Here is a 55,067-nt window from a genome sequence, read left to right on the forward strand (position 1 = left end):
TCCCTGGACGAAAGCCACGCGACAAACCCATCCGATACGACAAGCGCCGCTACAAACGACGTAACCGGATCGAGATCACGATCGGACGCCTGAAGGACTGGCGTCGCGTCGCCACCCGCTATGACAGAAGCCCGACGGTCTTCCTCTCCGCCATCGCGCTCGCTGCAACCGTCTTGGGCTGGCTATAGAACAATGAGGCTGGAGCCTAGGGGCGTTGTTGCGCAACTCCCGCCTGAGGCATGATGGCCCCTTTGCCCGTCGGCGTCATGCCACTCGGACGATCTCAGCGGTGCCGAACGCATTGGAGCGGTTGATAAGGGCGATGCGGATTTGAACTCGGAGGTTTGTCGGTCCAGGTCTCGTGCGGCGATGCGCTCGCCGAAGACTTTGAGGCCGCGCATTTTCGCCTCGATCCGGCACCGCCCAGTCTAGGCCCGCCAGCTTCAGCAAGACCTTCAGCCATCCCTTTCGTTTGCCGGAGCGACAGCTTGAACAGGACCTTGATGGTCAGACAGAACTGGATCGCCGCATCTGAGAGCAACGCGGGCAATAACAACGCGGGACGACCGGCTCTGCCGTCATGCGGCGCGAGCCAGGTCATGTCCTTGTTCAACCAGATCAGTAGCGATCCGCGCTTGCGAAACGACGCCGAGTAGCTGGACCAGTTCGTCGTGCGGTAGCGGGCGGGTGCAGGCTTGCTCATGCAACCCGCCTAACTACATGGATTCACAGTGTGAATACTTCGCAGACAGAGGTCTGCAACAATGCCTAGTGGATGCCAATGGGATCGAGCATCGTCTGACCAAACCGAACCATCCTTGGACTAACGGCCAAGTCGATCCCATGAACCGCACCATCAAGGATGCGACTGTGAAACGCTACCACTACGACAGCCACGAGCAGTTGCGCAGCCAGCTTATCGACTTCCTGGATGCCTACGACTTTGCCAGCAGATTGAAGACGCTCAGCGGGCCCGCGCCTTACGAATACATCTGCAAAATCTGGACATCAGAACCAGATCGATTCATCCCAAATCCGATCCACCAGATGCCGGGACTTAACACCTAAAAGACGCTGACCCCGCTCCGAGGGAAGAGTGTTCTCGGATCCATAGTCGGATCGCCGAGACTGATCTCGCCGGCGACATTGGAGGCATGCCCGATCAGAACACCTTGCACAGGCGCAGCGCGTCATAGATCGCGGCATGGGTGTTGCGGGCCGCGACCGCGTCGCCGATCCGGAACAGCTGGTAGTCGCCGCCGGGGTTGCGAACCACGCTCTGTTGCCGTCCCTCGACAAGGGCTTCGTAGTCGACTTCACCGAGGTTTGTTGACCGATCACGGAGCTCGAAGTAAATGTCGTCGAGCGGTCGGGTCGCGTGGTTGACGACCACTTGGTCGACCCGGCGCTCTTGCGTTACACCGCCGTAATCGCTGCCGAGTGTGGCTAGCAATGCGTTGCCTTCTCGGCGTACGGAATCAAGCTTCCAGGTCACGGTAAATCTCACGTCGTGCTTTTGAAGTGCGCGCATTGATGGGGTCAGTGACATCGCCATGACTTCCGGGGCCACGGCCCGATCACGGGTCACGATCTCGACCTGGCCTCCGGCGCCGGCGATCTTCTCAGCTGCTTGGAGCCCTGCGTAGTCACCTGCGTCGTCGTAGATGAGGACATTCGCGGCCGGCGCGACATCGCCCGAGAGAATATCCCAAGCGGAGACGACAAGCGGATTGCCGTCGTCCAGCACCTCGGTGTGCGGCAGCCCACCGGTGGCGATAACGACGATGTCCGGGGTCTCGGCGCGTACGGTCTCCTCGTCGGCAAAACTGTTGAACCGGAAGGTGACGCCCATGCGCGTGCATTCCTCAAACCGCCACTGAATGAGCTGGATCATCTCGGAGCGCCGCGGCGTCAGCGCCGTCAGTCGCACCTGACCGCCGGGATCGTTCGCCGCCTCGTGGACGATGACCTCGTGACCGCGCTCTGCGCAGACGCGCGCGGCCTCAAGCCCGGCAGGTCCGGCGCCGACGATCACCACCCGTCGGGGCGCGTCGGTCTGCGGCACCACATGCGGCTGTTCAAGCTCTCGCCCGGTTGCGGGGTTGTGCAGGCAGAGCGCCATGCCCCCTTGGTAGATGCGATCGAGGCAGTAGTTCGCGCCGACACAAGGGCGAATACGGTCCTCCTCGCCGCGCAGGATCTTTGCCACGATATGCGGATCGGCCATATGCGCGCGGGTCATACCTACCATATCGAGCTTACCGCTGGAGATTGCATATCGCGCCGTGGCCACATCCTGAATCTTGGCAGCGTGAAAGGTTGGGAACCGGGTGGCTTCCCGGATCTCACCTGCGAAGTCGAGGTGCGGGTTGGACCTCATCCCCTGCACCGGGATCACGTCGGTCAGGCCTGCATCCGTGTCGATGTGGCCGCGGATCACGTTCAGAAAATCGACGAGCCCGCTCGCCTTCAGGCGCTGCGAGATGTCGATGCCTTCGTCCTTCGTGATGCCGCCGGGTATGTCCTCGTCGGCGACGTAGCGGATGCCGACAATGAAATCCTTGCCCACCCGATCCCGGATCGCGCGCAGCACCTTCATTGAGACCCGCATCCGGTTCTCGAGGTTGCCGCCGTAGTCTCCTTCCATCTCGTTGGTAGCGGGTGACCAGAACTGATCGAGCAGATGACCGTAGGCCTGAAGCTCGATCCCGTCGAGGCCGGCTGCCTGCATTCGCTCTGCGGCATCAGCGTAGTTCTCAACGATGCGGGCGATGTCCCATTCTTCGGCCTTTTTTGGAAAGGCGCGATGCGCTGCCTCGCGCTCATGGCCAGCGGAAACCGCGGGCAGCCAGTCCGCCTTGTCCCATCGGGTCCGCCGCCCAAGATGCGTTAGCTGGATCATCACCGCACAGTCGTGGTCGTGGCCGTCGTCGGCGATCTTTTTCATCCAGCCCACGACCTCGTCCTTCCAGGCGAGGATGTTGTTGAAGACCGGAGGGCTGTCGCGCGCGACCGAGGCAGATCCAGCGGTCATGTTCAATGCTACGCCCGCGCGGGCACGCTCCAGGTGGTAGGCGCGGTAGCGCTCCTTCGGCATCCCTTCCTCGGGATAGGCAGGTTCGTGGCTGGTGATCATCATCCGGTTCTTCAACCGCAGGTGTTTCAACTCATAGGGTTGCAGCAGGGGATCGTCCGGCATTGGTCTCGGCCTCCATGGCATCTGTCGCCACGCTCGGCAAAATGTTCACTTATGTCAATAAAAAGATCACTCATGTATAATCTCATTGTGACACGTCGCCCGCGGCACTATGGTTGGTTTTATGGGCAAGACACAGAACATCGAACTGGAGAGGTCTTCGGGCTGGCGCGGCTCGCGCGAGCTTTGGCTCCTCGCCGCGAAACAGGCATTCCTTGAGACCGGGCTCGAGGCCGTGAAGATCCAGCCACTCGCCTCACGCCTGAACATCTCGCGCACCAGCTTTTACTGGTTTTTCAAGGACCGGAATGCGCTGCTCGATGCCTTGCTCGAAGAGTGGGACGAGAAGAATACCGGGGCCTTCCTTTTGGCGTGCGAGGCCTATGCTGACACGATCGCTGAAGCCGTCCTGAATCTCATCGCGGTGTTTCACGACGAGGATATTTTTGAGCCGCAGCTAGATTTCGCAGTTCGGGGATGGGCGCACCAGTCGGACAAGGTCATGGCGCGGGTGAACGCGGCGGATGAGCGACGGTTGTCGGCGATCCAAGCGCTGTTCCAACGATTTGGATTTCCGTCTGAGGAGGCGGATGTCCGGGCGCGTACCGTCTATCTCGTGCAGATCGGCTATATTTCCATGCAGGTGCGTGAGGACAAGCCGACGCGAATGGCGCGGGTGCCCGCCTATGTGAAAACATATTGCGGTGCTGTACCGAGCGCGAATGAACTCGCCCGTTTCAATGCGCGCGTGGGGTTCAATCCCCATAGTCCCCCGGCAACAGATCCTACCTAATAAGCCTTGCGCGATGCATGGTTGACGAGTTCATCTCGATGATCGTCGCACGAACACGGCACTGATGGATGGAGCCGCGTCCGGCGTGACGCTGCTCAAGCATTTCTGCGGGGCGCCCTATCGAACGATCTTGCACAAGCCGTGCGACTCTGCGGCACTGGATGCGCTCTCAAGCAGCGTCGTAGCTCGCGAAAATCTCTGTGCTGCCGTCTTTCCGTATCAGGAAAACGTCGTAGGCATCGCGCTCATCTTCGGGGCCCATGCCGGGCGACCCGTAAGGCATGCCCGGCACGGCGAGGCCGACGGCGTCGGGGCGGTCGGAGACAAGCCTTCGGATATCGGCCGGGGGCACGTGCCCTTCGATCATGTAGCCCTCGATCTCGCCGGTATGGCAGGAGGTCATATTCTGAGGGATGCCGTTCTCGAGCTTGTGCCGCATCAGGAGGGCGCCGAAGCTGGGCTCGGTGGTGACTGCGAAGCCGTCCTCACGCAGGATTTCGATCCAGGCCGTGCAGCACCCGCAATTCGGATCCTTTAAGACGTGGATCGCGGGCCTGCCTTGGGCCGTTCCCATGGCGGGAACGGAGGCGGCGAAGCTTGCGGTGACGGCCATCATGGCGCGGCGGGTGAGGGTCATGGATGTTTCCTTTCAGATCGTCGCGGATATGTCTTGGGGGCGCGCATTCTCGGTGCCGCGGCGAACTTGCCCCGTTGTCGTGGATGCCCCGGAGGGCCGGAAGAGTAGCAAGCGCAGGGCGTTTATGGTCACCAACACCGTCGCGCCGGTATCGGCAAGGATCGCGATCCAGAGGCCGGTAATCCCGAGCACAGTGGTCACGAGGAAGGCGGCCTTCAGCCCGAGCGCGATCGCGATGTTCTGACGGATGTTTCCCATTGTTGCACGGGCCAAGCGGATTGTGCCCGGGACATCCGTTACGCGGTTGCGCAGAATAGCTGCATCGGCGGTCTCCAGCGCAACATCGGTGCCCGAGCCCATGGCGACGCCGACATGCGCAGCGGCCAGCGCGGGCGCATCGTTGATCCCGTCACCGATCATCATAACCCTTGCCCCTGAGGTTAGCTCACGAATGGCCGTGACCTTGTCCTCGGGCATGAGCTCGGACCGATACTCGATCCCGAGGTCGTCCGCGATGGCTTTTGCGGTCCGGCGATTGTCTCCGGTCAGCATGACCGAGGAGATGCCAAGATTGCGCAGTTGCGCGACCGCGTCCGCCGCGTCGGCCCGAGGCTCATCCCTAAGCGCGATGAGGCCTTGGGGCACGTCATTGCGCAGCACGATAACCACCGTCTTGCCATCGGCTTCCAGCGCCTCAACTCGGTCTCGTAAGTCGTCTGTGAACGCACCACGCTCCTCCGCCAGCCGCGGTGACCCCACGCTGACAGTTGCGCCGTCAATGGAGGCTTCCGCGCCCTTGCCGGGCAGCGCGCGGCCGCCAGTGGTCGCGGCCGCATTGGCGCCCCGCCGTTCTGCTTCCGCGCAGATCGCCTGACCTAGCGGATGGTTCGCGCCGCTCTCTACGCCTGCTGCGAGGGCGAGCAAATCGTCTTCGCCTCCGGTCAGCACAGAGATTTCGGTCACTCGGGGGCTGCCGTGGGTGAGCGTGCCGGTCTTGTCGAAGGCGACATGGGTCGTGCGGGCCGCCGCCTCGATCACCGCGCCGCCCTTCATGAGGAGGCCATTGCGCGCCCCGGTAGAGAGCGCCGAGGTGATTGACGCCGGGACTGAGATCACCAGCGCGCATGGGCAGCCGATCAGCAGCAACGCCAATGCGCGGTAGACCCACTCCCCCCAAGCCAGGCCGAAGGCCAGTGGGGGGACGACCGCAACCAAGACTGCGGTGCCGACAACGGCCGGCATGTAGATCCGGCTGAACCGGTCGATGAAGCGTTCGGTCGGCGCACGCGCGCTTTCGGCCTCTTCCACGAGGCGAACGATCCGCGCGATGGTGTTATCCTCGGCCGCTTTTGTAACCCGCACGCGCAGCAGCGCCTCCGCGTTGATGGACCCGGCGAAGACCTCCGCGCCTGGCTCCTTTAAACTGGGGATGCTCTCACCCGTCACCGGGCTCTCGTCGACGCCTGACGTTCCGTCGATCACCTTACCGTCGCAGGGCACACGGTCACCGGGGCGGACCTGCACGACCTGACCCACATGGAGATCCTCCGCCGAGACCTCCCGCGTCGTTCCGCCGGCTTCAAGCCGCGCGGTCTTCGGCACGAGCTTCGAGAGGGCGCGGATACTGTCGCGTGCCTTGCCAGCTGAGACGCCCTCGAGCAACTCGCCCACGGCGAAGAGAAAAACGACGAGCGCAGCCTCTTCCGGCTCACCGATCAACAACGCACCGCCAGCGGCGATCGTCATCAGCATCTCGATGGTAAAGGGCATGCCGGCCCGCGTCATCGCGAAGGCACGTTGCGCCACCGGCACGATCCCGATCAAGGTTGCGAGGACAAAGGCCCAATGGGCGATCTCGGGCGGGAGGACTAGGCGCGACGCCCAAGCCGCCGCAAGCAATGCGCCGGTGCCAAACACAAGGCGGCCCTTGGGGGTTTTCATCCAAGAGGTTGGTGTATCCTCCGCAAGGCCGTCGCCTTGAGGTTCTATTTTGGCCTCCCAAGGCTCCGCCACATCTGGAAATGCCCCGCTTGGCAGGACGAATCCGCCTTGCGGTTTCTCCGGGCGCGCGCCCTTAGGGGCGATGCCAAAGCCGACTCCGCGCACGGCTTTCTCGATCTTCTCTGGAGTGGTCTCTGTCTCATCGAGTGTCACCCGCAGTCGCTCCGCCATGAGCGCGACATCGACATTCCGGACGCCGGGCAAGCGTTCGATCGCGCCCCGTACTTTCGCGGCGCAGGAGCCGCAATCCATGCCCGTCACCCGCCACTCGCGTTGTCCTGCGCTCCCGTCGGCCATGTCGGCCCTCCGTTGTGATTCTCAATCGACTCTCGATATACGATCTACAGCCGCTGTAGGTTCAAGGCCCGCAGACAGGTTTTCCGTAATACCGTCCCAAGGCAGGGGCCATGCGATCACACAATCGAAGACCTCGGAGGAGACGACAATGCTTTCCATCGGCACATTGGCCAAGCGGACCGGCACCAAGGTGCAGACCGTCCGCTACTACGAACAGATCGGCTTGATGCCCGAACCGGGCCGGACCGAAGGTGGGCAACGCCGCTATGGAGATGTGGAACTCGACCGCCTCGCGTTTATACGCCACTCGCGGCAGCTCGGCTTCTCGCTGGAGGCGATCCGGGAGTTGTTGGACCTCTCCGACAGCCCGGAACGGTCCTGCGCACAAGTCGACGCGATCGCCCGAAGACAGCTCCGCGAGGTTGAGGCGCGCCTCGCCCGGCTCGAAGCACTCCGGACTGAACTGCAACGGATGATTGGCGAGTGCAAAGCCGACCGGGTCGCAGATTGTCGTATCCTTGAAGTGCTGCGCGACCACGAGGAGTGCCTCGCCGATCACGATCGGCCCGTCGCGTGATACCGGCGGTGCTCGTCTAATCGATTGCGGCGCTTCTTGAGGCCCCCGGCCGCTGCTTCGCCAAGGGCAATGTGCGCACCGGGACATGCCGCGTTTCAGTTGCTCTCGACCTACACCTTCAGGCCATCTCTTCGCGTTGTTGCGGCGGAAACAGGGTATCGTAGCCCCAAGTGAAAACGAAGGCGTAGATCATATAAAAGATCGCGAAGGAGAGCTCCATCATCAGCACGGTGAGCAGCGATGCATCGAGCCACCACGCGAAGATCGGGAGGAGGAAGACAATCAGTGTCACCTCGAACAGCACCGCATGGACGATCCGGAGCGGCAGCGTCTTTCTGGTATTGCCCCGGCGCCAGTTCAGGATGTGGTCGAACACCAGATTGAAGACGTAGTTCCAAGTGGTCGCCGCCGTGGCGCCAAGCACGATCAGCACACTCATGTCTTCCATGGGGTGTTTGAACACCCAGGCAAAGAGCGGTGTGACGATGAGAATGCCGATGAGCTCAAAGCTCACGGCTTGACGAATACGGTCGACGGTGCTGCGCATAAAATGGCTCCGAATGGTTTTCGGGCCGTCCCGCGTGCTGACCGTGAGGTCGGGCGAGGCCGCCCCCGCTTGTCCCTATGGTGTGTTCCGCGCGCGGGTTTTTCAAGATGTGGCTTTCTCCGCAGTTCGTTCCTCCGCCCCTTGGAGCAGCAATCGGATGATGGCGGAGCGCGTGAGGATGCCGACGAGGCGGCCCGGCTGGGTCACTGGAACGACCTCGCTTCCTTGTGCGGCAAGCCGATTGAGAAGCGCGCCGACGGGCAGATCGTGAGGCACGTCATCAACCTGCCGGGCGCATGACCTCTGAAACAGAGCGAGGTGGTGAACGCTGTCGCCATGCGAATGGGCGATCCCGCGCCGACCCAGAGTCGAGCAGATCCGCCTGGAGGACCAGACCGCTCAACCCCATGTCAGCGTCCACGACTAGGAGGCACTTGATGGCATGGCCGCGAAAGAGGCGCGGGGCCACTGGGAGCGGCGTGTCGGGTCGTGCCGTCGAACCGATGTTGCGCCGCTTCGGCTTCGGTTGCTGTCAGCAATCGACCCAAGTCCGCCAAACTCATGTTGGTTGACTGGTTGAACCGGTCGAGCCGCTCGCGGAGTTGGTCGATCGACACCCCAAGCCGTGGCTCAGGTTGGGCGAGGGGCGGGTTGGGAACGCATAAAACCAGCACCGCTGTCGCCCCGAGGGGTGAACGGTCATACTTACAAATAGGGACGCCGGTCTCGATTTTGGCGAAAGACCGCAGCCAAGTTTTTGCGGAGTGCGCCGAAATGGAAACATCTGGTTGGGCGGCCTCGACGATGAAGGGAGTGAACCACAGCACAAACGCACCCATCAGCGTGACGGTTACGCCGAGGCTGGGATTTCCGGTTAGAGAGGGCGACACTACACCTTCAATCTTCTGCGGGATCGCGCTTCAGGTCTTCGCGCTCATGGTCGTATGGTCGATGGGACCCGCAACCGGCGCATGCGCGGGGAAAGTGGCGCGCGACTGAATGGCGCCACTCTCGTCGACAACGAGGCGCAGCGCGCGTCCGTTGAAATAGAGGGTCAGGCGCCACCGGCCGGCATCTTCGTCCACACCGGTCTCGCAACGGCTGGTGATCTCACCGGTCCGAAGCTTTGCCGGGACATCGGCGGGCGGGAGTTCGAATGCGGTGCCCACGATCTCTGCGTCAATAACGAAGCCGTCGGCGGTGAAAGTGACATTCTTCATCGCGGTTTCCTTTCAGGCTGCAACTGGCGCGGGCAGGGCAATGTCCGCGAGCGTCGAGCGATCAAGCTCGGTCAGGAAGGCCGACTCCGCTGCGTTGAGTTTGTGTTTCAAGCGACATACCGGAGTAACGCAGCAGGCACCATCCGGCGAGAAGCACTCAACCAATGCCCGGTCCTCCTCGAGGAGCCGCACGAGGTCACCGAGCCTTATGTCGCTGGCTGGCCGTGCGAGCATGGCGCCGCCGCCCGCGCCCCGGCGCGTGGCCACGATGCCGTGCCGAGCAAGGCGCTGAATTACCTTGTTGAGGTGGTTGCGGGACACGCCGAACTCATCGGCGATCTCTGCCGTGGAAAAGGCGCGCGTGGGCGCGCTGGCCATCCGCATGAGCGCCCGGAGACCGAAATCGGTGAAGCTGGTCAGGCGCATGTTGCGGCCTCGCTATTAATAGGTATTTAAAATACCTGTTATCAGATCTGTCCCGCACTCGCAATAATCTTAGGCCAGTTCAGCCATGCCTCAGTCGAACGCCAACCTTTTGCCGATCCGCTCCGCGCGTCCTGCCGTGACGCAGGAGGTGGTTGCACGAACAGGCCTCGACGAGGCCGTGCTCACCGCCTTGGTGCATGGGTTCTACGGCAAGGTTCGCGTCGATCCGGTGCTCGGTCCGATCTTTGCCGCGCGGATCGTTGATTGGGGGCCGCATCTTGAGAAAATGGTCGACTTCTGGTCTTCGGTTGCGCTCATGACCGGGCGTTACCACGGTACGCCAGTTCCGAAGCATGCGGAGCTGCCCGTGACTTGGGAGCACTTTGAGCGTTGGCTCGAGCTTTTTCGACAGGCTGCTAGTGAGGTCTGCTCTCCGGAAGGCGCGGCGCATGTTATTGAGCGAGCCGAACGAATTGCCCGCTCACTGCATACGGCCAGCCAGACGGTGCGGCAACTGGATGGGGATGTGCCGAACCTCAAGTGAGCGAAGGCAGGTAGACAACTGCTGTGAGCAGACAGAAGTCTCTCATGGCTGTGGAGATGCACGTCGTGACGCCATGCGGCAGATAGGCTGCGAGAGCAATCCACCGCTTACCCTCTACCGAACTACGGATTGGCCCAGCTTCACCGCGTCACTGAAGAAGCGCGGGTCGGTCCTGATGTGGCTGGATACGGGGATGCCTTGGGTCCCAGCGAATGGTCGGCGCTGGCATGGCGTTCAGGGCCGTCGCAATTGGCGCGAGGTGCATCAGGTCATTGATCAGCCGCTTCGGACATCGAGGCGGTGGATTTCAGCCCCAGCGGCGATGGCGCTAGCCCGGTTTTTGCTGCGGTTGCTCGACCTGATTTGCGAAGGCGAAGTTAGCGGCGATGTCCCTGATGGTGCCTATGACCAGAGACGCCCCTCACCTTACCGCTGCTGCACAGGCATCATCGACCATGAGGGCTCGCCGCCCATCCCCAACCGCATCGATAAACTGCTTCACCGCACTTTGCACCGCCAAGATCGACCGCACACCTTGTGGCCGACTGCAAAAGGGGAAGCCACGCCACAAGTTGCAGCAGCGCAACAACGCCCCGTTGATCCCAAAACCCGGATGGCGGACCGAGGAAGAAACTTATCCAGGACTTCGCTGCGCCACCTGCGCCCGTCAGCCTGCGATCGCAATCCCGATCTTGCCCATGTGCGACTTGCTGAGGAACGCCTCTTGTGCCGCGCGCAGTTCGTGCAACGGATAGGTCTCGGCGACCATGGGGCGGATCTCTCCTGCCTCGATATAGTTGACCACATCGGAGAAAACGCGCGCGTCCTGCCGGGTGCTGCCGATCAGTGTCAGATCTTTGAGGTAGAGCGTTCTCAGGTCGAGTTCGACAATCGGGCCGGCGATTGCGCCCGATGTCACGTAGCGCCCTCGGGGGGCCAATGCATCGAGCAAGTCTGGCCAGCGGGGCCCACCCACAAGATCGAGAACGACGTCGAAGGCTTCGTTCGGGAAAGCATCGTTTCGGTCCACCACTGCATCCGCGCCGAGCGCAGTCAACGCGTCCATCTTGGCCGGACTGGTGGAGGCGGTGACATGCGCGCCGCGCCGCTTGGCAAGTTGCACGGCCGCGGAGCCAACTCCGCCAGATGCCCCGGTAATCAGCAAGCGCTCCGCGCCCAATCCAGCGCGCTGAATCATGCCTTCTGCGGTAGAGAATGCGCAGGGGAAGCAGGCGAGTTCCAAGTCCGACAGAGGGCTGTCGATCCGCACTGCGTGCTCGTCGTCAACGGTCGTGTATTCGGCAAAGCTTCCGTTGCGCTCCGAGCCAAAGGTCACGAGCGTTTCTGGCCCAGCCCCCGCTGGGCGATGCATGGGTCGCACCAGCACGCGCTCGCCTATTCGCGCAGTGTCCACGCCTTTGCCGACCGTAACGATTTCACCACAACAATCCGCGCCCTGGATGCGCGGGAAGCTGAGCGCACCCGACCAAGCTCCGTCGGCATCGGAAGCGCCCGCATAGCCCTCCAAGGCCGCCGAGCCGGTGTCGCCCCGCACGGCTTTGGAATACCAGCCGGTGCGGGTGTTGACGTCGGTGTGATTCACCGCCGATGCGCCCACGCGGATCAAAACCTCACCAGCATCCGGTTAAGGCAGCGGCGCATCCGCGCGCCACTCGAGTTTGTCCAGCCCACCATTGCCAGTGAGAACGACGGCTTTCATCGCTTTGGGAAGTGTCATTGGCGAATGCTCCGATGTAGAATGATTACTCTACTTGCGTAGGTAGAGAGATCATTCTACATCGACAAGCATGGTAGATATGATGAGCAAGATATCCGAAGGGTTGGAGCGCGCCTTTGCGAGTCGCGGCTTCGCAGAACCCAGCGTCGAGGACCTGCGTAATGCTGCGGGCGTCAGCCTGCGCACCCTTTACAAGTACACGCCTTCTCGAGCGGAGATGGTACTGGCCGCACTTGAAAATCGGCACAAGCGATATCTATCCCGTGTCTTCGACGGACTGCCGGAGGACCATGAAATGGCTCTGGACACATTGCTGTCGCGCATTGGGGAGTGGATGGCGACTGAAACCTCGCACGGTTGTCTCTTTCATGCGGCCGTTGCTGCAGAACCAGGAAGTCAGCTCCTTCGCGTTCTTCTTGAGCGCCATAAGTCCGACGTGGCGACACGGGCAGCAGCAGCGACGGGGTTGCGAGGGGAGGGCACCGCGCTTCTATTGATCATTGAAGGGCTGACGCAGACATGGCCATTGCGCGGGGAGGCGGCGGTTGATGTGGCCAAGCGGTTGGGGCATGTGCTGCGGTCGCGGTGAAGCGCGAACGCCATACTGGGTATGGCGGTGAGGGCGGGGCATCATGGACCGCGCGCCGTTGAGGATCCTGGGGGGATGACGGCAAATTGGATACTGTTGGCAACTAACGCGAAAGAAGTCGGGTCGCCGTGATGCCGATGAAACTCTTTGTAGTCTTGTCCTAGCGAGCGGCGAGACGCCAGAAACCCGGCGGGATACCCTTTGCCACCATGGCCCCGAGAAGAATGTTGGGCGGGGAATTACGTTCCAAGTCGCTGAAGGTAAAGGGAGAACGGCCACAGAAATGGCCGTTCTTGATCGTCAGGTTTTCAAGGGGTCCGGGGGCAATCAAGCGTTGCCGAGGCTCATCCCCACTTCATCTCGCCGGTCAGTACCTTGGCGCCAACGTCCAAGGCCACGCCCATGCCCAGATCGGGATAGCGGGCTGTCATTGCGGCTATCAGTTCCTCGGACCCGTTGGCTTTGTCGAGTTCTTCCTCAATCGCCTGAAGATAGCCCTTCGTGAATTCCACGGCCTCAATCCCCATTGGCGCATCCAGCGTCATGTGGCCGGGAACGACAACCTGCGGGTTGCGGGCGATAATAGCGTCAAGGTTGGCGATCCAAGCGGCGCGCTGTTCCTTGGTCGGCGTGTCTGCTGTCCAGACATGCACGCCGGAGAAGACCATCACGCCGCCGAACACGGCCTGAAGATCTTCGACCCACAGGTAACGACGGTTCGACAGTTCTTCGGCGGCGACGATCTCAATAGAATGGCCATCCACCGTCAGAGCTGTGCTGTCGTCGGCCGCAGGGATGATCACGTCATCGACCGATTGCGGGCCGTTTTCACCGAGTTGCGGACCCCATGTTTCGACCTTTTTTGCCACGTTCGCATTGATGGCCGCGACGGTTTCACTGGCCGCGATGACGCGGGCCTCGGGGAAGGCTTCCACGATCGGGCGCAGGCTGAAATAGAAATCAGGGTCGCTCTGGCTGATGTAGATCGTGGTCAGCGTCTTGCCTGTTGCCGTGATCTCCTCGGCCAAGGCGCGGCCATCGGGCAGTGTGAACCCGCCGTCGATAAGCATGGCTTCGGTTTCGCCTTGGATCAGGATCGGCGCGCGGTAAAAACCATTCTCGCCAGCGGGAAAATGTGTCCAGGTCAGTCCATTCGCGTCTGCGAAGGAAAAGCTGGGAGCCATCAGGGCGGCTGCCCCTGCTGCGGTTGTGAGTTTCAGGATGTCTCTGCGGTTCATCGTTTCGTCCTTTTGATATTCGAGGATCAGGCCAGCCCGAGGGTGGCAAATACTGTATCGGGTCCGCCATAAAGCGTGCTTGCATCCAGCCCGCGGCGCGCGCCGTCGACCTCTGCAATCAGGGCCGGAACGCCTTGCATGTTGTGGGTTGTCATCAGTGCGCGTGCCTCTGCCGTGCGATTGCGGACCAGGTCCACGAGGGCTGTATCGGGGTTCAGAACACGCGCAGCGGCTTCTGCAAGACCCATTTCGGTCAACAAATGCGCGACAACTGCGGAAGAGGTTACATCTTTGCCGTCGACATACCGCGCCGCTTGAATGGCGGTGAGGGCTTCGATCACGCGATCAGGGGCGGTGTCGGCCACAGCAGTGACGGCCAGAGTGGCCACCGTGGAATCGAGTGACGCATCGGCGGCCCCAAGCACGTTGCGGCGGTAGGATTCGCTGAATTGCTGCCCACTCAGCGCGGCAATACGCTGGTCATTCGCCCAAGCCTGCGCCGCGAAGCTTTTCATCGGGCGCGCACCATTCCCCGCAAAGAGCCCGGTTGCCCGTGGCTGCAAGTCAATGTCGGGGTGTTTTGCGAGCGTGGCAATAGTCGCCGAGGCACCGTAGCACCAGCCGCAGAGGGGATCGAAAAGGTAATGCAGTATCGCTGTCTGTGTCATGTCCTGTCTCCTTGGACACCGATATAGACCCACCCATTGCGCATGATAAGACAAACGATTTTGACATTGCGTTTGCTAAAGGCTAACAGTTTTCCGATGTCGAAAGCGCACAACCTGAACAGGCTGGCCTATTTCGCGGCGGTGGTCGAAACGGGTTCCTTCACCAATGCCGCGGAACGCCTCGGTGTGACCAAGGCCGTTGTCAGCAGCCAAGTGACACAGTTGGAGCACGAGTTGAAAGCAACGCTTTTGGTGCGCAATACACGCAAGGTTAGTGCCACCGAAGCTGGCAAGCTTTTCTACACACGCTGCGCGTCAATCCTGAACGAGGCGCAAGAAGCCTTCAGTGAGCTATCGCTCCTCTCGGAGCAGCCGGTGGGAATATTGCGCATGACGGCCCCAAACGACTACGGCACCGCGATCGTAGCCCCCGTGGTCGCGGCATTCCGACGAAAGTACCCTGATTGCCAAGTGGAGCTGTCTCTGGGCGATGATCACAGCGATCTTATGTCGGGCAATCTTGATCTGGCCATTCGTGTTGGATGGCTTCGCGACTCCGCGCTATTGGCGCGCAAAGTAGGTGGTTTCAGGCAACTTTTAGTCGGCGGGGGCGCGAACGCGCGTGAGTGGGCACGCATTCGGCACCCACATGAACTTACTGCCGCGCCATTCATCGCGAATAAGGCGCTGACTGATCCGCTGCAATGGCAGTTTGAACAGGAGACAGGCGAAACAGCATCCGTCAAATTGCAAAGCGATCTGTCGATCGATAGCGCGCCGGCCATCATGGCCGCCGTGCGGGACGGCGCAGGTTTGGCGATCCTGCCCGACTATCTGGTGCGCGATCATCTGGCTTCGGGTGTGCTGACGCTTGTACTGCCCGATTGGCACCTACCCGAAGGGGGGATCTTCGTTGTTCTACCTGCTTCGAAGTTCCGCGCTGCAAAGGTGTCCGCTTTTACTGAAATGCTCCGACAGGCAGAGAAAGCGCGCGTTAGAACCTAAGCATGAATTCGGTGCCTGAGTGGCAGAAGGGTTTGAGGGCGCGCGTTCGGGTTTGCTGGATCAGTTCACGCACCAAGCGCGGACGCTCGGCATCGCGCGTAGCCCCGCGCAAAATGGCTCAGTGATGCTGCGCGTCCATGCGTGGAGCATTCTGGCGCCCGCCTGACCGCAGCGATATTACTGCTTTGGCAAAGCAACGTAGACAGTCCGCTCCCCTCGGACCGCTCCCCAGGCGGATTGGTCGCGCAGGTGCAAATTGGGGGACATTCCGCAGCGCTATATCTTCGCATATTTCGACTGATCACGCCGCCAACTGGGTCAGGCGCGCCAGCTTGTATTGGGCATCTGAGGGGAGAGGTACGCCTCCCGGAAATAGTCGACGATGAACCGCGCGGTTGGGGGCAATTCCCGATCGCGCCGCCATGCAAGACCCACATTCATGGAGGGGATTTCACGATCCATCGCGACTGTTCCGATACGGCGCCCTTCCAAAGACCAAGGCCGATAGACCATGTCTGACAGGATCGTCACGCCCAGACCGTTTGCAACCATCGAGCGCACGGCCTCGGTCGAGGACGTCCGCAGCCTTACCTTGGGGGTTAGCCCGGTTGGTCCCCAGTACTTCATGGAGGTATTGGCGGCTTCATCAACCGTGAGCATGATGTAGTCGTGTTCGGCGACTTGCTCGAAGCTGGCGGTCTCGGCATGCGAGAGGGGGTGGTTCTGAGGTACCCAAAGGCGCCGGTGAGAGCGTAGAAGCGTCTGGGTCGCCAGTTCCGGGTTTGCTGTATTTGATGTCAGGATCACGGCCACATCAAAGCGATTGTTGAGCAGCCCTTCTTCGATGCTGTCGCGATTCAACTCTGCGATATTGATGGTGAGGTTCGGGAACCGATGCGCGAGCCGCTCAAGATGAAAGGGCAGGAAATAGCCACAAACGGTGTAGGTTGCGGCCACGTTGATCGTGCCGGTGATATCGGAATGTCCCTCGCCAATGCCGCGCGCCACCTCGACCCGTTCCATTACATCGCGCGCTGCGCCCAGGAATTTGCGCCCGGTAGGGGTCAGGTCCATGCCATGCGCGGTGCGGACAAAGAGCGCCGTGCCGAGTTCCTGCTCAAGTTCGCGGATCGCAGTGGTGATCGAAGACTGTGAAATAGAGAGGGCCAAGGCCGCACGGCTTACCTGCCCGAGTTCAGCTGTTGCGACGAAATATTTGAATTGGCGAAGGTTCATCGGACATGCTCTCGTAGTGTGATTGAGTACCGCTTATCCGATTTTCAACGTACAGTGCAGGACGAATTTGCAGATTCCGATACCGCTTGTTGTCTACCGTTAGGAGTAGATAGGTCGAGGGCGCACAAAAACGCATCTTGGTAGGTCGCCGCGATCCGCCCAAGTGTTCGGAAAATCAGAAAATGCTATTTTCGAAATTGGAATTTTACAAAACGGACCTCGGTCGCTCATGCTCGGCAACATAACTGGCGGGGGCATGCGATGCGAAAGATGGTCGATCTCAACTGTGACATGGGCGAAGGGTTCGGCCATTGGGTCTTGGGCGAAGCGCCAGATGAGGCGCTGATGGCGCTGATCTCCTCTGCCAACATTGCAGCCGGCTTTCATGCCGGCGATCCGAATTCCATGGACCGGGTAATCAAGCTGGCCCACATTCACGGCGTCGGTCTGGGCGCGCATCCGGGCTATCGCGATCTGCAAGGTTTCGGTCGCCGTTTCATTGACACCTCTCCCGAAGAGCTTGTGAATGACATCATTTATCAAGTCGGAGCCGTGCGCGAATTCGGACGTCGTCATGGGATCAGCTTGCAGCACGTGAAGCCGCATGGTGCCTTGTATATGGAGGCTGCCCGGAACGAAGAGCTTTCGCGTCATATGATCGAAAGCCTTGCTGCGATCAGCGGCCAGTTGATCGTGTACTGCATGGGCGTTTCAAAGACCTACGAGGTAGCGCAGCGATTGGGCCACCCGGTTGTGCGGGAGTTCTATGCGGACCGCGACTATGGCGCCGATGGGCAAATTGTCTTCTCTCGCAAGGTGAGCCGTCCGGACCCCGAAGCGCTTGCTCAGAAGTGCCTCCGAGCCTGTGTCGACGGGAAAGTGACAACGGTGGAAGGCGAAGACATCGACGTGGAATTCGAAAGCATCTGCTTTCACTCGGACACGCCCGGCGCGGTGGAAATCGGCACTGCAATTCGCCGCGTGCTAGTGGACAACGGGATCGCCATCGCTCCGTCTTCTGCCGTGCTCGAAGCGGCGTGACGAACCGCGCAATAGTTCAAGACAAGAACAGACACAGGGAAACACCATGACAGCCATTCTCTCTCCGCTCCCCGGGACGTTCTACCAAAAGCCATCCCCCGAAGACCCGCCCTATAAGGCCGAAGGTGATGCGGTCGCTGTGGATGACGTTATCGGGCTCATCGAGGTTATGAAGACGTTCATCGAGGTCAAGGCGGAAGCTGCCGGTACGTTCGCGGGCTACAAGGTAGAGAATGAAAGCCCCGTCAACGCCGGGGATACCTTGGCGGAGCTGAGCTAAGCCATGGCAATTGAACGTCTCTTCATCGCCAACCGCGGCGAAATCGCGGTGCGGATCGTCCGGGCTGCGAAATCCTTGGGCATTCATACGATTCAGGCCCATTCCGAGGCGGACGTAGAGATGCTGTCTGTGAAGCTCGCGGATGAGGCCGTCTGCATCGGGCCAGCCCCGTCGAAAGACAGCTATCTGAACATCCAAGCCATCCTTGACGCCGCCAAGGCCACCGGTGCGGATGCTATCCACCCGGGCTACGGTTTCCTGTCCGAGAATGCAGGTTTCGCCCGCGCGGTGGAGGAGGCAGGGCTCATCTTTGTCGGGCCATCGGCGGATACTATCGAGCGTATGGGCGACAAGGTGGCCGCGCGTCAGGCCGCTCTGGCGGCTGGCGTGCCCGTGGTACCCGGTTCAGACGGCCGAGTGGACGGGGTCGAGGCGACCTTGGCTGTCGCAGAGCAGGTTGGCTTCCCTGTGATGATCAAGGCCGCGGCAGGTGGCGGTGGGCGGGGCATTCGCATTGCCAACACTGCCGGAGAATTGGCCGCCCTCGCGCCGCAGGCCAAGGCCGAAGCAGAAGCTGCCTTTGGCGATGGCAGTCTCTATGTCGAACGCGCTATCGTGGCACCGCGGCATATCGAAGTGCAAATCCTCGGCGACGGTGACCGCGCGGTTCACTGCTTTGAGCGGGAATGCTCGCTTCAGCGGCGCCGACAAAAGGTATGGGAAGAGGCCGGCGCCGATTGTCTCGATGCCCCCACAAGAGATGCGCTTTGCGCCTCTGCGGTCGCGCTGGCCGAAGCGGTGGGATATCGCGGCGCTGGGACGTTGGAATACCTCTACGACGAAAGCACCAAGGAATTCTTCTTCATTGAGATGAATACTCGCATACAGGTGGAGCATCCCGTGACAGAGATGCTCACCGGGATCGATCTCGTAGCCGAAATGATCAGGGTTTGCGGCGGGGCCCCGCTCTCTATGACACAGGAACAGATCCTGCGCTCCGGCCACGCGATCGAGGTGCGGATCTGCGCCGAGGACCCTTTCAACAACTTCATGCCTTGGCCGGGACGGATCAAAACCTTGGTCGAACCTACTGGTCCCGGAGTGCGCTTCGATCATTTCCTGTCCGAGGGGTATCAGATCCCACCCTTCTACGACTCTCTTGTTGGGAAGGTGATCGTGCATGCCGAAACCCGCGACGCCGCTATCGACAAACTGACGACCGCCCTGACCGAGATGGTCATTGATGGGACCAAGCACACCGGACCGCTGCATCTGGCGCTCGCCGCCGATCCTGAGGTGCGCGCGGGCCGCTTTCATACCCAATGGCTCGAACCCTGGCTTGACGCTGGTGCTCTGAGCGCGAAAGGAGACGCTGCATGAAGACGCGTTACAGCTTCGGAGGCGACGAACACGTCTATGTCGAAGTCGATGATGAGATGTCACTCGACGCCTTCTTTATCAGTCTTTCGCTCAGCAAACTGGTGCGCGAGGCCGAGATCCCCGGTGTAAGGGAAATTTGTCCGGCCAATGCTTCCTTCGAGGTGCGCTTCGATCCAGACGTGATCTCGCCCGATGCGATGATGGAACGTATCAAGGGGCTGGAAGCCGAAGCACAGGCCGCCGAAAAGCGGCTCGACACGCGCATCATCGAAATCCCGGTCTACTACGAAGACCCGTGGACCCACGAGACGCTCATGCGTTTCCGCGAGCGTCATCAGGACCCATCAGGGTCCGATCTCGACTACGCTGCGCGGATCAACGGATATGATAGCGTCGCCGACTTCATCGAAGCGCATCATTCGCAACCTTGGTTCGTCTCGATGGTTGGCTTCGTCTCGGGCCTGCCGTTCCTTTATCAACTGGTCGATCGCGACAAACAGCTTGAGGTGCCGAAATATCTGCGGCCCCGCACCGACACGCCAAAGTTGACGGTGGGTTACGGCGGTTGCTTCTCCTGCATCTATTCGGTCCGTGGCGCGGGGGGGTATCAGATGTTTGGCATTACCCCGATGCCAATCTTCGATCCGGAGCAAAAGATCACCTATCTCAGGGATTTCATGGTGTTCTTCAAACCCGGCGACATCGTTAAATGGAAACCCATCGACCGCGCGGAATACGACCGCATTACCAAGACCGTCGAAGACGGCACCTATACACCAAAGATTGCCGAGGTCGCCTTTGATCTCGATGCGTTCAATGCCGACATGTCCGGCTTCAACGCAAAGCTGATGGAGGCTCTCGATGACGCTTGAGATCGTTAAACCGGGGCTGGCGACCAGCATTCAGGACCTCGGGCGTCCGGGGTATTTTCACCTCGGTATTCCCGAGGGCGGCGCGATGGACCGATTGGCGCTGCGGGCCGCGAACCTTCTTGTGGGCAATGACGAAGACGCAGCGGGGCTTGAAGCCGTGTTTCTCGGGCCGGAAATCAAGTTTGGCGCAGAGATGACCGTCGCCGTAACCGGGGGCGAGATGCCAATCCTGCTGGACGGGGAGCCGCGCGATAATTGGACCTCGTTCAACGTCATGCCGGGTCAAACCCTGAGCTTCGGTTATCTGAAGGCGGGCGCGCGAATTTACATTGCCGTTTCGGGCGGAATCGCGACAGAGCCACATCTGGGGTCGCGGTCCACCTATGCTATCGGGGCCTTGGGCGGCTTCGACGGGCGCGCACTGGCGGCGGGCGATGTGGTGCCGGTGGGCGCTGCACCCTTGGCTGAGGAGGGGCTCAGCATTCCCGAAGCCTTGCGCCGCGGCCCCGGCAAGCCTGCGGAGTTGCGTGTGCTTCCGGGGCTTTACTGGCACCGGCTTACCGAAAAATCCCAAGCAGCCTTCTTTGATGACGCATGGACCGTCGCGCCCGAGGCCGACCGAATGGGGTATCGCTTCCGCGGAGGCCAGCCCATGGAATTTGTTGACCGTGAACAGCCTTTCGGGGCCGGGTCGGATCCATCGAACATCGTGGATGGGTGCTATTCCTACGGCTCGATACAGGTGCCGGGTGGACTGGAGCCGATTGTGTTGCATCGCGACGCGGTGTCTGGGGGTGGTTACTTCACGCTCGGCGCGGTGATCTCGGCGGACATGGACCTGATTGGGCAGCTTCAGCCGAACGCGCCGGTGAAATTCGTGCGGGTGGATATGGAGCAGGCGCTCGCCGCTCGCGCCGAACGCAAGCAGATCATTGAGCAATTACGCGAAAGTCTCAATCAACCCGGCTGATCGAAATGCAAGCGACGGCGCTTTGCGCTGTCCCAAAGTCCGGGTATCGGTAAAGTGGCGCGCGAGCGCGCGACCTATCTTACTGTTGTAAGTTTAGGGGTCGCGCGCTGAGGGTTCCGTTTCAAGCGCGCTCAGGCGGCTTCTTCTCGCTTCGCTAGCGCGGTTTGCAGTTCCTCGACCGCTGACAGTAGTTCGGTGCGCAAGTCGGGAGATGACAAGCTTCCGGTTTCTACATCGAAATGCTTGCCGAATGGTCCGAACTGGAAATTCGAAACGATGTTGCCGCCATAGAACGGAAAACCGGACATGGCCGCGCCATGCACGTTACGCGCGCCATTCGGCCCGGGCGACGTCGCCATGAGGAGCATAGGCTTTTGCTGAAACACCGTCTTGTCGATCCGACTGCACCAGTCGAAGATATTCTTGAAGGCTGCCGCGTAGCTTCCGTTATATTCTGCAAGCGAGATGATTAGCGCATCGCTCGCGGCGATCTTGGCCTGAAATTCATACGCCAACTGCGGAATGCCTTCTGCCTGCCGCTCGGGGCTGTAGATCGGCATCTCGTAGTCGTTGAGATCGAGGACATCGATCTCAACCGGCATATCGCTTGTTTCCTTCAGCACCTCGGATGCGTGGATCGCAAGCTTCTGGTTGATCGACTGGGTGCTGTTGCTGCCTGCGAATACGAGGACTTTTTGAGTGATCGACATAATTTTTAGTCCCCAATCTTGGTTATGCAGAGCGCCCGAGCGTTTCTTGGATCTGGTCACGGTGCAGATAGAGCACAGCGGCACAGATCAAACCAAGGATGATAGCCGGTACTGCCGAGGGGCCAAGGATGAACATATGTGCAAGCACCGCACCAACCATCGTGGCACCCAGTACGGCCGCCGCCAGCGCCTGACGGCGCGGTATCCACAACAGTATGGCGCCGCCGACCTCAATGATGCCGGCAAGATAGCGGAACCATTGCCCCACGCCGATGGCGTCAAAGGTGGCAACCATCATGTCGACACCTGAGAGTTTTGCGAAACCCGCGGCAACGAAGGCGAGGGTGAGAAGGGCACGAAGGCCAATGGAAAGATAGGTCATCAGAATTTCCCAAGTATGATTGTCTCTTTGAACGCCAGATAACTTGCTGCATATTATTTCTCAATGCGCGAGATCTGGCACGATATGCGCGGAAACTGGACATAGGCGCGATGGACAAGTGGACAGAACTCCGCACGGCGTATTGGGTGGCCAAACTCGGGACCGTGAGTGCGACCGCCGAAGCGCTGGGCTTCCACCGCGCAACGATCAATCGCCATATCGACGTTTTGGAGGCGGAGATTGGCAGCAAGATCTTCATTCGGCATGCGCGTGGCTATGCGCTCACGGAAACCGGACAGGATGTCCTGCGTGTTGCCCAAAAAACCGATGAGTTGATTGAAGATCTCGCGGGGCGCGTGCACGGCGGCAAGTCGGAGATTGAAGGTGAAATCAAGCTGACGATCCTTGCGCCCTTTGCCGGGCTGCTGATGGGCGCAGTCATGCAGTTTCGTTTGGAAAACCCGCGCTGTCTCGTGAACGTCGACGTGGGTGAAGACCTCGCGAAGCTCGAATATGGTGAGGCGCATATCGCTGTGCGGGCAGGCGCCAAGCCGGAGCATCCGGACTACGTTGTCGCGCATCTCGGAGATATCGGAATTGGCCTTTATGCCCATGATAGCTATGCGGCGCGTTGTGGCCTGCCGGCAGACGAGAGTGATCTGGCCGGCCATAGCTTTGTCTTGCCGCACATCCCCACCGAGCGTTTCCCGCTCGGTCGATGGATCAAGGAGCACATTCGGCCCGAGATGATCGCCTTGTCGTCACGCGACGTCTGGCTTGTGACCGAAGCCGTTTTTGCCGGGGCGGGCATTGGGATTGTCAGCGATATTGATGCCGGCTCCCGCGGAGGGCTGCAGCCGGCGTTACTGTCCCGTCCCAGTTGGAGCGTCTCCGGATGGCTGGTCACACATGTCGACTTGCATCGCACGGAAAAGGTCCAGGCCATGTTGCGCTGCCTCAAGGCGAGTGCGGCGGGCAAAACGGTTTCGCCGGCCTAGATGGAACAGAGATGATCATAAGGGCTCCGCCTCTGCCTCGTCGCTGGTCATGGGCAGGCTATAAGCACTGGGGTGGGAGTTCCCTGTGGCGGGTGGCTGCCCCCAAGCGGATTTGCGTTTGCGGAGCGTAGGGATAGAAGCGTGGGGCACAGGGCAGGTGGCTTACCTTCGCAGCGCGATGCGCACCGGATGCGATCCACGCGGTTCTGCGGAGAAGAAGCGGAAGGTGGCCAGAAGCAAAGTTTGCGGGGACAAATGACTAAAACAGTCGATCTCAATGCCGATATGGGCGAAGGCTTTGGAGCTTGGACCATGGGCGACGACGCTGCGCTGCTGGAGATCGTGACATCGGCAAATGTCGCCTGCGGGTTTCATGGCGGCGACTGGGATGTGATGGCCGAAACGATGAGCGCCGCGGTGCGCAAAGGTGCCGGCATAGGGGCGCATCCCGGATTTGCCGATCTGCATGGCTTTGGTCGCAATCGCATGCAGCTTCCGCGTGCTTCGGTGCAGAACCTCGTGCGCTATCAACTCGGCGCGGCTCAGGCGATGGCGCGCGCTGCGGGCGGGAAGGTACGTCACCTGAAACTGCACGGCGCGCTGGCAAATATGGCCTCCGAAGATGAGGGACTGGCGAAAGCCTGTTATGAGGCGGCTCTTTCGGTTGCGCCGAACATTATCATTATGGTGCTGGCGGGCACCGCACAGTACCGAGCGGCAGAGGCACTGGGATGTCCGGTAGCCTGCGAGATCTTTGCTGACCGGGCCTATAACGACAACGCCACCCTGGTGGATCGCAGCCTCCCCGGTGCCATGATCCAGGATCCGATCCTTGCCGGTGCGCGCATGGCCGAGATGGTGCGCGAAGGCGCGATCATCACCGAAAGCGGCAAGCGGATAGAGACCCGGATCGACACTATTTGCCTGCACGGCGATACGCCCGCCGCTGTTCGGATCGCGGCCGAGGTTCGCCGCTCGCTGGAAGCCGATGGCGTCACGCTGGTGCAATTCTCCGGCGAACCCGCTTGATCCACCGGCGGTCCCGGCAGTCGCCATCCGGCTTCAGGTTTACCCCAAAAGATTGCGTTCCTCGTGAACGTGCTCGACCAGATGATGGATATGCCGCGTGCAGATTGCCTGCGCGCGGGCAATATCCTTGGTCGAACATGCGTCCAGCAACTCGGCGTGTTCCTCCATCGACCTGTCGAGGTGTATCCCCGAGATCGTGAACAGGTGAGTGCGCAGCGCCATGAGGGGGCCAATCGTGCTCTCATACACCTTGATCATCGAGTTGTTTTGGCTGCTTGCGATGATGGCGCGGTGAAACCTTATGTCGCCGCGCGAATACTGCTCCGTGTCGGAGGTTCGTATGGCGTCTTGCATCTGCTCCATGCCCGCCTGCAAACCTCGTAGCAGACCGCCATGGTCGCGCTCCATCGCGAGTGCGAGGCAGGCGGTTTCAAGGATATCCCGATGTTCGCAAAGGTCCCGAATGGTGCGATCATCAGGCGAGAAAACAAAGGACCCCCGCTTGGGAGACACCCTTACGAGGCCTTCAATCTGGAGCAATACCAAGGCCTCGCGAACAGGCGACCGACTGATTTGAAGCTGGTCAGCCAGTTTTTGCTCCGACAGCTTGGTCCCAAGGGGAAACGTCCCGAGTATTATCGCCTCGCGTATCCGCTCTGCAGTGAGTTCGGTCACAGATTTCTGCGGGGGGATCGGATCCATTTGGCCTCTTCACAGCGGGAACTTTGCCAGTTGATGGTGAGATCTACCATGTTAGTTGTCAATTGACAGAACCATATTGCATGTAACATGGTAGTTTAGTGTCCGTAGTCCGGGACTCACACGTGAAGTACGAAGGAGATGTTCTTGGCACCCGCGCCCAGTTCGACACAGACCGAAGAGTTGCTGCGCAAATGCGCTAAAAGCGTCGGCGCCGCTCAGGTTCTGCGCGGTGGCGACGATCAAGTCGCTACCTACTGCAAGGATTGGACAGGGCGTTATGCCGCGACACCGCTGGCCGTTGTACGCCCCAAAACTACGCAAGAGGTTTCAGAAATTGTACGCCTTTGCCGTGCCCATGGCGTGCCGGTCGTACCGTCGAGCGGTCGGACGGGGCTTTGCGGGGGTGGGATGCCAATCGCGGATCACAGCAGCATGGTGGTGTCCCTAGAGCGTATGAATGCCGTTCGTGACCTCGATGCCGATGGGCGAAGCATCACGGTAGAGGCCGGCGTGGTCCTTCAGACTGTTCAAGAGAGGGCACGCGACAGTGGGCTGATCTTTCCCCTGACCTTCGGCGCGCAGGGGAGCGCCATGATCGGCGGGGCGCTGTCGACCAATGCGGGTGGATCGAACGTGGTGAAATACGGCACCACGCGTGAGCTTTGTATCGGGATCGAAGCCGTGATGCCCGACGGCTCGGTGATCAATGCGCTTACAGGGCTGCGCAAGGACAACACTGGCTACGATCTGAAGGATTTGCTGATCGGCGCAGAGGGGACGCTTGGGATCGTTACGGCGGCTGTCTTCAAGCTGTCGCCAATACCATTGACCCGCACAACCGGTTTTCTGTCATTGGCTGCCTTGAGCGATGCTCCTGCGGTGTTGAACAGATTGCAGGATCGCACGGGCGGCGGGGTGGAGGCGTTTGAATACATGCCAAGAGCGGCCGTCGATGTGATCTGCAGGGCGTTTCCCGGTATTCGGCAACCGCTCGAAGTACCCGCTGAAACGGGGCTGTTCTTCGAGGTGGCTTCCAGCCGAGCGGACGACGCGACGCAGGGTGACGATGGCGCGTCGCATCTGCAGGACATGGTGTTCGCCGTGCTGGAAGAGATGATGGAAGAGGGCGTGATACTCGATGCGATGATCGCGCAATCGGAGCAGCAGCGGCTTGACCTCTGGACCATGCGGGAATCCGTCCTTGAGGCGATTACCGCCAACGGCCCGGCCTATCACATGGATATTTCACTGCCGCTTGCCGCGATTGCCGAGTTTGTCGCCACGATGGATGACGCAATGGCAAACATGGGGTTTCAACCCCTGACCGTCGGGCATTTGGGTGACGGCAATCTTCACTATGCGCTCAGCGCGGGACCGGGGCAGGATTGGAAGGCTCTGCCATTGGAAAGGGCGAAGGAGGAAGCCTTTGACCTCTTGCTGCGCCTCAAGGGGTCGTTCTCCGCCGAGCACGGGATTGGACAAAGCAAACTCGACGTGATGCGCAAGCTGAAGCAAGAGAGTCAGCTTGCGGCGATGCGCGCCATCAAAGCGGCCCTCGATCCCGAAGGGCTGATGAATCCGGGGAAGCTCATCCCCGCGGAAGGGGGCATGGTTTCACCCCGCCAAGAAACCACTCCAAAGGAGAGGACGCGATGAGAAAGTTGATTGGCATGGGCTTGGTTGCGGCATTGGCCACGGGGTTGGGCGGGCAGGCAAGCGCGCAAGCTCTCTTTGATGGATGCCCGTCGGATCAGATCCTTGAACGTTTCGCCGAGTTCGGTCGCACCGGTAAGATGCCCCCGGATCTGGGAGGTTGGCTGAACAATCCCGAAGCTCAATATGTCGAGCCGTGGTCTCCATTCGATAACGTCGACTATGTCGGGATTTGCTGGGTGTCAGCTTGGCTGGTGCATACGGAGGAGGGCACGGTGCTCATAGACGCGCTCTATGGGCCGTTTACCCAAACGCTTGTCGATAACATCGCCAAAACGGGGACCGATCTGGCTGATATCAAATACGTACTGATGACCCACGGGCATTTCGACCACGTCGGAGGTGCCGCAACGCTCAAACCGTTGCTGCCCAATGCGACCTTCGTGATGACGCAGGGGGGATGGGATGAGGCCGTCGCGGCGTCTGAGGAGTCGCAGGGCGGTCCGCGCGCCTGGGATATGATTGAGCCTGAAATGGTCGTGGCGGATGGCGATAGGATATCGCTGGGGGATAACACATTCACCGTGCTCGAAACGCCGGGCCATACGTGGGGCACGGCATCTTATGTGTACGACGTTCGAGACGAGGGCGAAACGTACCGCGCGATCACCATCGGAGGGTTGGGATTGAATGCAATCGAAGGTCCGCCGCAGGTCGAAGCATTCATCGAGAGCCTTGATCGCATGCGCGCGTTGACAGAGGCGGGGGACATGGGGATCGATGTACACCTCACAACGCATGGGTTTTCGAACAACCTCGATGAGGATCGTCAGGCGCTCGCCGATCGCGTGGATGGGCAGCCAAACGTGATGGTCGATCCGGAGGGATTGTTGGCCCAGATCGAAACGTTGCGCGCCGGAGCCGAAGATCGTTTGGCATCCGAAGAAGCGAAATAACGACGCGGGAAGCTATTCGGGGCCTTTGTGGCCCCGCGACCGTACGCCACTCGATGCGGCGTCTATCGGTAACTTGGGTGGAACGCGGCGCTCCGGTAGGGAGGCGCCGCGCGTTCGGTCTTTCGTCGGCGGCGACAGCTTCACTGTAGGCCAGTGGTTGCCGTGGCCTAACCGGTTCGTTTCACGCGCGCGGCTTGGCCAGTCCGGCGATCACCTTGGTCCGTTTCACGTATTTGCCCCGGATGCTTTCAGCCGCAATTCGGCTGTCATCCTTCGATGCGAGGCTTGCAGTTTCTCCGACGAACCGCAGGCACACACGGGCATGGGCGTCATAGGTTTCGGAAATGGCGCGGCTGATCCTGTCCAGTTCCTCCTCGAAGTCGTCCGGCACGCGCTTGAGCACGCGAAGGCTGGTCACCAACTCCTTGTGGTCGGCGTAAAACAACCCCGAAAAGTGCGGATCATGGGCGGTCATGTCAGGGCGAATGCGGCTTTCATAATCCTCGGGCGAGAAATCGGCAGCGAGATGAAAGGCCACGGTCGACGCTTCCATCAGATCCGCGAAATCACTCAAGACCGCCTGTGTGACCGGTGCATGTTCGCGATCAAGGGTCTCTTCAAGGACGTGCAAGAGATAGAGCATCCCGTGAATGATCAGGAAGAACAGTTGATGTTGCTGCTTCCAGCGGAACAGGGGATCAGCAGTCACGTGGGGGGAGGCGGCCGCCGGTGCCGCCGTGGGGATCAAGGCCCAATCGGCAAGCCGATGCAAACCGCGGGCCAAAGTTTGCAGTTGCACATCTGAGAGCGCCGAGCCGGTCTCTATATCGGCCGCGCAGAGGGGCAGCGCTTTTGCCATCGCGGCGCGCAGCATCTCCACCGGTGCCCCAGAAGCGCGCTCCACCAGAAAGTAGCTGTCAAACAGCCGCTGCGCCCCATCGAGAGTGCTCTCGGAGGGGGCAAACTCTTCATTTGCCACGGCCTGCGTCACGCGGGCGGCGAGCCCTGTCATGGCGTTTCCCGATGCCATCAGTTGAGACATGCGGAAACGGTGCTTCGGCAAGGTGGTCTCGGCTGCGAACCAGTCATGGGGCAGGGGCAGCGTCAGGGATTCGACTTGCATTCTTTCCTCCTCAGGCGGGCTAGAAGCGCCCGCAATCTACCTTCATTTTATCGCCTGTGATGGCAGAGCTAAGGTCGCTGGCGTAGTAGAGCGCTGCGCGCCCGACCTCCTCCGGGGCAACCCAGCGTTTGAGCGCGGCGACATCGGTATAGTTCTCTCGCTCGATCTCCTCGGCGGGACGGCCTTCCGCCTCGGCGCGGCGCGCAAGGATCCGGTCCATGTTTTCACCCGACACCGCGCCGGGCATCAGAGCGTTGACGCGCACCCCTTTGGGGCCAAGCTCGCGCGCCATGGTTTCGGTGATGCCGATCAGAGCGAATTTCGAGGCCACATAGGCCGAGCGCATCGGATAGCCTTGGATGCCCATTAGCGACGACATGTTGATGATAGAGCCTGCGCCCTGGGCGCTCATGATTTTGGCCGCTTCTTGCAGGCAGTACATCGCGCCGACGAGATTGATGTTCATGCAGCCGATCCAGGCATCCATGTCGACATCGGCCACCGGTGCGATGGGGCCGGGGCCACCTGCGTTGTTGAGCAACACATCGACCCGCCCCGTGATCGTCGCAGCCTTGGCAAAGAGTTCCCGCACCTCATCTTGATTGGATACGTCGCAGGCAATGGCATGCCCGCCGATGGTCGCGGCGACTTTTTCAAGTGGTTCTAGCCGGCGTCCCGCGACGACCACGGTCGCTCCGGCATCTGCAAAGACATGGGCTGTGGCTTCGCCGATCCCGCTGCCGCCGCCGGTGATGATGGCAAGTTTTCCGTCCAGACGGGCCGGGTCTCGGGTCATGCTGTATCCTTTTCGAAGTCACGCCCCGGATCGAACAGGGGCATTTCGGGCTCGCGCCCCAGAATGGAATCCCCCATCAGTTGTCCGATGTAGGGGCCGATGGTGTAACCGCCGCGGACGCAGCCCAGAACGAATGCCCCCGGAACGCCGGGCAGTGGGCCAGCCAGCGGATAGAAATCCGGCACATTGGCTTCAAACCCTGTCCAACTGCGCAGAACACGCGCAGACCCCAAGGCGGGCACGGCGTATTGGGCCAGCGCGAGGTTTGGCCGGACGGTGTGTGCATCCACGGTGCCGCGTCCTTCCTGCGGGGTGCCGCGCCCTTGCCAACCGCCGCCGATCAACACGGTGCCGTTCGCCTTTTGCTTCATGGTAAGAAGGCCCGTGGCGTGGCCAATGACACTGCGTATGAGTGGCGGCATTCGCTCGGTTACAGAGACCGTGTTCACCCGCGCGTTGACGGGCAAATCGACATTCAGCAGCGCGGCCAAGGGTTTCAGCCATGCGCCCGCTGCAAGCAAAATTCGCGTCGCACGGATCGTGCCCTGCGGCGTGCTGAGTTCGAAAGGCGCGCCTTCCTTGATTGCCGTGACCTTACACCCTTCGCGGTAGGGTATGTTCGCGTCTTGCAGGCGGCCGCGATAATAGCGGCCTGTCAGGGAGGAGTTGGCATAGCCGTCTTCGGCGCAGAAGCTCGCGGCCTGGACTTTATGCGTCAGATGCGGCTCGGCGTCGCGCAGTCGGTTATTGGCCACAAACTCTATCGGAGCACCTGCCTCAGCCTTGAGCGTTTGGCGCTCGTGCAGCATGTCCGCCTCCCGTGGAGTAAAGGCGAGCGTAAATCCCCCGGTCTTGGCAAAGCCTACGGCATCGCCCATCTGCTCCCAGAGATGATGTCCCCTCAGCGCATAGGGCATCAGTTTGACCCGCTTGATCTGCAAGCTGAGCGTGCCAGCGTTGACCCCCGATGCTCCTTGGCCGAGGTCACCCTGATCCAAGACGATAGCGGTCATGCCTCCTTCCGCCACGCGCAGGGCGGTCGCACAGCCCATGATCCCGCCGCCGATAATCGCGATGTCGTATGGGATCGCTTGGGTCATAGCGGGGCGGGTTTCGGGATAGGCAGGTCGTCATAATCGAAATCACCTGCGGCCTGACTGAGGGGGACTGGTCGCAGCGGTGGGCGCGGCGTTGGTGGTGCGATCTCCGACAGGGGCTTGCCAGTCTGCGCGGCGATGAGTGCCGCAATGGCCGTTTGGCAATACTTGCCTCCGCAGGGGCCCATTCCGGCCCTCCGCCCCGATTTCACCGCATTCGTGCTCTGTGCCCCTATAGCTATTTCTGCGAGGATATCCGCCCGACGGAGGCTCTCACATCTGCACACAATTGTCTCGTCCGTGGTGAGAGCGGCGACGCTCGCACGCGGTTGGCTCAACGCTGTCATGGCGCGGCCAAACTTTGCGGCCCGTCGCCATGGCCGGAGTGACGGCATGTGCGTAGACTTGCCCATATCCCGAGCGACGCGGGCCCCTGTCAGCACTCCCTGCAGAGCCGCCGCAGTGGCCCCCCGAATGCCGCAGCCATCCCCGGTCAGGTATAATCCATCGACCCGAGTTGCGCCGTCCGGTTGAACCTCGGGCACCCAGCCCCCCAAGGCCGGATCATGCAGGATATGGACCCCAAGCATCTGCGCGGCTTCGATCTGGGGGATCAGCCCGTGCCCGACACACACACTGTCGGCGCTAAATTCTTGGCCGGGATCATTTTCTCCCAATCGGCGGGCACGAACACCTGTCACACTGTTTCCGCCAAATACCTCAGAGATCGCATGGCCCCAGAGGATCGGCACGCGCGCCAGCATCAGGTCAGCGACCCAAAGTGCGCCCCGACCGAGCAGTCTGGGTTGCCCCGCCATCGCGGGCAGGGCGCGCGCCCATTCGCCTCGGGTATTTGGCGTGACCACTGCGGCGACCTCGCCGCCCAGACGTCGGATCTCACTGGCGACATAGAAAACAAGTGGGCCCGTGCCGCTGACCACCGTGCGCGTGCCGGGAAGTGTAAGGGATTGTTTGAAAAGGGCCGTGGCCCCGGCGAGACCGATAACCCCCGGCGTTGTCCAGCCCGGTACTGGTTGCACGTATTCACGCGCGCCTGTCGCGAGGATCAGAGCGCTGGCGGCAACCTCATGTGACTCGCCATTTCGCAGAACCTGAAGTGCCCAGCGATCGTCCTGCCGCCGAATATCCCAGACGCGGGCATCGGTGAGTTGCTCCACGGCGCTCTCCGTCAACGCCTGTCGCAAGGCATCGCCAGATTGGCTTTCGGGAGTTTGGGGCGCGGAATGGATGCTGGGCGATTTGCCTCGCCAGACCTGCCCGCCGGGAACAGGCTGTTCGTCGAGCAAGACCACGTCCAGTCCGGCCCGCGCGGCAACGAGCGCGGCGTTGCCACCCGCCGGACCCGCGCCTATCACGGCGATATCATGATGGGTGCTCATCGCACGCGCTCAACAACGAGGTCGGCCGATACGTCCGTTCGGCATGCTTCCACAACCTGCCCATCCACAATGACCGCGCATTCTTGACACAGCCCCATGCAACAGAACGCGCCGCGAGGAGCCCCATCCACTGGCGCGCCGCGCAAACTCAAGTGCCCGGCCCGGGTCAATGCGCTCACAAGGCTCTCGCCCACATGGCCCTCATATGACTGCCCGTCGAAGGTAAAATGTACCTTCTCGGAACGCCTGATCGCGGGCGCATGGTTGGGCACCAGCCGGATCATCGATAGGCGATGCCCAAGTCGTCGAACGTGCGCTTGATCTTGTCGAGATCACCGCCGGAGAGGGGAAGAACCGGATCGCGTGGAACCCCGGCAGGTTGCCCAATGAGGTTGAGTGCCGCCTTGAACGCAGCGGGCCATGTCCCCGTGCCCATGAGCAACTCGTAAAGGACGGTAAGTTGGTGATGCGCCTTGCGATAGGTTTCATCAGGGGCTGCGGTGCCAATGGACGCCATTTCAGACGGCAACAGGTCGGTGAACTCCGGCCCCGTTGCGATGAACCCTTTTGCGCCAAGTGCGAAGGCGGGCAGGATATAATGACAAGGGCCCGTCATGACGGACATCCGGTGCCCGAGGCGGTGGAGAAGGTGGGTATGATAGAAGAAATCCCGCTGGCTCTCCTTGATGCCGATGACGTTGTGATTGTCCAGCAAACGCTCCGTCTGGTCGATGGTGAGTGAGAAACCCATGCGGCGGGGGGAATTATAGAGGACAAGCGGCAGCTTGGTGGCCGCCGAAACCTTGTCGAAGCGCGCCAACAACTCGGGCTCGGACGCCTTGAGCACATAGGTCTGCGGCATCGACAGGAGGACATCTGCGCCATTCTCCTCTGCTGCCCGTATATATGCCAAGGACGCATCTATGGTCGGTGCGGAGATGCCCATCATGACGGGCACGCGGCCTTTTGCGGTATTCTTTGCCAGCCGGACGAGGCGGCCGCGCTCCTCTGCGTTCAACGCCCAGCTTTCGCCGTTGTCGCCAGCGATGCAAACGCACGTCGCTCCGCGCGAGATCAAGAACTCGAAGAGATCGACGAAGGCATCTTCCATGATCTCGCCTCGCTCGTTGAACGGTGTGGCGATGGCTGGCACATAGCCGTGAAGGTCGTCTTTCTGCATGGGTTCAAGTCCTTGGGGCGGGAATTTGACAGGTGAAAACGCCGCCGTACTGGGCGTCCACGATGAAAAGTCGGTGCGGATCTGCGGGATCAAAAGCCACGGATGTGGTCCAGAGCCCCCGTGGCAGGCGTATTTCAGCGACGGGATCACCAAGCGAGTCAAAGACATAGGCCCGGCCTGCTTGCGCTTGTGCGACGGCAAGCCATCCGAGCGCATTGCAAGCCAGCCCATCGGGGCCAAGCCCGCCTGAGAGGTGTAAATAGGTGCCCACCATCGGCGGTTCCTTGTCAGGCAGCCGGGTCGAGAACTTCCACACCTGATTGGCGCGCGTGGCCGCGACATAGACCCATGAGTTGTCAGGTGAAACGGCGATGCCATTCGAATAGGGGACGCAATCCAGTACGCACCGCAATGTGCCGTCGTGCCAGCGGTAGACCCGTCCCCGCGCATCGCTCAGGCTGCTGCGTCCGCTGTCGGTGAACCAGAGTGCGCCATCGGGGCCATAAGTCATGTCCGACAGCCCGAGGAAGGGGGTGGGCGCACCGGAGTGAAGAACAGAGAAACTGGACTTGCCTGTCAGTTCAATGAGGCCATTCCGGTAATCCACTGCGATCCGGCGTCCGTCGGGGGCAAGGCGCATGGCATGGGGTTCGCCGTCGATCTGGTGCATCAGAGCCCAGTCGCCAGCCGGCGAGATGCGAAACACCCGGCCATAGGGCACATCCGAAAGCCACAGGTTGGCGCTTTCATCAAAGAACGCTGCCTCCAGAAAGGAATGCATGGGGTGTCCAGGACGGGTCATCTTCGCCCAGGCCGATGGCTCCCCCCGATGGTGGAATTCGTCCGGTAGGGCGCTCCACTGGGTCGCGGCAAAGGCTGTCATGCAACTGTCCCCGCCTGATAAAGCTCGTCGATCTGCCGGTCTTCTACTCCCAATTCGGACAGGATATCGCGGGAATGCTGCCCCAAAGCCGGCGGCGCGCTTCGCAGTCTCCCGCCCTCGCCATTCAGATGAAAAGCGGTGCCAGGCAGAGAGATGCGGGCGTCCGTAGGGCTTTGTTGGTAGTAGTCACGCGCAGCCAGTTGAGGCAGGGTCACCGCTTCGCTCAGTGTTCTGATCCGTTCGGCTGGAAGGTCCGCGCCGCGCAGACGCTCCACCCATGTATCCGCGTCCGAAGTGGCAAAGATAGCGCGCATCTGCGCCTTCGTTTCCTCTGTCAGCGCCCAGACATCGCCCCAGTCGTGGACATTACCTAATGCGGGCATCGAATGGCCAAGCTCATCGAAAAGCGTGGCCAATTTGCGGTACTGTGCCGGGTGGAAGGCCCCGAGCATCAAGCGCCCCTCCGTGGTCTCATAGCTGGATATGCCTGCTTCCTTTTCCCGATCGACTTCGGCCGGATACTGGGCGGCGGCGGCCTCGGGCGCCATCATCTGCATCGCCACTTCGAGCATGGAAACAGAGATATGCGTTCCAAGGCCCGTGCGCTTCGCCTGATGCAACGCCGCGGCCACGGCGAAAGCAGCGGCATATCCTGTGGCATAATCAACGAAGGAAACCCCCGGTTTCACGCCTCCGCACTGTGCGATGGTGCCGCTCGTGGCCTGAATGACATTGTCATAAGCGCCGTGCTCACCCTGCGGCCCACTTTCGCCATATCCGGTAATTGAGCAATGGATGAGCTTGGGGTTTACCGCCGATAGCGTGTCATATCCCAAGCCAAGAGCAGCCAGAGCGCCGGTGGTGTAGTTTTCGACGAGGATATCGGCGTTCTGGGCGAGCCGTTTGAGTAGGCCGGCCCCTTCGGGTGCGCGCAGATTGAGCGCGAGACAGCGTTTATTGCCCCCTTGAACCTGATAATTCAGCCCAAGCCCTTTGGCGTTCAGCGCGTCATCGGGGCCTCGACCCCGGGCGCAATCTGGGTTGCTGGGGTCTTCGATCTTGATCACTTCCGCGCCGAGCAGTCCAAGTTGATACGTACAGAACGGCCCAGCCAGAACATGGGTGAGGTCCAGAACCTTTATGCCGTCCAATGCGCCCATCACGTCAGTAAAGCCTTGCGATATGAGTGTGTGTCTAATATACAAAACATGATTTTATATGCAATACGCAATGATGTGAGCCTATGGCCGAGAGCAGCGTTTTTCATCGAGACCTTCATTCAAGCTTGCCGGTGGCAGTCGCGGGGGAAGGGAACTACCTTATCGACGGGGCGGGGAGGCGCTATCTTGATGCTTGCGGCGGGGCCGCGGTTTCCTGTCTCGGGCACGATCACCCCAAGGTTCGAGAGGCAATCAAGGCGCAGGTGGATCGCCTCGCCTTCGCCCATACCGGCTCCTTCACCAACCAACCTGCCGAGGATCTGGCGGCTCATCTGGTTGCCCGCGCGCCCGAGGGCACTGGCGCGGGACGCGTCATGTTTATCGGGTCCGGCTCCGAGGCCATGGAGGCCGCGCTCAAGCTTGCCCGGCAATACTGCGTTGAGAACGGAGAGCCAGAGCGCTCTCGTATCATCGCTCGAAAACCAAGCTACCACGGAAATACTCTGGGTGCGCTGGCGACAGGTGGCCACGAGGGGCGGCGCGCGCCCTTCGCGCCCTTGCTGATAGATGTCAGCCACATCGACGCGCCTTATCCCTATCGGTTGAAGCATAAAGATGAGAGCGAAGAGGGCTTCGCGCGCCGGATGGCAGATCTGCTCGAAGCGGAGATACTCCGGTTGGACCCGGCAACCGTGATGGCCTTCGTTGCCGAACCCGTCGTGGGCGCATCCTTGGGCACCCAGCCCGCGCCAAAAGGGTATTTCAAGCGCGTGCGCGAGATCTGCGACCAATATGGGGTGCTTTTTATCGCGGACGAGGTCATGAGCGGGATGGGCCGCACTGGTACGACGTACGCCTTGGAGCAGGAAGGGATTGCCGCGGACCTGACCACCATGGCCAAGGGGCTGGGGGCGGGATATCAGCCGATTGCCGCGGTGCTGGCGTCTGGTAAAGTGGTTGATGTTATCAAGGCAGGCAGCGGTAGGCTTTGGAACGGACATACCTATATGTCCCATGCCATCGCCACGGCAGGGGCGCTGGCGGTACAGCATGTCATCGACGAAGAGAACCTCCTGAGCAATGTCGTCGCGCGCGGGAAGCAGCTTGCGTCGACCTTGGAAGCCGCGTTCGGGCAACACCCCCATGCGGGTGATATCCGCGGGCGTGGGTTGTTCTGGACCATCGAACTGGTCGCCGACCGTGGCACCAAGGCTCCGTTTGACGTGGCCGAGGGCATCGCCGCGAAAATCGGCGCTGCTGCCAGGGCGCGGAATGTGATGACTTACCCCTCCCAAGGTTGTGCGGATGGCACCCATGGGGATCACGTGCTTTTGGCCCCGTCGTATACGTCAATCCCGGAGGAGATCGACCTGATCGTCGAGACGCTCGCGGCGGCCGTGGACGACGTTCTGGGGGGATAGAATGGCACGCAAGACGATCCTCACGGCGGCGATAACCGGTAACCTGATGACCCCGGAGATCAGCCCCAATCTGCCGATCACGCCGGAGCAAATTGCCCGTCAGGCACTGGATGCCGCCGCAGCTGGTGCGGCAATTGTCCACCTGCATGTGCGCGATCCTGAGACGGCCAAGGGGTCCATGCGGCTTGATCTCTATTCAGAATTGGTGGACCGCATTCGGGCGGAGAATGCCGAGGTCCTCTTGAATCTTACCACCGGTGAAGGCGGGCGGTTCGTCCCTTCGGATGCAGACCCACAGATAGCTGCTGAGGGATCGACCCTTTGCTCGCCGGAAAAACGGGTGGCCCATGTAGAGGCGCTGCGACCGGATATCTGCACGCTGGATTTCAATACCATGTGGTCAGGGCAGGCATCGGTCATCAATTCGCCGCGCAATCTCGAGATCATGGCAAACCGGATTTACGGTGCCGGCGTCACGCCAGAGATCGAGATCTTCGACAGCGGCGATCTGCACATGGTGAAGGATTTCGTCTCGCGGGGTATTCTGCAAACCCCGCTGATGGTCCAGATGGTGCTCGGGGTTCGGTTTGGTGCAGTCGCCAATCCAGCCACCATGGCTTATCTGGCAAGTCAATTGCCAACCGGGACACAATGGGCTGCGTTCGGCATAGGTCGTGCGGCGTTTCCGATGCTGGCGCAGGCATGGTTGTTGGGCGGGCATGTCCGTATCGGCATGGAGGATACGGCCTATGTCAGCAAGGGATGTCATTGCGAAAACAACGCGCAGTTGGTGACGAAAGCCGCGCGGATTATCGATGATCTGGGTGGTGAGTTGGCTGATCCGGATGACGCGCGCGCCATTCTGGGGATAGCGGGATGAGCTTAGCCGCCCTGATGCCCCAAGGCACGGGAGATTTCCTGCGCCGCGGTCTGGGCGAGGGGCAGATAGAAGCTTTCCATGCGATCGAAATCAAATCCGCTGTCCGGTCCCGACAGGTTCACGCACGCCACGATCCCGCCCGAGTGGTCCCGCACAGGCACCGCGACGCTCGATCCGCCCGGCTCCCGGAAGCCGCGCGAAATGACAAACCCTGTCTCACGCACCTCTGTCACCCGCGCGATGAGGCTTGCCGGATCCATCGGCGTATGGTCGGTGAAACGATGCCAGTTCTGGTGCGCGGCAAAGACCCGGAGTTCGTCTTCGTCCAGATTTCCCAGCAGGCACCAGCCAATCGCGGAGGCATAGGCCTGCGTGCGCGTCCCGGTGCGCATGTTCGAGACATAACCCGACCGCGCCTGATGGCTGACGAGATACAGCACGTCGTCGCCTTCGAGGACACTCAGGTGCGTGGATACGCCCGTTTCGTCGCGCAGATTTGCGAGAATGGGCCGCGCAATGGCCGTGATGGGTTGCTGGTTCAGGTAGGCGAAGCCGAGGTTCAGAACGCGCGCGCCAAGGGTGAATGTGTTGGCCTGTTCGGCCTCGCGGATGAATTCCATCTGTCTCAGTGTATAGACGAGACGAAAGGCAGAGGAACGGCTCAATTCCATCGCGCGGGCGATGTCGCTCAGGGACATCGGCGTTTCGGCGGCGCCCAGAATTTCCAGAACGCGCAAACCCCGAAACAGTCCGGGGACGAAATAGACATCGTGGTTGGACGCTTTGGCCATGGGCGGTCGAATTCCGTGTTGCGATTGGGTGTGTTTAATATGCAAAACATAGCGAAGACAATGGAGGACAGGCGATGAGCGAACTGACATCCAACCTTTTGCCCGCCACCAACGAAGATACCTGCGGGCCATACTTCCCGATTTATTTCGCCGATCCCGCGTTGGAGGATCTGACCCGCTTCGATCCAGGTGTCGTGGGGCAGGCGGCCGGGACACCGATCATCCTGCGCGGGCGAGTGCTGGACCGGCACGGCGACCTCGCGAACGGTGCGCTTCTGGAGTTTTGGCAAGCCAACGCGAAGGGTGTCTATCGTACCCCTGCAACCGAAGGGGAGGATGATGTTGACCCGTGGTTTCATGGCTACGGGCGCTTGCGAACGGCATCGGGGGCCTATGGGTACCGCACGATCCTGCCGGGCGCTGCGCCGGGGCGTGCGCCCAATATCACACTTACGATCTTTTCGGATGGGATAAATCGGATCGTGACGCAAATCTTCTTCGAGGGTCAGACAGGCAATGACACCGATCCCGTCTTGCTATCGGTTGGCGCCGAGGCACCGAAGTTGATCGCCAAGCATGACGGGCGCACCGCGGGCGGGTGCGAGGTGTATCTTTTCGATGTCGTTATGGCCGGTCCCGGCGAAACCCCCTTCTTCGATGATCTGGAGAGTTGAGACATGGGCAAGCATGGACGTGTTTTGGGCATTGGCCCCACCGACAATACCTCTGATCAACGCACCCCGCGCCAGCCTCTTCGGCTGATCCCGGAGGTCGCGCGCAGCAGTTTCGTGCCAGTAGTGCCCGCGCGCTATGTGACGAACCCACATGAGTGGGACATGACCCGAACGGCCCCGGATCGGCCCCGCGCCGACGGGGTTCCGATCGAGGTGACGGGGCGGGTATGTACGGCCTCTGGGCGCCCGGTGCCAAATGCCTTGTTGGAGATATGGAGCGCCAACCTCTACGGGCGCTATCGGCATATCGAAGATCACTCCGGTCTGCGGTTGGATGAGAACCACCTTGGTATGGGGCGCGTTCTGACCGATGACGAGGGGCGTTATCGGTTCTGGGCGATCAGTCCGGGCGCGTATCTTGCAAGGCCGGATATCGGGCGATGGCGCCCCAAGCATATCCACATGTCGATCAGTGGCGGCGCGTCGCGGATGATCACGCAAATGTACTTCCCGGATGAGCCAAACAACGCAAGCGATCCGATGGCGATCCTGATGGGAGATGCCTTTGAGCGCAACATCGGCAAACCGCGCGATCCGGGCGGGACGGATGTCGAGGAGGGTTACGACTTTGACATCGTGATCGGTGGCCGCAACGCGACATTTTTTGAGTAGGACAAAGATACGAAGAGAGCGTCGATATCAGATAGGGCGGGGGCGAACGATCTTCGCCGTCTACAAGTGCGCACTCTATTATTGGACGATAAATCGAACCCATAGATATTAAATGACTGATATAAATTCATAAAAAATGGTCATTGACTTAACTATTATGTTTTCGGATTATCTGTTTGGGGTGGGAGGTTGCGATGATTCTTGATCATACATCCGTCGCGATTACGGGGGCGGGAAGTGGACTTGGCGCCGCCACAGCGCGCCGTTTTGCCGACGCCGGGGCTGTTGTCGCCTGCCTTGACCTGAGCCCCGACGCGGCGCAGCGAACCGCGGATGACATAGGTGGATCTGCACACGCCGTTGACGTCTCTGACCGCGAGGGTGTTGAGCGCGTTTTCCGTGAAATCGAGGCGGCGCAAGGGGCGCCCAGAGTTGTCGTCAATTGCGCAGGTATCGGCACGGCGGCGCGCATCTTGCCGCGTGACGGCAGCCTGAGCATCGACAGTTTCGAACAGGCGCTGCGCGTCAATCTGCTTGGTACCTATACCGTCATGAATATCGCGGCGCGGGCCATGGCCGCTGCGGACCCGATCGGGCCGGACAATGCGCGGGGCGTGATCATCAATACCGCGTCAGTGGCGTTTGAGGACGGACAGATCGGGCAGGCGGCCTATGCCGCATCGAAAGGCGGCATCGTCTCGATGACCTTGCCGGCCGCGCGCGAACTCGCTCGGTTCGGCATTCGCGTGATGGCGATTGCCCCGGGTCTGTTTGAAACCTCGATGAGCGCGGGGCTTCCCGACGATATCCGGGCGGATATCTTGCGCGCCGTTCCCTATCCCTCCCGAATGGGAGATGCCGATGAATATGCCCAGCTTGCGCAGAGCATAGTGGAAAACCCAATGCTGAACGGGACGGTGATACGTCTCGATGCCGCCGCGCGCATGCCGATCAAGTAAGGATACCGATGTGACTCTGCCCGAAGCCACAGACACCGTTTTGCAAATCGACATTGATGGCCCCGTCGCGACATTGACGATGAGCAGGCCGGCCAAGCGGAACGCGATGTGCGACGAGTTGCTTGACGGCATTGACGCCTTCTTTTCCAACCCACCAGAAGGCGTCCGCGTGGTGATCCTGACGGGCACGGCGGGGCATTTCTGTTCGGGGCTCGATTTGTCAGAGCATGTCGCCCGCGATGCGGAAGGCACGATGCGCCATTCACGCAACTGGCACCGCGTGATGGATCTGATCCAGTTGTCCGGGCTTCCCGTCGTCTCCGCGATGTTCGGCGCGGTCATAGGAGGCGGGCTGGAACTCGCGGCATCGACACATGTCCGTATCGCAGAGCCCAGTTGCATCTTTCAGCTTCCCGAGGGGCGGCGCGGCATTTTCGTTGGAGGTGGCGCGACGGTGAGGGTCGGCCGTATCCTTGGCGCCGACCGGATGTGCGAGATGATGCTCACCGGTCGCAAGTTCGGAACCGAGGAGGGGCTTGCCATGGGTCTCACGCATTATTCGGTCGGTGAGGGGGAAGCTTTGCCGAAGGCCCGCGAACTGGCCCAAGGCATCGCACGGAATGCGACGCTGTCCAACTACATGATGATTCAGGCGATCAGTCGGATTTCGGACATGTCGCGGAGCGATGGTCTCTTTACGGAAAGCCTTGCCGCAGCGGTTTCACAGACCAGCGCGGACGCCGAGGAGGGGCTCAAGGCATTTCTCGAGAAACGGAAACCTGTCTTTCGATAGTCCAAAGAGAAGACAGGCAAAAACGTCATTTTAGGGAGGAAACCAAATGACACACATGACCCGCCGTACGGCGCTCGCCTCGATGGGCGCGGCGCTCGCGACACCAGCATTGGTCTCACGGGCATCCGCTGCTGAAGTCACGCTGCGCTTGCATCACTTCCTGCCACCGGTGGCACCGATGCATACGAGCTTCTTCGAAGTGTGGGCCGCCGAACTGGCCGAAGCGTCCGAAGGTGCCATCGAGGTACAGATTTTTCCGGCGATGCAGCTGGGCGGCAAGCCGCCCCAGCTCGCGGATCAGGTGCGCAACGGGATCTGCGACATTGCCTGGACCTTGCCGGTCTATACACCCGATCGCTTTCCTGTCGCGGAGACGATGTCGAACCCGTTCATGGTGACGAATGCGGAAAAGACCTCCGTTGCCTTGCATAACCTGATGGATGAGTTCGGCGGAGATGAATACCGCGGGATGAAACCTTTGGCGTATCACACGCATGATGGTGGCAAACTGCACACACGCGATGCGCCCGTGCTCAGCGCGGCCGACCTTCAGGGGCTGAAACTCCGTGCGCCGAACCAGTCGACAGGCGATATGTTGGCCGGATTCGGGGCAGAGGTGGTCTTCTTCCCGGTTACGGAAATGGTGGTCGGGCTGTCCAGCGGCGTGATCGACGGGTGCTGCCTGCCATACGAAGTGGTGCCGGCCTTCAAATTGCAGGAACTGACATCCTTTACCTCGGAACCGGCAGCGGGCGCGCGCGGGCTCTATGCCAACTCGTTCTCCCTGCTGATGAACGAGGCAAGATACGAAGGGCTTTCGGATGATCTGCGCGGCGTGATTGACGCGGCGTCGGGGATCGAGCTTTCGCGCCGGATCGGCAAGCAGTTCGATGGTTTCGAAGCCTTTGGCCGGGGCGTTGTCGAAAAGCACGGCAACACAATCGAGGAGATCCCGGTGGAGGAGATCAATCGCTGGCGCGAGGCGGCATCGCCGGTGCACGAAGCCTGGATTGCCAAGTTGAACGACCGCGGGCACGATGGTGCGGCGATCATGGCGCGAGCCAACGAACTGCTCGACGCGGGCTGATCGAAAAATGTCGGAGTCATCCATTGGCAACGCAGAGGGGCTCCATGCCCCTCTGTTCCGGCTGCTTCACCGCGTATGCGTCGCTTGTGCTGCGGTCGGGGGGCTGGTCATTTTTGGCGCGGCGTTCGTGGTCACCTTTTCAATTGTTCGGAGCCTGATGGGCTTCGGGGCCGTGCGAGGGGAGTTCGAACTGGTTGAACTGGCCTGCGCGACCTGTGCCTCACTGTTCCTCCCGCTTTGCCAACTCACGAAGGGTCATGTGATGGTCGATGTCTTCACCAACTGGCTTCCCGACAGGGTGAACAGGGCCATGGATAGCATCTGGACCCTGTTGTTTGCCGCAGGTTGGGCGTTTGTCTGCTGGCGGCTTCTGCATGGCCTCTCCGAGATGCACGGCTATGGCGACCGCACCATGCTGCTGCGCGCGCCTGTCTGGTGGGTCTACGTACCCGCGGTGATCGGCACAGGGCTGTCGGCGTTCGTCGCCACGGCGCAGGGGGTCACGGCTCTCCTGCCTCGCCGCCCGCAAACGGAAGGTGTGTGATGGATCCCTTCACGTTTTCGCTCGTGTTGATCGCGGGCCTGTTTGTTCTGATCTTCATGCGTATGCCCATTGCCCTGGCCATGGCGATCGCCGGGATCATTGGCTATGTGCACCTCAGCTCTTTTGCCGGCCTCAAGGCGTATCTAAGCACGGCTTGGGTGGACAAGTTCATGTCTTACGATTTCGCCGTTGTGCCGCTGTTCATCCTGATGGGCCATCTGGCGACGAGATCGGGAATTTCGGCGTCAATCTTCAACGCGGCGCGCGCGTGGATCGGACATTTGCGCGGTGGGCTTGCCATGGCGGCGGTCGCTGGCTGCGCGCTCTTTGGGTCGATCTCCGGCTCCTCGCTTGCGACGGCCTCAACGATGACGCGCGTTGCCATGCCCGAAATGCGCAAACATGGGTTTTCCGGGGCACTCTCCGCAGGGTCGCTTGCTGCGGGTGGGACACTGGGAATCCTGATCCCTCCGTCGATCGTCCTCATCATTTTTGCGCTTCTGACAGAGCAGAATATCGTCAAACTTTTCCTCGCCGCGACGGTGCCGGGATTTCTCGCGGTCGTCGGCTTCATGATCGCGATTTCAATCTATGTGCGTCTCTTCCCGCACGAGGGCCCAACAAGCGAACGCGCCACGTTCCGGCAGAGGGTGCGCGCCATCGGGGAAATCTGGCATGTTCTGGTGATCTTTACCGTCGTGCTGGGCGGGATCTATGGTGGATACTTTACCCCTGCACAGGGTGCCTCGGTCGGGGTTATCCTGACGTTGGTACTGGGCAGCCTGAAGGGGGGGCTGACCCCGCGGACCGTTCTTGAAAGTCTGATCGACACGGCAGGAACAAGCGCGATGATCTTTGCGATCGTGTTCGGCGCGGATCTGTTCAACGTGGCCCTGGCACTTAGCCGGATGCCTATGGACGTCGCCCAGTATTTCGCGGCATCCGATATCGCCCCGATGGTGGTTTTGCTCGCGATCGTGCTGTTCTACCTCGTGATGGGGTGCCTCATGGACAGCCTTTCGATGATCCTTCTGACCGTTCCTGTCTTCTTTCCCACGATCATGGCGCTCGATTTTGGCCTCCTGCCCGAACAGCAAGCCATGTGGTTCGGGATCATCGCGCTGGTCGTGGTCGAAATGGGGCTGATCACGCCGCCGGTCGGGATGAACCTCTTCGTCATCTCAGCGATGGCGAGGGATATCCCGATGACACAGATATTCCGTGGCACGCTGCCGTTCATTCTGGCCGAATTTTCCCGCATCGCGATCCTGATCACCTTTCCGGCCCTGAGCTATTGGCTGGTCGATCTTGTGATGAATTGAGGACGAAAGAGGATGGTTGAAAAGTCTTCGAGCACAGAGATCACGGCAGCTAGAAGGGAGCCCAGCGATGCGCTTCTGCGACAGTTCGCCGGTTACCGGATGAAGCGCGCATACCTTCTGATCCAAGAGGATATGGCAAGAACGCTCTCGCCATTTGGTCTGCGGACGGGGACGTTCTCGGCGCTCGCGGTGGTGATCGACAGCCCCGGTATCTCACAGACGGAGTTGTCGCATCTGCTCAATATCAAACGCTCCGGCGTGGTGGTCGTGGTGGACGAATTGGAACGCGCCGGGGTGCTCCGGCGCAAACCCGTCAAAGGAGACCGTAGAACCAACGCACTCACCGTTACGGCGGCGGGTCGCCGTCTCTGGGGCAAGGTTGAGAAGGCGGTACAGGAACACGAAGCCGCGATCCTGAGTGATCTCAATGAGGTCGAGATCGCGCAGCTCCGTGATTTGCTTGGCCGGGTGAGCAAAACCTCCGGCACCGATTTGGAGAGAGAACATTGATCGATAGTCAAACAGGTCTCGACCTCGTACCCCACTCGGTGAGCTTGACGCGCCGGAAGAGCGATCTGATCCTGACCTCTCAGGTACCGCTTGCTCCGGTGGTGGAACGTACCGCGGACTGGTTGCATCATTCGGCGGAACAGACCCCGGATAATGTGTTTTTGTCCGAGCGCGCAGAAGCGGGCTGGCGGGATGTCACCTTCGCGCAGGCCTTGAGGATGGTTCGTGCCATTGCCACGTCGCTCGGCGCGCGCGGCATGGGGCCGCAAACCCCAATCGTGATCTTGTCAGGGAATTCCATCAATCACGCTCTGCTGTCCTTCGGCGCGCAATACGCCGGCGTGCCGACTGTTCCGCTGGCCGAGCAATACTCGCTTATCCCCGAGGCCCACGGGCGGCTGACCTATGTGCTGGAAAAGGTGCGCCCGGTCATGGCCTATGCGGAGGATGCCGCCCTCTACGCAGGGGCATTGGCGTTGCCGCAACTCCGCGGTGTCGAGATTGTTGCAACGCACCTCGACGGTGCGCAGGGCGCGGCGACGTCGTTCGCCAGCCTGCTGGAAGGTGACAAGGGCCAGAATGCGGATGCCCTGCTCGCCTCCACAGGGCCGGATACCGTGGCCAAGGTTCTGTTCACCTCGGGGTCCTCCTCCGATCCCAAGGGGGTATTGACCACCCAGCGAATGATGTGCGCGAACCAGATGCAAATGGCGTCCGTCTTGCCGTTCCTGAGGGACCGCGCGCCGCGTATCTGTGATTGGCTGCCGTGGAACCATGTTTTCGGCGGGTCGCATAACGTCAACATGATGCTCGCTCATGGGGGAACACTCGTCATTGACGATGGCAAGCCCACCAAGAAACATTTCGAGCGAACCGTGCGCAATGTCATCGAACGGCCGGGAACCTTGTCTTTCAACGTCCCCGTCGGGTTTTCCATGTTGGTCCATGAGATGGAGAGCAATCTCGCCCTGCGCGAAGCGTATTTCGGTGATCTCGATATGATCTTTTATGCCGGGGCGTCATTGCCGCAGGATGTCTGGACCCGGCTTGAGGAAATGGCTGTGGAGGTCCGAGGCCGATTGCCTCTGATGATTTCCAGTTGGGGGATGACCGAAACGGCACCCGCGACACTCATGGTGCATGAGCCGATCGGACGCTCCGGCGTGATCGGTGTGCCGTTGCCCGGGACGGAGATCAAATTGATCCCCGATGATGAGATGCGCTGCGAACTGCGGGTCAAAGGCCCGAATATCATGGCGGGCTATTTCGATGACCCTGAGCGGACGGCGGATGCCTTTGACGACGAAGGTTTCCTTAGAACCGGTGATGCCGTGCGATTTGTGGATGTGAACGATCCCGAGCGGGGCTTGGCTTTCGACGGGCGCGTATCCGAGGATTTCAAGCTTCTGACGGGCACATGGGTACAGGCGGGGAAGCTCCGGTTGGACGCACTCGAGGTGCTGCGGGGCTTGGTGCAGGATGTGATGATTTGCGGGCACGACCGCGATGCCGTCGGCCTTTTCATCTTTCCCCGCCCGGATCAGGTGCATGGCGATAATACCTCAGAGGGGGCTGTGATTGACCCGGTGCTTCAATCACAGATCGAATCCCGCCTGAGCGCCATGGCCGAAGCCGCGTCGGGTTCGGCAAGACGGATCTCGCGCGCAATCATTCTTGCAGAGCCGCCATCGCTCAAGGACAGCGAGATAACCGACAAGGGATCTCTCAATCCGCGCAAGATCATGGCACGGCGCGCCGCCCTGCTTGAACGGCTTTATGACAATGAAGATCCGGCTCTGATCCGGGTGTGAGGGAAACACATGGTCGATTTCGAAAATGTTCGCGCGATTGATTTTCATACCCATGCGGAGGAGGCCTGTGGCTGTCATGCCGATGACGGCTATGATGAATTGCAGAGCACCATGGCCAAGTACTTCGGCGCTCCATGGCAGCATCCACCGACGATCGACGAAACTGCGGCGCACTACCGCGAGAAGAACATCGCCGCCGTGATCTTTCCCGTCGATGCAGAGCGCGAAACCGGATATCGGCGCTATGACAATTACGAGGTGGCGGACGCCTGCGCGAAAAACTCTGACATACTCATCCCCTTCGCCTCCATCGACCCGGCCAAGGGCAAGCTTGGCGCGCGCGAGGCGCGGGACCTCGTCGAAAATCACGGGGTTCAGGGGTTCAAGTTCCATCCGACCATGCAGGGGTTTTATCCCAACGATCGGTCCGCCTACGTTCTCTATGAGGCGATTGCCGAAACCGGAAAACCGGCCTTGTTTCACACCGGACAAACCGGGGTGGGGTCGGGCATGCCCGGCGGGAATGGTATGCGTTTGAAATACTCCAACCCGATGTACATGGATGATCTGGCCGTGGATTTTCCCGACATGCCGATCATCCTCGCGCATCCATCGTTCCCATGGCAGGAAGAGGCGCTGTCGGTCGCTCAGCACAAGCCGAACGTTTACATAGATCTGTCCGGATGGTCGCCGAAGTACTTTCCGAAAATCCTCATTCAGTATGCAAACCGGATGCTGAAAAAGAAGATGCTCTTTGGGTCCGACTGGCCGATGATCGCCCCAGAGAAGTGGCTGGATGCCTTTGATCAGGCAGACTTCCGGGATGATGTTCGCCCGTTGATCCTCAAGGAGAATGCCATGCGTCTTTTGGGCGTGGCGAGTTAGGTCATGACAGCATTCGAAGCGCCCGTTGATGACATTCTGTTCTCGCTCCAGAACGTCGCCGGTGCTGACCAGTTGCCGCAATGGGACGGCGATCTTGGACCCGAGATCATAAAACACTTCGCGGCCTTCGCCGAGGGTGTGATCGCGCCGTTGAATGCTCCGGGCGACCGGCAGGGGTGCGCGCTGGAGAATGGGTATGTCCGGATGCCGGACGGCTTTGCGGAAGCGTTCGCGCAATTGAGCGCTATGGGCTGGCAGGGGCTATCCGCCCCTGAAGAGCATGGCGGCATGGCCCAGAACGCACTTGTCGCAGCGGCCGTATCCGAGATTTTTTCCGGCGCCAATCTGTCGATGCAGATGGTCTGCAATCTTGTGCCCGGCGCGATCTCCACGCTCCGCAGGTTTGGCACCGATGCACAACAGGCGGCTTGGGTTCCAAAACTCGCGGCGGGTGAGGCGCTTTCGACGATGTGCCTGACCGAACCGGGGGCGGGCTCTGATCTGTCGCGTATTCGCACCAAGGCGACGCGCTCTGGCGATGGGTGGGTTATCGACGGCGAAAAGATATTCATCTCCGGCGGCGATCAGGATCTGAGCGAAGATATCCTGCATCTGATCCTCGCCCGCACGGGCGCGACGGAAGACGGGATCAAGGGGCTATCGTTGTTTCTTGCCGGTAAGCGTGACGCTGGCGCCGCCGTTACCGTCACGCGGATCGAAGAGAAGATGGGCCTGCACGCATCACCCACGTGTCAGATGGCATTCGCTGGCTGTCCGGCGGAACTCGTCGGAGAGGAAGGCGCAGGACTGACGGCGATGTTTGTTCTGATGAACCATGCCAGATTGGACGTAAGCCTGCAGGGCGTCGCGCTTGCCGCCCGTGCGCACCGCCTTGCGAGCGCTTACGCCGCAGAACGTACGCAGGGAAGGCGGGCTGACGGAAGGGATGCAGTCTTGGCCGAGCATCCCGACGTGCGCCGCATGCTAGACGAGCAAAGGTGCCTTGAGATTGGCGCGCGGGGCATGGCGCATGTGGCATTGGTCGAAATGATGCGCGGGACGCGACCCGCGCTGGTCGAGTTTCTGACGCCGATTTGCAAGGTGTTCTGCACAGAAGCGGGGATTTCTTCGGCCAATCTCGGAATCCAGATCCTTGGCGGATATGGGTATCTGACTGAGTACGGCATGGCGCAAACTTGGGCCGATGCGCGGATCACTGCGATTTACGAAGGGGCGAATGGGATCCACGAACTGGCCATCGCGACGCGGGGGCTTCGGCAGGCGGGCGGGGCGGGTGCAGATGCCTTCGATGCGTTGATCGAAGAGCTGACCGATCATCCTGCCATATTGAACCTACGGGATATCTGGCGACAGGCGCGCGCTCGACTGCTTGAGGTGGAGGATCCGGCAGCTTTGGCCCATGACTTCGCACAGCTGAGCTGTGCGCTTTTCCACCGTGCCGTCTGCGCGCGTATCGCTGCGGTGGGCGCGACTCCAGAGTACGAAAGGCTGCTCGACTTTGCCCTGTCGCGACATTTGCCCGTGAGCTTGGCGTTGCTGGATCTGCCTGCGACGATGGCGGCCGCCTCCTGAAAATCTTGCGGCCTGACGAGGCTGACCCCGGATACCGCGGGTTACAGAATGCGGCGTCTGAGGAAGGCGGAGATGACTTCGCCGATGATCACGAGCGCAATGATCGCCAGCAGGATGGTCGCGACTTCGGGCCAGTTGAACGTGTCGATCGCCCCTTGCAGAACGATGCCGATCCCCCCCGCACCGACGAGGCCAAGCACCGTGGATTCCCGAAGGTTGATGTCCCAACGCAGGATGGCCACGGCCCAGAAGGTGGGCATGACCTGTGGGATGATGGCATAAACGATCACCTTGAAGCGTGAGGCACCGGTTGCCTCCAGGGCCTCGACAGGGCGCTTGTCGATTTCCTCGATCGCTTCGCCCAATAGCTTGCCGATAAATCCGATAGAGCGGAACATGATCGCGATGATGCCGGCGACGATGCCGGGGCCAAAGATCGCGACGAAGAGCAGTGCCCAGATGATCGTGTTGACCGAACGCGAGGTCACGAGGATCAGACGGCCAAGCCACAAGGTCCCGCGGTTGGGTGTGGTGTTCTGCGCCGAGATGTAGGCCACGGGCAGCGACAGCAATACGGCAAATGCGGTGGCGAATGTTGCTATGTTGACCGTATCCCACAGGACCTTGAGGATCGTGACGAGGTTGGTCGGGTCGGGCGGGTACATCCGTCCGAAGAGATCCCCGATCTGCTCGGGCGCGCCCCAGACCCATGCCCAGATCACCTCGATGGACGACAGGGCCCAGACGATGGCCAGCGCGCAGCCGGCCAGAGTGCCCCAGCGGGTCAGTTTCTGTCTCGGGGTAAACCGGGTCCACTCATCGCGGCCGAACTGCTGCGAAATAGAGGTCATTGGATGTGCTTTCGGACAAGACCGCTGACTGCTTCGGAGAGAAGGATCACGGCGACGATGACGATGGTGATGGCCAGCGCGAAGTCATAATCGTAACGCCCGAAGGCATTGGCGAGGGTCGCGCCGATCCCGCCTGCGCCGACAATTCCCACGACGGCAGAGGCGCGAAGATTGGAATCCAGCTGATAGATGGTCAAACCGATCTGACGCGGCATGATTTGCGGGAAGATCGCGTAGATCAACGTCGAGAGGTAAGGCGCGCCGGCGGCGCGTACCGCCTCCACCTGACCAAAGTCGATTTCCTCGATCTTCTCGGCGAGCATCTTGGCGACAAAGCCAATGGAATAGATGATGAGCGTAAGCACGCCGGCAAAGGGGCCGAAGCCCACGGCCTTGACGAAGAGGATCGCAACGATCACCGGGTGAAAGCTGCGGGCGATGATGATGATTGCCCGACCAATGTAAAAGATCGGCAAGGCCGCGACATTGCGGGCCGCCATGAAGGCAATCGGGATCGACAGGAGCGCGCCCCCGGCCGTGGCAAGAATGGCGATCTTCAGGCTTTCGAGAAAGCCGTCGATCAGAAGGCCGCTACGCTCGAAACTCGGGGGGAAAGCCCCGCCAAAGATACGCCCCGCACGGCCGATGCCCTCGGAGACGCGGCCCCAGTCAATCGGCATCGTCAGGCCGACCCAGCCGAAATAGATGATCAAGCCAAGGTAGACGGCCCAACGCAGAGCTCGATTGGCGATGAAGGGTGGCTTTTCCCAAGTGTCGCGCGGGGTGTTCATGGCGTTTCTGCCCCTTGCGTGGCGCGGTCGGCGTGCGGGCTGCCGGCATAGATCTTGTCCATCTCCGCCCCGTCCAACTTGGCAGGTTCATCGTCAAAGATGATGCGCCCATAACGCATGCCCACAATCCGATCCGTGTATTCCTTTGCCTCGGTCACGTTGTGGATGTTGATGACCACTGGCAGCTTCAACTCGCGTGCCAGATCCCGCAGCAGTCCCATGATCTGTTCGGAGGTCTTGGGGTCGAGCGATGCGGTCGGTTCGTCAGCAAGCAGGATTTCGGGTTGTTGCATCAAGGCCCGCACGACGCCAACACGCTGGCGCTCTCCACCTGAGAGTTGGTCGGCGCGGCTATTGGCGTATTGGGCGATGCCCACACGCTCCATCAACTCAAAGGCCCGCTGGATGTCCGCCTTGGGGTATCGCCTGCTGACCGCGGCCCAAGTGGAGATATACCCCAATCGCCCGGACTGGACGTTTTCCATCACTGTCAGTCGGTCCACGAGGTTGAAGCCCTGAAACACCATCCCGATCTTGCGCCGCGCCGCGCGAAGGTTCTTGCCCCGCAGCGTGGTCAGTTCGGTGCCGTTGAGGATGATGGAACCTGACGTGGGTTCCACCAACCGGTTTATACAGCGCAAAAGGGTGCTCTTGCCGGCGCCGGACGAGCCGATGATCGACACCACGCTTTCGCCCTCGATGGTCAGGTCGAGATTCTTCAGGACCGGATCGCCAGCGCCGTAGCGTTTGACGAGGTCAGTAATCTTCAGCATTAAACTGCTTTCCTTGCGGGGCCGGCCATGGGCCAGCCCCTACGAGATACTATTACTCGGCGGCCAATTACTCGGCGGCCAGTCCCTGGGGCGTATACTCGACGCCATTCGCCTTCTGGATCTGCCGAATGACGGCCCATTGATCCTTGTAGGTGATCGGGACGAACTTGCTGACGCCGGAGAATTCCTCACCCAAGGCGGTGCCGGAGAAATCGAAGCTGAAGAAAGCTTCCTTGATCTTTTCCTTCAACTCGGGCGCAAGGTCATGCGCGACCCCATAAGAGGTTGTCGGAAACGGGTCGCTTTCCCACACGATGCGAACATCGGCGGGATCGTAGAGACCGCGCTCGGCCATGCGATCCACCACTTCGGACGCGACTGGCGCAGCATCATAATCGCCAGCTACGACACCCAACATCGATTGGTCGTGGCTCCCCGAATAGCTGACTTCGTAGTCCTCATCCGGGACGACACCCAGATCGGGGAACAGCGCCCGTGGGGCAAGGTTGCCGGAATTGGAGGTGGGCGACGTATGCGCCACGCGCTTGCCTGCGAGGTCGGGCATCTCTTTGATGTCGCTATCCGCTTGTGTGTAGACCTGCAGTTTATAGCCAAACTGCCCGTCATCACTGCCCATGATCGCGAAAGGCTCTACCCCGGCCAGATTGACCGCGTAGGGCGTAGGTCCAGTGGAAAAGCCTGCGATGTGCAGGCGGCCGGAACGCATCGCCTCGACCTCGGCGGAGTTGGATTGAACGGCAAAGAACTGTACATCCTTGCCAGTTACCTCTTCGAGATGCTCGATGAAGGGGCTCCAGATGTCTTCGTAGATCGCCGGGTCTTCGACGGGCGTATAGGCAAAGACCAGCGTCGACGGGTCCTTCAATTCGGCGGGATCGGTGGGCGCATCGGCCACGAGGTCGCCATCGGCATCGCAATACATCACATCCAGCGCGCCGCGGCTTGTGCAGTCGTCCTGCGCGTATGCACCGCCCGCTGTCACGGCCAATGCCGACAGAATGCCAACGCCGAAAACCTTATCCTTGAGCATGTTCTTCCTCCCTCTTGGCTCCGCAATTTGCTCGCGGAGTTCTCGGGCTGGATACGACCATTAATGTTTTCGATTTGCAACGTGTTTGGCTTGCAACGTGTTTGACACACAGCAACTTTGGGTCAGATCCAAGGGCGGACCGGGTGCGGTACGGGCAATGCAATGGACCGTTGGTGCGCGTGGGTACTCATCGTTTGTCCGTTGATCAGTGGGGAGGCCGAACACAGCCCTGCTTCTGGTCGTTTGTCTCCGAAGCTTCGCAGCCGCTAACGGCGTGCGGTGTCTTTCGTGAGATGAGTGCCGTCGGAAAGCAAGATTTCATCCATCGGGATGTCCCAAGGCATCGGGAAGATGGAGTCGATCAGGGTCCCTGCAAATCCGACACCGATAGTCCGTGGGCGAGGCTGTAGCGCGGCAAGGGTCCGGTCGTAGTACCCACCCCCATTCCCCAGGCGATACAGCCCGCGGTCGCCGCCGACGAGGGGCGAGATGACGGTATCGGGGATTACAGGGGTGCCCTCTTCGGGCACGAGAATATTCCAGAACCCGCGCGTCATGCGGCAGCCGGGTGACCAGATGCGAAACTCCAATGGCTGAGCTTTCTCAACCACCACCGGAAGAAGGACCTGCGCCCCTGCATCATGCGCCGACGCCATCCACCGACGTAAATCAGGCTCGCCCCTGATAGGCCAATAGACCGCTATTTTCTGTCCCTGACCGGGCAGGATGATTTCCTCTAGCCCTTGGATCAGCGCGTCCGTGGCGCTGTTGCGTTGATCCAGCGGCATCTGCCTCGCCTCAAGAAGGCGCGCGCGCTCTGCCTTGCGGAACCGCGCGACATCGCGTGCAGCGGCGGGATCCACGCTCTCGCCCCCGATGATCAGGTGCTCGAAACAAGGGGATGATCCCCCGCGCGTTTCATCGGTATCACTCATCTTTGCACCCTCCCACTAGGGCGAAGCCTGCCCCGTTGGAAAGTCAGTTTCAACACATACTCCGTCAGCGAGATGATAGACGTTGATCATAGCATCGGGAGACGGTGAGATTGGGAATCTGCCGAACCGTCTCAGCTGCGATATATGGGCCGGTCTTACGCGGCGGTATGCGTGCGCCGGGAGGCCCACAACAAAGGTTGACTGGACAGAGGAGAACCAGACGTGAGTGACAAAGTCAGCAACTTGGTCGAACGCATTCATGCGCTTCAGGACGAGTTGGAAGAAGAATTCGGACGACGCAGGAGCGCCTTTGAATATCGGTTGGAAAGCGGCCGAGTCGTCTTCGAGAAAGAGGTCAGGCAGAGGCACAAGGCGCTTCAGCAAAGGCTCTCGTCATATCTGGCACAGGCCCGCCCGCTCGTTGTGCTGACGGCCCCGGTCATCTACTCGGTAATCGTGCCGCTCGTGCTGTTGGATATCTTCGTCACCGTCTATCAGGCGATCTGTTTCCCAGTTTACCGGATCGAAAAGGTGCGCCGCGCGGAATACATTTCACTCGACCGGCGGCATCTGGCGTATCTGAACGGTCTTGAGAAGTTGAACTGTGCCTATTGCGGCTATGGCAATGGCCTGTTGGCTTACGCCCGCGAAATCGCGGCGCGGACTGAACAGTATTGGTGTCCCATAAAGCATGCCAAGCACATGGCCGGACGGCACTCGCATTATCCCGACTTCGTGGAATACGGAGATGCCCATGGGTATCAGAATCGGAAGCAGGAGTTGCGCAAATCATCGGACTAGGCGGAGCGCGGCTTCGGTCCGATTCCGAGTATCTCAAACCGCGCTCGGTTCGACGAACCTCCTGCAGCCAGCGGCGATAACCGCCTCTTCGTTTGTGGGCAGTACCAGCACGTCAATCGCCGAGGCATCCATAGAAATCCGCGTTTCGTTCCGCTCATTTGCCACGTGATCGATCGCGATACCCAGCCATTCGAGCCGCGCGCAGATTGATCTGCGAACACGGGCGGAGTTTTCTCCAATGCCCGCCGTAAAGACCAGAGCATCAAGACCGCCCAGAGCAGCAACAAGCCCCGCAAGTGTGCTCGCGGCCCGATGGACGAAAAGGTCGATTGCCTCCAGCGCTTGGGGCGCGTCACTGTCCTCCAATACCTGCATATTGTTGCTGATACCGGACACGCCAAGCAAACCGGATTTTTCATACAGAAGCGTCTCGATCTCCGCCGGGCTCATTCCTTTCGATTGCAGGAGGTACAGCACGACACCCGGGTCCAGTGCGCCGCACCGACTCCCCATCATGAGGCCGTCCAGCGCGGTGAACCCCATGCTCGTGGCGACGCTTTGGCGGTTTCGCATGGCGCACATGCTCGCGCCATTCCCCA

Annotated in this window: 59 protein-coding genes and 2 pseudogenes (1 of these 61 running past the window's edge); 31 read left to right on the forward strand and 30 right to left on the reverse strand. The window is 60.6% G+C overall.

Annotation, left to right across the window (positions count from 1 at the left end; all coding sequences use genetic code 11):
* Positions 1 to 188, forward strand: a 188-nt coding sequence (locus BM234_RS00005; RefSeq protein WP_139226748.1) for a transposase, incomplete at its 5' end; no start/stop codon positions are given.
* Between the two features lie 145 nt (positions 189 to 333).
* On the opposite strand, the pseudogene BM234_RS00010 reads toward BM234_RS00005, so the two are convergent.
* Positions 334 to 703, reverse strand: a pseudogene (locus tag BM234_RS00010) (transposase); the annotation flags it as partial.
* Positions 704 to 780: 77 nt separating this feature from the next.
* On the opposite strand from BM234_RS00010, the pseudogene BM234_RS00015 reads away from it, so the two are divergent.
* Positions 781 to 1,068: pseudogene (locus tag BM234_RS00015) on the forward strand (integrase core domain-containing protein); the annotation flags it as partial.
* Positions 1,069 to 1,162: 94 nt separating this feature from the next.
* Here the strand turns inward: BM234_RS00015 and BM234_RS00020 are convergent.
* A complete protein-coding gene (locus tag BM234_RS00020) occupies positions 1,163 to 3,199 on the reverse strand; it encodes an NADH:flavin oxidoreductase (RefSeq protein ID WP_092059427.1) in 2,037 nt (678 codons plus the stop codon).
* 121 nt (positions 3,200 to 3,320) lie between these two features.
* On the opposite strand from BM234_RS00020, the gene BM234_RS00025 reads away from it, so the two are divergent.
* Positions 3,321 to 3,989, forward strand: a complete 669-nt coding sequence (locus BM234_RS00025; protein WP_092059429.1) for a TetR/AcrR family transcriptional regulator — start codon at positions 3,321 to 3,323, stop codon at positions 3,987 to 3,989.
* 169 nt (positions 3,990 to 4,158) lie between these two features.
* Here the strand turns inward: BM234_RS00025 and BM234_RS00030 are convergent, their stop codons facing one another.
* Together BM234_RS00030 and BM234_RS00035 are read right to left on the reverse strand one after the other, a co-directional pair.
* Entirely contained in the window at positions 4,159 to 4,626 is a 468-nt protein-coding gene (locus tag BM234_RS00030) for a DUF411 domain-containing protein (protein WP_092059431.1), read from the reverse strand.
* Positions 4,627 to 4,638: 12 nt separating this feature from the next.
* The gene (locus BM234_RS00035) at positions 4,639 to 6,924 is read right to left on the reverse strand and encodes a heavy metal translocating P-type ATPase (RefSeq protein ID WP_092059433.1); all 2,286 of its coding nucleotides are present in this window, start codon (positions 6,922 to 6,924) and stop codon (positions 4,639 to 4,641) included.
* Positions 6,925 to 7,072: 148 nt separating this feature from the next.
* Here BM234_RS00035 and BM234_RS00040 point away from each other — a divergent pair, with 148 nt between their 5' ends.
* Positions 7,073 to 7,501, forward strand: a complete 429-nt coding sequence (locus tag BM234_RS00040; RefSeq protein ID WP_092059435.1) for a MerR family transcriptional regulator — start codon at positions 7,073 to 7,075, stop codon at positions 7,499 to 7,501.
* A gap of 118 nt (positions 7,502 to 7,619) precedes the next feature.
* Here the strand turns inward: BM234_RS00040 and BM234_RS00045 are convergent, their stop codons facing one another.
* From BM234_RS00045 to BM234_RS00055, 4 genes are all read right to left on the reverse strand, one after another.
* Positions 7,620 to 8,048 (reverse strand): PACE efflux transporter, encoded by a 429-nt coding sequence (locus BM234_RS00045; RefSeq protein WP_092059437.1) that lies wholly within the window; start codon positions 8,046 to 8,048, stop codon positions 7,620 to 7,622.
* 102 nt (positions 8,049 to 8,150) lie between these two features.
* A complete protein-coding gene (locus tag BM234_RS17380; RefSeq protein ID WP_175501159.1) occupies positions 8,151 to 8,324 on the reverse strand; it encodes a CBS domain-containing protein in 174 nt (57 codons plus the stop codon).
* A 644-nt stretch (positions 8,325 to 8,968) separates the two neighbouring features.
* Complete coding sequence (locus BM234_RS00050) at positions 8,969 to 9,268, reverse strand: DUF6522 family protein (RefSeq protein WP_092059439.1); 300 nt, start codon at positions 9,266 to 9,268, stop codon at positions 8,969 to 8,971.
* Positions 9,269 to 9,280: 12 nt separating this feature from the next.
* Positions 9,281 to 9,694, reverse strand: a complete 414-nt coding sequence (locus BM234_RS00055) for an Rrf2 family transcriptional regulator (protein WP_092059441.1) — start codon at positions 9,692 to 9,694, stop codon at positions 9,281 to 9,283.
* A gap of 85 nt (positions 9,695 to 9,779) precedes the next feature.
* Here BM234_RS00055 and BM234_RS00060 point away from each other — a divergent pair, with 85 nt between their 5' ends.
* Positions 9,780 to 10,238 (forward strand): group III truncated hemoglobin, encoded by a 459-nt coding sequence (locus BM234_RS00060; protein ID WP_139226750.1) that lies wholly within the window; start codon positions 9,780 to 9,782, stop codon positions 10,236 to 10,238.
* Positions 10,239 to 10,905: 667 nt separating this feature from the next.
* Here the strand turns inward: BM234_RS00060 and BM234_RS00065 are convergent.
* Entirely contained in the window at positions 10,906 to 11,865 is a 960-nt protein-coding gene (locus BM234_RS00065; RefSeq protein ID WP_245752408.1) for a zinc-binding dehydrogenase, read from the reverse strand.
* Positions 11,866 to 12,058: 193 nt separating this feature from the next.
* Here BM234_RS00065 and BM234_RS00070 point away from each other — a divergent pair, with 193 nt between their 5' ends.
* Positions 12,059 to 12,565 carry a TetR/AcrR family transcriptional regulator gene (locus tag BM234_RS00070; protein ID WP_245752410.1) on the forward strand — a complete coding sequence of 169 codons (507 nt, stop codon included), beginning with the start codon at positions 12,059 to 12,061 and terminating at the stop codon, positions 12,563 to 12,565.
* Between the two features lie 344 nt (positions 12,566 to 12,909).
* Here BM234_RS00070 and BM234_RS00075 read toward each other — a convergent pair whose 3' ends face one another.
* On the reverse strand, positions 12,910 to 13,803 hold the full coding sequence (locus BM234_RS00075; protein ID WP_175501160.1) for an MBL fold metallo-hydrolase: 894 nt from the start codon (positions 13,801 to 13,803) through the stop codon (positions 12,910 to 12,912).
* A gap of 26 nt (positions 13,804 to 13,829) precedes the next feature.
* Positions 13,830 to 14,471, reverse strand: a complete 642-nt coding sequence (locus tag BM234_RS00080) for a DsbA family protein (RefSeq protein WP_092059445.1) — start codon at positions 14,469 to 14,471, stop codon at positions 13,830 to 13,832.
* Between the two features lie 96 nt (positions 14,472 to 14,567).
* On the opposite strand from BM234_RS00080, the gene BM234_RS00085 reads away from it, so the two are divergent.
* Both BM234_RS00085 and BM234_RS17385 read left to right on the forward strand, forming a co-directional pair.
* Entirely contained in the window at positions 14,568 to 15,476 is a 909-nt protein-coding gene (locus BM234_RS00085; RefSeq protein ID WP_092059447.1) for a LysR family transcriptional regulator, read from the forward strand.
* A gap of 19 nt (positions 15,477 to 15,495) precedes the next feature.
* Positions 15,496 to 15,642 (forward strand): hypothetical protein, encoded by a 147-nt coding sequence (locus tag BM234_RS17385; RefSeq protein WP_175501161.1) that lies wholly within the window; start codon positions 15,496 to 15,498, stop codon positions 15,640 to 15,642.
* A 152-nt stretch (positions 15,643 to 15,794) separates the two neighbouring features.
* On the opposite strand, the gene BM234_RS00090 is transcribed toward BM234_RS17385, so the two are convergent.
* Positions 15,795 to 16,712: a LysR family transcriptional regulator gene (locus BM234_RS00090; RefSeq protein WP_092059449.1), complete on the reverse strand. Its 918-nt coding sequence runs from the start codon at positions 16,710 to 16,712 to the stop codon at positions 15,795 to 15,797.
* 261 nt (positions 16,713 to 16,973) lie between these two features.
* On the opposite strand from BM234_RS00090, the gene BM234_RS00095 reads away from it, so the two are divergent.
* From BM234_RS00095 to BM234_RS00115, 5 genes are read left to right on the forward strand one after another with little or no spacing between them, the layout of a single operon-like run.
* Entirely contained in the window at positions 16,974 to 17,753 is a 780-nt protein-coding gene (locus tag BM234_RS00095; RefSeq protein ID WP_092059451.1) for a 5-oxoprolinase subunit PxpA, read from the forward strand.
* Positions 17,754 to 17,799: 46 nt separating this feature from the next.
* Positions 17,800 to 18,033: an acetyl-CoA carboxylase gene (locus BM234_RS00100; RefSeq protein WP_092059453.1), complete on the forward strand. Its 234-nt coding sequence runs from the start codon at positions 17,800 to 17,802 to the stop codon at positions 18,031 to 18,033.
* A 3-nt stretch (positions 18,034 to 18,036) separates the two neighbouring features.
* Positions 18,037 to 19,413: an acetyl-CoA carboxylase biotin carboxylase subunit gene (locus BM234_RS00105; RefSeq protein ID WP_092059455.1), complete on the forward strand. Its 1,377-nt coding sequence runs from the start codon at positions 18,037 to 18,039 to the stop codon at positions 19,411 to 19,413.
* On the forward strand, positions 19,410 to 20,285 hold the full coding sequence (locus BM234_RS00110; RefSeq protein WP_092059457.1) for a 5-oxoprolinase subunit B family protein: 876 nt from the start codon (positions 19,410 to 19,412) through the stop codon (positions 20,283 to 20,285). Before BM234_RS00105 ends, BM234_RS00110 begins: the two co-directional genes overlap by 4 nt.
* Positions 20,275 to 21,255 (forward strand): 5-oxoprolinase subunit C family protein, encoded by a 981-nt coding sequence (locus BM234_RS00115; protein WP_092059459.1) that lies wholly within the window; start codon positions 20,275 to 20,277, stop codon positions 21,253 to 21,255. The genes BM234_RS00110 and BM234_RS00115 overlap by 11 nt, the downstream gene beginning before the upstream one ends.
* A gap of 131 nt (positions 21,256 to 21,386) precedes the next feature.
* Here the strand turns inward: BM234_RS00115 and BM234_RS00120 are convergent, their stop codons facing one another.
* On the reverse strand, positions 21,387 to 22,025 hold the full coding sequence (locus BM234_RS00120) for an NADPH-dependent FMN reductase (protein WP_217645928.1): 639 nt from the start codon (positions 22,023 to 22,025) through the stop codon (positions 21,387 to 21,389).
* Positions 21,988 to 22,347: a DoxX family protein gene (locus BM234_RS00125; protein WP_092059463.1), complete on the reverse strand. Its 360-nt coding sequence runs from the start codon at positions 22,345 to 22,347 to the stop codon at positions 21,988 to 21,990. The genes BM234_RS00120 and BM234_RS00125 overlap by 38 nt, the downstream gene beginning before the upstream one ends.
* Positions 22,348 to 22,457: 110 nt before the next feature.
* Here BM234_RS00125 and BM234_RS00130 point away from each other — a divergent pair, with 110 nt between their 5' ends.
* A complete protein-coding gene (locus BM234_RS00130) occupies positions 22,458 to 23,345 on the forward strand; it encodes a LysR family transcriptional regulator (protein ID WP_092059465.1) in 888 nt (295 codons plus the stop codon).
* Positions 23,346 to 23,600: 255 nt separating this feature from the next.
* Positions 23,601 to 24,374 (forward strand): LamB/YcsF family protein, encoded by a 774-nt coding sequence (locus BM234_RS00135; RefSeq protein WP_092061246.1) that lies wholly within the window; start codon positions 23,601 to 23,603, stop codon positions 24,372 to 24,374.
* A 39-nt stretch (positions 24,375 to 24,413) separates the two neighbouring features.
* Here the strand turns inward: BM234_RS00135 and BM234_RS00140 are convergent, their stop codons facing one another.
* Positions 24,414 to 25,076, reverse strand: a complete 663-nt coding sequence (locus BM234_RS00140) for a GntR family transcriptional regulator (protein WP_092059467.1) — start codon at positions 25,074 to 25,076, stop codon at positions 24,414 to 24,416.
* 144 nt (positions 25,077 to 25,220) lie between these two features.
* On the opposite strand from BM234_RS00140, the gene BM234_RS00145 reads away from it, so the two are divergent.
* Together BM234_RS00145 and BM234_RS00150 are read left to right on the forward strand one after the other, a co-directional pair.
* Entirely contained in the window at positions 25,221 to 26,732 is a 1,512-nt protein-coding gene (locus BM234_RS00145; RefSeq protein WP_245752412.1) for an FAD-binding oxidoreductase, read from the forward strand.
* The gene (locus tag BM234_RS00150) at positions 26,729 to 27,685 is read left to right on the forward strand and encodes an MBL fold metallo-hydrolase (protein ID WP_092059471.1); all 957 of its coding nucleotides are present in this window, start codon (positions 26,729 to 26,731) and stop codon (positions 27,683 to 27,685) included. The genes BM234_RS00145 and BM234_RS00150 overlap by 4 nt, the downstream gene beginning before the upstream one ends.
* A 181-nt stretch (positions 27,686 to 27,866) precedes the next feature.
* Here BM234_RS00150 and BM234_RS00155 read toward each other — a convergent pair whose 3' ends face one another.
* The 8 genes from BM234_RS00155 to BM234_RS00190 are packed head-to-tail and all read right to left on the reverse strand — an operon-like array spanning position 27,867 to position 35,369.
* Entirely contained in the window at positions 27,867 to 28,808 is a 942-nt protein-coding gene (locus BM234_RS00155) for a hypothetical protein (protein WP_092059473.1), read from the reverse strand.
* A gap of 19 nt (positions 28,809 to 28,827) precedes the next feature.
* Positions 28,828 to 29,604 (reverse strand): SDR family NAD(P)-dependent oxidoreductase, encoded by a 777-nt coding sequence (locus BM234_RS00160; RefSeq protein WP_092059475.1) that lies wholly within the window; start codon positions 29,602 to 29,604, stop codon positions 28,828 to 28,830.
* On the reverse strand, positions 29,601 to 30,704 hold the full coding sequence (locus BM234_RS00165; RefSeq protein ID WP_092059477.1) for an NAD(P)/FAD-dependent oxidoreductase: 1,104 nt from the start codon (positions 30,702 to 30,704) through the stop codon (positions 29,601 to 29,603). Before BM234_RS00165 ends, BM234_RS00160 begins: the two co-directional genes overlap by 4 nt.
* Positions 30,701 to 32,101, reverse strand: coding sequence for an NAD(P)/FAD-dependent oxidoreductase (locus tag BM234_RS00170; protein ID WP_092059479.1), 1,401 nt, complete (start codon positions 32,099 to 32,101; stop codon positions 30,701 to 30,703). The genes BM234_RS00165 and BM234_RS00170 overlap by 4 nt, the downstream gene beginning before the upstream one ends.
* Positions 32,098 to 32,385 carry a (2Fe-2S)-binding protein gene (locus BM234_RS17815; RefSeq protein ID WP_092059481.1) on the reverse strand — a complete coding sequence of 96 codons (288 nt, stop codon included), beginning with the start codon at positions 32,383 to 32,385 and terminating at the stop codon, positions 32,098 to 32,100. The genes BM234_RS00170 and BM234_RS17815 overlap by 4 nt, the downstream gene beginning before the upstream one ends.
* On the reverse strand, positions 32,382 to 33,281 hold the full coding sequence (locus BM234_RS00180) for a dihydrodipicolinate synthase family protein (RefSeq protein ID WP_092059483.1): 900 nt from the start codon (positions 33,279 to 33,281) through the stop codon (positions 32,382 to 32,384). The genes BM234_RS17815 and BM234_RS00180 overlap by 4 nt, the downstream gene beginning before the upstream one ends.
* 4 nt (positions 33,282 to 33,285) lie before the next feature.
* The gene (locus BM234_RS00185) at positions 33,286 to 34,164 is read right to left on the reverse strand and encodes an SMP-30/gluconolactonase/LRE family protein (protein WP_092059484.1); all 879 of its coding nucleotides are present in this window, start codon (positions 34,162 to 34,164) and stop codon (positions 33,286 to 33,288) included.
* Complete coding sequence (locus BM234_RS00190; RefSeq protein ID WP_217645930.1) at positions 34,161 to 35,369, reverse strand: CaiB/BaiF CoA transferase family protein; 1,209 nt, start codon at positions 35,367 to 35,369, stop codon at positions 34,161 to 34,163. Before BM234_RS00190 ends, BM234_RS00185 begins: the two co-directional genes overlap by 4 nt.
* A gap of 38 nt (positions 35,370 to 35,407) precedes the next feature.
* Here BM234_RS00190 and BM234_RS00195 point away from each other — a divergent pair, with 38 nt between their 5' ends.
* On the forward strand, positions 35,408 to 36,745 hold the full coding sequence (locus BM234_RS00195; RefSeq protein WP_092059487.1) for an aspartate aminotransferase family protein: 1,338 nt from the start codon (positions 35,408 to 35,410) through the stop codon (positions 36,743 to 36,745).
* A gap of 1 nt (position 36,746) precedes the next feature.
* A complete protein-coding gene (locus BM234_RS00200; RefSeq protein WP_092059489.1) occupies positions 36,747 to 37,625 on the forward strand; it encodes a beta-keto acid cleavage family enzyme in 879 nt (292 codons plus the stop codon).
* 2 nt (positions 37,626 to 37,627) lie between these two features.
* On the opposite strand, the gene BM234_RS00205 is transcribed toward BM234_RS00200, so the two are convergent.
* Positions 37,628 to 38,416: an IclR family transcriptional regulator gene (locus BM234_RS00205; protein WP_092059491.1), complete on the reverse strand. Its 789-nt coding sequence runs from the start codon at positions 38,414 to 38,416 to the stop codon at positions 37,628 to 37,630.
* Between the two features lie 74 nt (positions 38,417 to 38,490).
* Here BM234_RS00205 and BM234_RS00210 point away from each other — a divergent pair, with 74 nt between their 5' ends.
* The 11 genes from BM234_RS00210 to BM234_RS00260 all read left to right on the forward strand — a co-directional run bounded on the left by BM234_RS00210 (position 38,491) and on the right by BM234_RS00260 (position 49,266).
* The gene (locus BM234_RS00210) at positions 38,491 to 39,090 is read left to right on the forward strand and encodes a dioxygenase family protein (protein ID WP_092059493.1); all 600 of its coding nucleotides are present in this window, start codon (positions 38,491 to 38,493) and stop codon (positions 39,088 to 39,090) included.
* Positions 39,091 to 39,093: 3 nt separating this feature from the next.
* A complete protein-coding gene (locus BM234_RS00215) occupies positions 39,094 to 39,762 on the forward strand; it encodes a dioxygenase family protein (protein WP_092059495.1) in 669 nt (222 codons plus the stop codon).
* A 194-nt stretch (positions 39,763 to 39,956) separates the two neighbouring features.
* Positions 39,957 to 40,721, forward strand: coding sequence for an SDR family NAD(P)-dependent oxidoreductase (locus BM234_RS00220; protein ID WP_092059497.1), 765 nt, complete (start codon positions 39,957 to 39,959; stop codon positions 40,719 to 40,721).
* 10 nt (positions 40,722 to 40,731) lie between these two features.
* Entirely contained in the window at positions 40,732 to 41,514 is a 783-nt protein-coding gene (locus BM234_RS00225; RefSeq protein WP_281247918.1) for a crotonase/enoyl-CoA hydratase family protein, read from the forward strand.
* 46 nt (positions 41,515 to 41,560) lie between these two features.
* The gene (locus BM234_RS00230) at positions 41,561 to 42,601 is read left to right on the forward strand and encodes a TRAP transporter substrate-binding protein (protein ID WP_245752414.1); all 1,041 of its coding nucleotides are present in this window, start codon (positions 41,561 to 41,563) and stop codon (positions 42,599 to 42,601) included.
* 7 nt (positions 42,602 to 42,608) lie between these two features.
* Positions 42,609 to 43,145, forward strand: coding sequence for a TRAP transporter small permease (locus tag BM234_RS00235; protein ID WP_092059501.1), 537 nt, complete (start codon positions 42,609 to 42,611; stop codon positions 43,143 to 43,145).
* The gene (locus BM234_RS00240; protein ID WP_092059503.1) at positions 43,145 to 44,467 is read left to right on the forward strand and encodes a TRAP transporter large permease; all 1,323 of its coding nucleotides are present in this window, start codon (positions 43,145 to 43,147) and stop codon (positions 44,465 to 44,467) included. Before BM234_RS00235 ends, BM234_RS00240 begins: the two co-directional genes overlap by 1 nt.
* A gap of 12 nt (positions 44,468 to 44,479) precedes the next feature.
* Entirely contained in the window at positions 44,480 to 44,977 is a 498-nt protein-coding gene (locus BM234_RS00245; RefSeq protein ID WP_092059505.1) for a MarR family winged helix-turn-helix transcriptional regulator, read from the forward strand.
* Positions 44,974 to 46,788 carry a feruloyl-CoA synthase gene (locus BM234_RS00250; protein WP_092059507.1) on the forward strand — a complete coding sequence of 605 codons (1,815 nt, stop codon included), beginning with the start codon at positions 44,974 to 44,976 and terminating at the stop codon, positions 46,786 to 46,788. The genes BM234_RS00245 and BM234_RS00250 overlap by 4 nt, the downstream gene beginning before the upstream one ends.
* Positions 46,789 to 46,797: 9 nt before the next feature.
* Positions 46,798 to 47,673: an amidohydrolase family protein gene (locus BM234_RS00255; protein WP_092059509.1), complete on the forward strand. Its 876-nt coding sequence runs from the start codon at positions 46,798 to 46,800 to the stop codon at positions 47,671 to 47,673.
* Between the two features lie 3 nt (positions 47,674 to 47,676).
* The gene (locus BM234_RS00260) at positions 47,677 to 49,266 is read left to right on the forward strand and encodes an acyl-CoA dehydrogenase family protein (protein WP_092059511.1); all 1,590 of its coding nucleotides are present in this window, start codon (positions 47,677 to 47,679) and stop codon (positions 49,264 to 49,266) included.
* Between the two features lie 41 nt (positions 49,267 to 49,307).
* On the opposite strand, the gene phnE (BM234_RS00265) is transcribed toward BM234_RS00260, so the two are convergent.
* The 5 genes from phnE (BM234_RS00265) to BM234_RS00285 all read right to left on the reverse strand — a co-directional run bounded on the left by phnE (BM234_RS00265) (position 49,308) and on the right by BM234_RS00285 (position 53,667).
* Positions 49,308 to 50,117: a phosphonate ABC transporter, permease protein PhnE gene (gene phnE / locus BM234_RS00265; RefSeq protein ID WP_092059513.1), complete on the reverse strand. Its 810-nt coding sequence runs from the start codon at positions 50,115 to 50,117 to the stop codon at positions 49,308 to 49,310.
* On the reverse strand, positions 50,114 to 50,908 hold the full coding sequence (gene phnE / locus BM234_RS00270) for a phosphonate ABC transporter, permease protein PhnE (RefSeq protein ID WP_092059515.1): 795 nt from the start codon (positions 50,906 to 50,908) through the stop codon (positions 50,114 to 50,116). Before phnE (BM234_RS00270) ends, phnE (BM234_RS00265) begins: the two co-directional genes overlap by 4 nt.
* A complete protein-coding gene (gene phnC, locus BM234_RS00275) occupies positions 50,905 to 51,681 on the reverse strand; it encodes a phosphonate ABC transporter ATP-binding protein (RefSeq protein ID WP_092059517.1) in 777 nt (258 codons plus the stop codon). The genes phnE (BM234_RS00270) and phnC overlap by 4 nt, the downstream gene beginning before the upstream one ends.
* Positions 51,682 to 51,748: 67 nt before the next feature.
* Complete coding sequence (gene phnD / locus BM234_RS00280; protein WP_092059519.1) at positions 51,749 to 52,732, reverse strand: phosphate/phosphite/phosphonate ABC transporter substrate-binding protein; 984 nt, start codon at positions 52,730 to 52,732, stop codon at positions 51,749 to 51,751.
* A 266-nt stretch (positions 52,733 to 52,998) separates the two neighbouring features.
* The gene (locus BM234_RS00285) at positions 52,999 to 53,667 is read right to left on the reverse strand and encodes a 5-formyltetrahydrofolate cyclo-ligase (protein WP_092059521.1); all 669 of its coding nucleotides are present in this window, start codon (positions 53,665 to 53,667) and stop codon (positions 52,999 to 53,001) included.
* 222 nt (positions 53,668 to 53,889) lie between these two features.
* On the opposite strand from BM234_RS00285, the gene BM234_RS00290 reads away from it, so the two are divergent.
* Complete coding sequence (locus BM234_RS00290; RefSeq protein ID WP_092059523.1) at positions 53,890 to 54,468, forward strand: hypothetical protein; 579 nt, start codon at positions 53,890 to 53,892, stop codon at positions 54,466 to 54,468.
* 33 nt (positions 54,469 to 54,501) lie between these two features.
* Here the strand turns inward: BM234_RS00290 and BM234_RS00295 are convergent, their stop codons facing one another.
* Positions 54,502 to 55,067 carry the 3' portion of an acetate/propionate family kinase gene (locus BM234_RS00295; RefSeq protein ID WP_092059525.1) on the reverse strand. The gene runs 628 nt beyond the window's last position, so the window shows 566 of its 1,194 coding nt (coding positions 629-1,194); its start codon lies off the right edge, out of view — the gene reads right to left on this strand; its stop codon occupies positions 54,502 to 54,504.

Source organism: Poseidonocella pacifica, from assembly GCF_900111875.1.
GTDB lineage: Bacteria > Pseudomonadota > Alphaproteobacteria > Rhodobacterales > Rhodobacteraceae > Poseidonocella > Poseidonocella pacifica.

Excerpts from the sequence above, each read along its gene's own strand:
- BM234_RS00020 (WP_092059427.1), bottom strand. The coding sequence starts at position 3,199 with ATGCCGGACGATCCCCTGCTGCAACCCTATGAGTTGAAACACCTGCGG.
- BM234_RS00025 (WP_092059429.1), top strand. The coding sequence starts at position 3,321 with ATGGGCAAGACACAGAACATCGAACTGGAGAGGTCTTCGGGCTGGCGC.
- BM234_RS00030 (WP_092059431.1), bottom strand. The coding sequence starts at position 4,626 with ATGACCCTCACCCGCCGCGCCATGATGGCCGTCACCGCAAGCTTCGCC.
- BM234_RS00035 (WP_092059433.1), bottom strand. The coding sequence starts at position 6,924 with ATGGCCGACGGGAGCGCAGGACAACGCGAGTGGCGGGTGACGGGCATG.
- BM234_RS00040 (WP_092059435.1), top strand. The coding sequence starts at position 7,073 with ATGCTTTCCATCGGCACATTGGCCAAGCGGACCGGCACCAAGGTGCAG.
- BM234_RS00045 (WP_092059437.1), bottom strand. The coding sequence starts at position 8,048 with ATGCGCAGCACCGTCGACCGTATTCGTCAAGCCGTGAGCTTTGAGCTC.
- BM234_RS00050 (WP_092059439.1), bottom strand. The coding sequence starts at position 9,268 with ATGAAGAATGTCACTTTCACCGCCGACGGCTTCGTTATTGACGCAGAG.
- BM234_RS00055 (WP_092059441.1), bottom strand. The coding sequence starts at position 9,694 with ATGCGCCTGACCAGCTTCACCGATTTCGGTCTCCGGGCGCTCATGCGG.
- BM234_RS00060 (WP_139226750.1), top strand. The coding sequence starts at position 9,780 with ATGCCTCAGTCGAACGCCAACCTTTTGCCGATCCGCTCCGCGCGTCCT.
- BM234_RS00070 (WP_245752410.1), top strand. The coding sequence starts at position 12,059 with ATGAGCAAGATATCCGAAGGGTTGGAGCGCGCCTTTGCGAGTCGCGGC.
- BM234_RS00075 (WP_175501160.1), bottom strand. The coding sequence starts at position 13,803 with ATGAACCGCAGAGACATCCTGAAACTCACAACCGCAGCAGGGGCAGCC.
- BM234_RS00080 (WP_092059445.1), bottom strand. The coding sequence starts at position 14,471 with ATGACACAGACAGCGATACTGCATTACCTTTTCGATCCCCTCTGCGGC.
- BM234_RS00085 (WP_092059447.1), top strand. The coding sequence starts at position 14,568 with ATGTCGAAAGCGCACAACCTGAACAGGCTGGCCTATTTCGCGGCGGTG.
- BM234_RS00090 (WP_092059449.1), bottom strand. The coding sequence starts at position 16,712 with ATGAACCTTCGCCAATTCAAATATTTCGTCGCAACAGCTGAACTCGGG.
- BM234_RS00095 (WP_092059451.1), top strand. The coding sequence starts at position 16,974 with ATGCGAAAGATGGTCGATCTCAACTGTGACATGGGCGAAGGGTTCGGC.
- BM234_RS00100 (WP_092059453.1), top strand. The coding sequence starts at position 17,800 with ATGACAGCCATTCTCTCTCCGCTCCCCGGGACGTTCTACCAAAAGCCA.
- BM234_RS00105 (WP_092059455.1), top strand. The coding sequence starts at position 18,037 with ATGGCAATTGAACGTCTCTTCATCGCCAACCGCGGCGAAATCGCGGTG.
- BM234_RS00110 (WP_092059457.1), top strand. The coding sequence starts at position 19,410 with ATGAAGACGCGTTACAGCTTCGGAGGCGACGAACACGTCTATGTCGAA.
- BM234_RS00115 (WP_092059459.1), top strand. The coding sequence starts at position 20,275 with ATGACGCTTGAGATCGTTAAACCGGGGCTGGCGACCAGCATTCAGGAC.
- BM234_RS00125 (WP_092059463.1), bottom strand. The coding sequence starts at position 22,347 with ATGACCTATCTTTCCATTGGCCTTCGTGCCCTTCTCACCCTCGCCTTC.
- BM234_RS00130 (WP_092059465.1), top strand. The coding sequence starts at position 22,458 with ATGGACAAGTGGACAGAACTCCGCACGGCGTATTGGGTGGCCAAACTC.
- BM234_RS00135 (WP_092061246.1), top strand. The coding sequence starts at position 23,601 with ATGACTAAAACAGTCGATCTCAATGCCGATATGGGCGAAGGCTTTGGA.
- BM234_RS00140 (WP_092059467.1), bottom strand. The coding sequence starts at position 25,076 with ATGGATCCGATCCCCCCGCAGAAATCTGTGACCGAACTCACTGCAGAG.
- BM234_RS00150 (WP_092059471.1), top strand. The coding sequence starts at position 26,729 with ATGAGAAAGTTGATTGGCATGGGCTTGGTTGCGGCATTGGCCACGGGG.
- BM234_RS00155 (WP_092059473.1), bottom strand. The coding sequence starts at position 28,808 with ATGCAAGTCGAATCCCTGACGCTGCCCCTGCCCCATGACTGGTTCGCA.
- BM234_RS00160 (WP_092059475.1), bottom strand. The coding sequence starts at position 29,604 with ATGACCCGAGACCCGGCCCGTCTGGACGGAAAACTTGCCATCATCACC.
- BM234_RS00165 (WP_092059477.1), bottom strand. The coding sequence starts at position 30,704 with ATGACCCAAGCGATCCCATACGACATCGCGATTATCGGCGGCGGGATC.
- BM234_RS00170 (WP_092059479.1), bottom strand. The coding sequence starts at position 32,101 with ATGAGCACCCATCATGATATCGCCGTGATAGGCGCGGGTCCGGCGGGT.
- BM234_RS17815 (WP_092059481.1), bottom strand. The coding sequence starts at position 32,385 with ATGATCCGGCTGGTGCCCAACCATGCGCCCGCGATCAGGCGTTCCGAG.
- BM234_RS00180 (WP_092059483.1), bottom strand. The coding sequence starts at position 33,281 with ATGCAGAAAGACGACCTTCACGGCTATGTGCCAGCCATCGCCACACCG.
- BM234_RS00185 (WP_092059484.1), bottom strand. The coding sequence starts at position 34,164 with ATGACAGCCTTTGCCGCGACCCAGTGGAGCGCCCTACCGGACGAATTC.
- BM234_RS00195 (WP_092059487.1), top strand. The coding sequence starts at position 35,408 with ATGGCCGAGAGCAGCGTTTTTCATCGAGACCTTCATTCAAGCTTGCCG.
- BM234_RS00200 (WP_092059489.1), top strand. The coding sequence starts at position 36,747 with ATGGCACGCAAGACGATCCTCACGGCGGCGATAACCGGTAACCTGATG.
- BM234_RS00205 (WP_092059491.1), bottom strand. The coding sequence starts at position 38,416 with ATGGCCAAAGCGTCCAACCACGATGTCTATTTCGTCCCCGGACTGTTT.
- BM234_RS00210 (WP_092059493.1), top strand. The coding sequence starts at position 38,491 with ATGAGCGAACTGACATCCAACCTTTTGCCCGCCACCAACGAAGATACC.
- BM234_RS00215 (WP_092059495.1), top strand. The coding sequence starts at position 39,094 with ATGGGCAAGCATGGACGTGTTTTGGGCATTGGCCCCACCGACAATACC.
- BM234_RS00220 (WP_092059497.1), top strand. The coding sequence starts at position 39,957 with ATGATTCTTGATCATACATCCGTCGCGATTACGGGGGCGGGAAGTGGA.
- BM234_RS00230 (WP_245752414.1), top strand. The coding sequence starts at position 41,561 with ATGACACACATGACCCGCCGTACGGCGCTCGCCTCGATGGGCGCGGCG.
- BM234_RS00235 (WP_092059501.1), top strand. The coding sequence starts at position 42,609 with ATGTCGGAGTCATCCATTGGCAACGCAGAGGGGCTCCATGCCCCTCTG.
- BM234_RS00240 (WP_092059503.1), top strand. The coding sequence starts at position 43,145 with ATGGATCCCTTCACGTTTTCGCTCGTGTTGATCGCGGGCCTGTTTGTT.
- BM234_RS00245 (WP_092059505.1), top strand. The coding sequence starts at position 44,480 with ATGGTTGAAAAGTCTTCGAGCACAGAGATCACGGCAGCTAGAAGGGAG.
- BM234_RS00255 (WP_092059509.1), top strand. The coding sequence starts at position 46,798 with ATGGTCGATTTCGAAAATGTTCGCGCGATTGATTTTCATACCCATGCG.
- BM234_RS00260 (WP_092059511.1), top strand. The coding sequence starts at position 47,677 with ATGACAGCATTCGAAGCGCCCGTTGATGACATTCTGTTCTCGCTCCAG.
- phnE (WP_092059513.1), bottom strand. The coding sequence starts at position 50,117 with ATGACCTCTATTTCGCAGCAGTTCGGCCGCGATGAGTGGACCCGGTTT.
- phnE (WP_092059515.1), bottom strand. The coding sequence starts at position 50,908 with ATGAACACCCCGCGCGACACTTGGGAAAAGCCACCCTTCATCGCCAAT.
- phnC (WP_092059517.1), bottom strand. The coding sequence starts at position 51,681 with ATGCTGAAGATTACTGACCTCGTCAAACGCTACGGCGCTGGCGATCCG.
- phnD (WP_092059519.1), bottom strand. The coding sequence starts at position 52,732 with ATGCTCAAGGATAAGGTTTTCGGCGTTGGCATTCTGTCGGCATTGGCC.
- BM234_RS00285 (WP_092059521.1), bottom strand. The coding sequence starts at position 53,667 with ATGAGTGATACCGATGAAACGCGCGGGGGATCATCCCCTTGTTTCGAG.